This window comes from Solibacillus sp. FSL K6-1126 (assembly GCF_038003445.1).
Lineage (GTDB): Bacteria > Bacillota > Bacilli > Bacillales_A > Planococcaceae > Solibacillus > Solibacillus silvestris.
Genome location: NZ_JBBOPD010000001.1, coordinates 450,344 through 508,014, shown reverse-complemented (window position 1 = coordinate 508,014; position 57,671 = coordinate 450,344). Strand labels below are relative to the sequence as shown.

Genomic DNA, 57,671 nt, shown 5'->3' with positions numbered 1-57,671 from the left:
TTAATCATAAAGGAGTCAAATAAAAATTATCATTGTGTTTTTTATTGAAAATTCTGATAAAAACAATAAAAATTGTATGTCACCGAAATTGTGATATTTATTGACATTTTTTATTTAAAATCCAGATTTATCAGTATTTTGCGAGTGAATAAACCAAGGAAATTTCTTCCTGTTTTTTTCTAATTAATGTTTTATAATTTCTCGAAAGTACATATAAGCATTATTTTTTCATCTTGTAAAACTATTTTTTTTCACATAGAATTCTCTTCATGAAAGGTTTGGATTCGAATTTTTCTATTGGGCTCATTAGAGGTGCCTGAAAATTTTCAAGAAGGTACAAGCATTTAAAGCATTTTGTAAACGCTGTCAATTGTCTGGTGTATTAAGTGGAAAGATGAAAATGACCTCACTTTTTTAAATTTAATAGTTCAATATGAGGGTGAATGGAGGTGGGAAGTTATCCTAGCAGTTTATCGAAATTACTGGTGTTTTGTCTGTTAACAAGTTGATGGGAAATAAGACAATACAAGGGGGATTTATACATGCGTTGGGTTGTATTAGGATTTTTGTTCTTACTCTCTGTTTTAAACTATACGGATAAATCTGTTTTAGGATTAGCTGCAGAACCAATTATGTCCGAGTTAAATTTAACTTACGACCAGTTTGGTTTAGTCGGAAGCAGCTTCTTCGCTGCATATGCTATTGGAAGTATTGTTTTAGGTACATTAACGTATCGCTTCAACTCAAAATATCTATTAATGATGATTGCTGTTGGATGGACTATTTCATTAGCAAGTGCTTATTTCGTAGAAACATTAACACAACTAATAATTTTGCGTGTTGTTCTAGGTTTCTTTGAAGGTAGTACGCTTAGTATGTGCCTCGTCCATCTTGCACGTTGGTTTAATAGTTCACAACGAGGGCTCGCTACTGCTATTATGACTTCCGGTACAACGGTAGGTACGTATTTAGCTGCACCATTGTTAGTTATGGGTATCACGAACTATGGTTGGCAACATACATTCGCTTTGTTAGGTGTAGCAAGCTTCATCTGGGCAATCTTCTTCTTCTTTATGAGAGACGAACCAGAGCAACCACTAGTTGAAGACGTTAAATCTTTAGCTTCAAACAAAGAGGTACCATTTAAGCATATTTTAAAAGTATTCGTTAACCCTTATGTATTATCAATTTTAGTTGTAGGTTTCGTATCAATGTGGATTACTACTTGGGTACTTACATGGGCACCTACTTACCTAACTCAGATTGTTGGTCTTAAGCCGCAAGATATGAGTCTAATATTTGCTGGGATGGGTATTGCAGGAACAGTATTCGCAATTTGCGCAGGTAAATTTACAGATTCTTTATTCAAGAAAAATAAAAGTCTTATTAAATCTTATGACCGTGTACTAGTTACCGTATTACTTGTTGGAGCCGTTTCCTACGCAATGACAACAATTGTATCTTCTCCTGTCTTAGCATGTGTATTCTTAGGCGTAGGTTTAATAATGAATACAAGCTTACTGCCATTAAATGCTGCAATTAAGACATTAATCATTCCGAAAAATTTAGTAGGGTCTATAACTGGTATTTCTCTGTCTATCTCAAGTATGGCTGGTATTATCGGACCATGGATTACTGGTTACTTAATTACAATTGCAGGTGACGATGTCCGCTCTGGCTTCAATGCAGGAGTAATCGTTATCGTCAGTTTATATGTTGCAACTGCAATCGTATTACTAGTTACTCGCAAATTAAAAATTACAGCTACTGAAAAGGAAAATGAAAGCAGAGTTGCTGAGGATCAAGCAAAATTGGAAGTCGCTATCGACCAATAAGGTAGCTTAGGCTTTTTCGATGAAAAAAAGACTGTAAATAAACTCAAAATCGAGTTTTATTTACAGTCTTTTTTATATGAGCAGTTACCAACTAAATGATTTTTTTTATCGTCCAAATTCTTCAAAATTCAAGGTATCTGAAAGTATTAAAGCCTGAATGACTAATAATGTATACGCTGCAGTAGAAGCATTTTTCAGGGAAATTTGTAGTTGATCCTCGATTTGCTTTATACGATATTGAATACCACCAATTGATAATGCCAATTCATCCATCGTTTCCTTTAAGCGTTGGCTATTTAATAAATAAACGTAAAGTGTATGCAGTAATTCTTTTTTGCGGGGATCTTCAAAATTATATAACTCTTTCAAGGTCTTTTTCGCCATTTCATGTAACTGCTCAATGCTCATATGTTTTACAATATCGCCAAGCATCCCTAAATGTTCGTATGTCGTTAGTAGCTTTTGGTTAGGGAATCGTTGTGCTGTACGTGCTTCTTGCAAAGAGCTTTCGAAATCTTTAAAGTTACTAAATGTTCTACTAAGTCCTATTGAGTATTTATACTCACTATTTTGTTTTTCCATTTTATTAAATATTTTTGTAATTTTCTTTTCCCAGCCTTGCTTATCACTACTTAGCGAATTAAGGATCGCAATATCTTCCCCAAGTACTGCAAAGATACAAGGCAAGTCCCACTCTTTAGCCATCATTGACAGCTGCGTTAGTTGATCATGAATGTCAATAATTTCATTGTTTCTCTTTTTCTTTTTTACACTTATTATACCTGTAGAAAATGGTGGCTGAAATTTAAAGGGTAAGAATTTATAGTAAGATTCAATATCCTTAATATTACGATTATGAATTAAGCGTTCTAATAGCGAACTACGCATACGTTGCTGTTCTTCAAACTGCGCCTCCTCGTATAAAATGCATAACGCTACAACCGTGGAAATACGTTCTAAAAATAGATGGTCATTCTCCTCTATATGAATTTCATCAAAGTAAAATAGTGAACAAGTTGCATAGTTTTTTTTATTAATCAGAACAGGTGCTGTCAGCTTCCAATATTGATTACCCTTATACTGTGAAATATTGTGTTTACTATTGAACTCCGATAATTTCACCTTATCATTTTTTATTAATAATTGCTGTTCTTCACTAAAACCCATTTTACATAATGGATTACCATGAATATCTTCAATTAAAATTGGAATATTCAATAAGTCGTAAGCGGTTTCTACAATTTCATGCAATGAATGTTTTTCAGTTACTTTTTGCGTGAGTTGACCATGAAATATTGATATTTTTTCAAGCATCTGTTTGTGATGTAAAAGTGAATCATATGTCATTTCAAGCTCTGATAAAATATTATCATTTTGATAAAGGTGAATCAGTTCTTCTTCCTCTTCCATCCAGTCACGTTCCAGACGAACTTTAAACTCACAGCATGGATCCCCCTTTGCCACACACTTATATTCAATAGCAATAATTGATTCACCAAATTCATAGGTCAAGGCACCACTCGCAAAACCGCATAACATATGACAAACACATTCATTTGTCAAACCATAATTTTTAAGATGAAGTGCTGCTTCGAATGATTCTACCCATTGTCCCCAAGTATCGTTACATTCAATTGTACCATCAGGATGAGATATAATTTCCCCCATGAAAATAACATCTTTAACGTGACCTAAGCGCGAATGTCTTTTACCGACAAGATCTTTTGAACCTTTATTTTGAAGAGTATTTTTTGCAGATTCCATCCCAAATTCTTTGCCAAAACGGAATAAAAAGCCTTTCGTTTTATGGGAACCGATATTATTAACCAAATTGTTTTTTAATGTGTGGAAGGCATTTGCCGACATTAAAATATCTTTTGTTTTACTTGAATCGAATGCAATTTCACTCATTAAAGTCACATCCCCTTTGATTTTCTATTCCCCATAATACAAAAATAAAAATGATTTTTCAATAAATTTTAAAGATTACAACTATTCATTCAATAAAAATCACTATAACTTTTAAAATTATTAACAGGTATACTCAAAGCAGAAAATAACAATTTATCAGTACAAGGGGGTAAAACGATGACAATTTTTGAAGGATTTCATAATAGTTACGTATTAGCAAATGGTGTACGTACGCATTATTCTTGGGCCGGAACAGAAGGACCAGCTGTGATTTTACTACATGGAGCAGGACCAGGAGCTTGCGGCGCAGCAGGATGGCGTTTTATGCTTCCAGCTCTGGCTAAAGCAGGGTTCCGCGCGTATGCAATCGATCAATTATCAATGGGCTTTACAGATGTACGCCCTCATGCATGGCCGGTTAATGGACATCAAAGTTTGGTAGATCATGTACATGATTTTATTGAAGCTTTATGTCTAGATGAAGTATCGCTTGTCGGTAACTCACAAGGGGCTTACGTTGCAGCCAAATATGCAATTGATCACCCTGAAAAGGTAAATAAAGTTGTTTATATCGGCAGTAATACAATTTATCAGGCGATGCAAGAAGTACCTGAAAGAAAGCTCCGTTCGTTCTTAGAAGTAATAGGTTACGATTATACCGAAGAATCGTTACGCAAATTTATGTATCGCAATTCCAATGAAGATACAGTCATCCCAGAAGAATTAATTCAACTGCGTCATCAAGCAGCAACCCGCCCTGGCGTAAAAGAGTCCAATCAAGTATTTGATGCTTACTTGGCAAGAATGAATGAAGAGCCAAAACTTTGGGATCGCTATTGTATAAAAGATACGCTACCAAAATTAAAAGTCCCTGGCTTATTTATCTGGGGTAACCAAGATGCTGTTGCACCAGTTGAAACAGGTTATAAACTTGAAAAACTGTTACCTAACATTAAATTTGAATATATTGAAAACTGTGGTCACCAGGCGCAAACTGACCAGCCGGAAATCGTTAACAAACTTGTGATTGACTTTTTAGCAGTCGAAAAGGGTCAAAAGGTTACAGCACAATAAATTATCTTTGAAAGGAATGGTTAAATGGTTACAGTAGTGGAAAATAAAGATCTTTATGAAGAAATAATGCAAAAAGCAAAGCGTATCGGTGAAGCAGCAGAGCTAGAAGCCATTGAAGCCGATCACAATTCAACAATTTCTCCACGCATTGCGGATATTATCCGGGAAGAGGAAATTCACCGTTTAATTTTACCTAAAGAGTTTGGTTATCCACAACTTGATTGGCGCACATTCGTTGATCTGGTAAGTACAGTTGGTTACCATAACCTTTCAGCTGCATGGTTAACATACTTTTTCTCAGCCCATAACGCTTGGGTATGCTACTACCCAAAACACATTCGTGATGAAGTCATTAATCAGGGAGGTTTTGTAGCCGACGTATTTGCCCCAATAGGTAAAGTAGAAAAGGCGGAAGGCGGTTATCTTGTTTCCGGTAAGTATAATTTTGTAAGCGGTATCAACTATTGTGATTGGGTTGGCGTGGGCGCAATGATGAAATTTGATGACAGCGAAAAACCTGAACGTGTAGGGATTTTACTAAAAGTGTCTGACTTGGAAGTTGTAAAAACGTGGGATTCCCTTGGTCTTCGTGGATCTGGCAGCAATACACTAATCGTCGATAACATTTTTATAAAACCTGATGCCATTTTACGCTTCAGCAAAATTATTGAAAACAGCCATCCACCATATGAAGATTTCGACCAGGATTATTTATACTACAATACGCCATTCTACCCTGGCTTCTATGTAGGTTTTGCAGCAATGGCAGTTGGTGGTGCGGAGCGTGTACTTGATGAATTTGAAAAACACACAGCAGGTCGCGTACGATTCTCAGGCGTTAACGAGAAAGAGTCCCCTACCAGCCAACGTGTGCTTTCAGAGCTGAAGCTTGAATTGCTTTCTGCTAAAACGCTATTAAATGAATATATCAATATGATGCAAACGGATAAAGGTGGTTCCTACGAAGGGGCTAAATATAAAGCAATCCGTGCAAAAGTTATCGATAAATGTACACAGATCGGTGTAAAGTCATTACTTACATTAGGGGGTCATGCGCTATTAAAAGGTCATCCGGTAGAACTATTTTCTCGTGACTTAATAGCAATTGCAACCCACATTACTTCTTTATATGAAGATGGAATTTTAGGTTACGGTAGACATTTATTCGGTGTTAATACAAACATTCAAGGTTAATAGTAGAATTTGAAAAGATTCAGATGATCTTTTATAAAAACAAATATCTTATGAGGTGAATATAAATGGAAAAATTTCTTTACGCACCGGAAATCGCAAAATTAGGGCACGTTGCTTTAGTGTCAGAAAACCTTGAAAAATCTTTATGGTTCTTCCGTGACACAATTGGCTTGGAAGAAACAGAAGTTGTAGATGGTGTACACTATTTACGGGCTTGGGGTGATTTCGAACATCATACATTATCCATTAAAGCTGGTGAGACATCTTATATCGATCATATCGGCTGGCGTACAAAACGACGCGAGGATGTAGCAACATTTGCCCAGTTATTAGAAGCTGCAGGTACTGAAGTACGCTGGACAAAAGCCGGTGAAGAAGTAGCACAAGGTGAAGCAATCCGCTTTGAATTACCAAGTGGTCACCGTTTTGAACTATACTATGATATGGAAAAGACGCCTGCGGACGAATCACGAAAATCCGTACTTAAAAACCAAACGTATAAATCTTGGGCAAAAGGTGTTTCTCCACGTCGAATCGATCACGTGAATTTGCAAACTTCTCACGACAATGCTGAAATTGTGCAATATTTAAAAGAAGCATTAGGCTTTAATTTGCGCGAATATTTCGTCAATCCAGACGATGTGCAAGTTGCAAGCTGGTTATCGGTAACAAACTTAGTACATGATGTTGCAGTTATGTCTACCCCACGATCAAAAGAGCCAAATGAAATGCACCATATTGCTTACTGGTTAGACAATGCTCAAGACTTGCTGCGTGCTGCCGATATTTTATGCGAAGCTGACGTACAATTTGTAGGTCCTGGTAAACATGGAATTTCTCAAGCAATGTATATTTACGTAAAAGATCCAGGAAGCGGGTTACGCCTTGAAATCTTTACAAACGGCTACTTAATCTTCGAACCAGACTGGGAGCCAGTAAAATGGACATATGAAGAATATCTTAAAAACGGTTCAGCATACTGGGGAGACCGCCGTCGCGATGATGTTGACCGGGACGCACAAGTAAAAGAATTAGCGAAATCATAATAACAACACCACCAGTATTCATAATGATGAAAGCTGGTGGTTTCTTAATAATAATTATAGCTATGTATACTGCTATAGGAAGGGGTGTTACTGTTGAAGGCAATGCTAAAGGTGTTAATTTTATCTTTAATTGGCGGTTATATTTTTAGTTTGTTGCACATCCCTATTCCATGGATGCTCGGTCCCATAGTTATCGTCATGTTAGCACAATTCATTTATAAAGGACCGCTCAAATGGTCTGGTCAAATGCGGGATGCAGGTGTCGTCATTGTAGGAACTGTGATCGGTATACAATTTAACACTAATCTATTCGGCATGATAGGTTCTATTATATTTTATATGTTACTATTAAATGTTATTTTAATAGGCGGCTCAATCGGTATTGCTTATTTAACAAGCAGATGGGCAAAAATTCCAATGAAAGCTGCGATTCTGGGAGCTATCCCGGGAGGTTTAGGTCAGATTGTTATATTTGCTGAAGAAGAAAAGGTTGAGGAAATCGGCATTATATCTTATTTTCAAGTAATCAGGCTATTACTAGTCGTTGTATTTGTACCATTTATTGTCGCTGGGCAGGTTATAAGTAAACCTCCCGCAGATGCTAAGCTGACAATCAGTTTAATATTGTTAATTGTCCTGGCATGGGCATGTTCCCATTTAATGAAACGCATTCATTTACCCGTTGCATTTTTCATTACACCAATCATTTTATTAATTACACTGCAACTCACAACACCACTTGTAATGCCACAAGTACCAGGAATCGTTATGGATGTTGCTCAGCTTCTCATTGGTGCACATATTGGTTTAATGCTCAAGCCACATATGATAAAGCTACCAGTACGTGTACTTGTAGGTGGCATTTTCAGCGCATTGGCACTAATTGCGCTAACATTCGGATCAAGTTTCTTAATGTCCTTGGCATTGGATACAACATTTTCCACAAGTTTCTTAAGCACAGCTCCGGGCGGTTTAGATCAAATGGTGTTATTAGCTGATGCTGTTAATGCGGAAGTCTCGCTTGTTTCAATGTTTCAAACCTTTAGACTACTCTTCATATTTTTATTAATCATGCCTTTAATGAAAATATTTTACCGGTGGCGAGAGAAAAAAGAAATTGCTTACAATCAAGAAAACGGTGTCGTAAAGTATTGATATATAATAGAAGAAACTATACCTATTTTATTGGAACACTGACAAACGAACCCTTCACATTGATGTAGAATTTGGGTGTACAGGAAAAAATCAACCCTTTCCTGCACATCCAAATCATAGCTTTATACAAATCATTTAAATTTGGCGAGCTGCCTGGAAAATCGGAAAAGTCAATGAAAACAATATTGACACTCCCCCTCTATTGAAAACTTCTATTTCTGCTCTGTTCTTCATTAAAATTTTTATGCTGAATCTTTCTCTACCAATTCTTCACTTCTTCATTCTCCGCTTTTATTGATTTCCCGTTCATTGATCGGCTGAACAGGACGGTGATTATCCGGGAAAATTTGCTGGAATGCTTCTATTTGTGCTTTTGACATTTCAATCGGCTGCTCAAAAACAATCCATTGTACTTCTTCTGTACAAGGAGGTGTCGTTAATGAGCCGGCATATTGGAAAGTCGTTTCATTCTCTGGCAGTAAAGCCTGTAAGTCAATGATATGCTTTTCGGAATTACCTTTTGCCGTTTTATCTGTCGGTAATTCATTCCACATTGATGTAAACAGTTTATTTTCATTTCCTTCTTGAATCATCACCCCAATAACAGCCAGCTTTCCATCCTTGTCACTATGTACTAAATGCAGTTCCATATCATAGTTTTGCCCATTAAACTGGTGCTCGCTTGGTGTATGAAAATGAAATTGTGAAAGCTTGTACTCATTTTCTTCAATAATAATGTGGTTGCTTTCTGTTGTGGCATTGGCCTGTATCGTATGACCGTTATTTTCGAGTGTGTACGGTGTTGGTTCATAGTGAATCTCATTCCCTTTTAAATTTCCATCTGCTTTCACTTCGGGAAATTCAACATTAATCGGCGATTGTTCACTTCCATTCACACATGCTAAATTACTGGGATGGAGTTCTCCCCAGTGTTCAGGTCCAGTCGATTCCTCATAGGACCAGTCACTCTGATCAGCAGTTGTTGTAATTACTTCTTTCTCTTCACTTTTTTGTTCCGCGCATGCGGCAAGCATCAAACTTAAGAACATCGCTAAAAATAAGTATCCATGTTTCTTCATCTTCTGTAACCCCTCTTATCTCTAGAATAATAAAATTATTCCATATATAATTTTATTATCCAAATAAATATACTGAAATATCAAAATTCGGTTAATATAACCTAATCCTTTATCCATATATAGAATCATAATTTACACTTCTTTTAGTCATTTATACTTCATTTAGCATTCGCTCTTTCGGCTTATTTAAAACATTGATTGCTATTCGTTTTACAAAAAAAAAGCAAGCTCAGTATGCTAAGCTCGCCCTTTTCACTCTCAAAACACCCAAACACTATGTATAACCTTACGTATATTGTGCACTTATTTTTACTTCCAATTCGTTTACCTGTACTTGTGCCAGATGGGCAATCCAAATCACACCACATAAAACGACCGCACCCAGCACTCCCTTACTCTTCTTCCAATTAACCATTCCTATCACTCTCCACTAAAACTAAAGCAACTCCCTTAATTCTTCCGTCATTTCCTCCACTAATTCCGGTCTTCCATGAAACTGTGCAGGGGTATTTTGAAATAGCTCAACTTGCCAACCGTTGTCTTTTTTCACAGCGACTAGTGTTTGATGGGCATTTACTGCAGGTTCAATATCTGATTTTCCAGGAGGAATCATTCCTGCAATAGCATATAAAATTGCTGCATCAGTTCCCAGCGAACGTATCTCTTTTACTTTCGTTATAAAAGGAGCGGTTGGATGGTTTTCGAAAATAGTAAAAAGATGCGAAAAAATTTCTTCTTTGCCTATCAGTTTACTTCCATCAAATCCAATTTGGACTCCATGTTCTGCAAATGGATCAGACATCCCTTGAGCATCACGTCTATTCCAGGCATCAATGAGTTTGTTGTATAGGTTTTGAACTTCAGTATTCATATTTATTTCCCCCTTTGATTATCTTTACTGACAAAGCTATACATTTAAAACCATTCGCACTGTTTTTAATATATGTCCCTCAAAATCATCATCGAACTCTTTCAAAACCTGAAAGCCTTTTGCATCATAAAAGCTTTTGCCGATTTCATTGTCCCTTTCGACGTTTATATAAATTTCCTCTACGCCTTCCAGTTCATTAATTCCTTTTTGCAATAAAGCCGAGCCAATCCCTTTTCCCTGATATTCTGGATAAAGGTAGATCGCCCCGAGTTCCGTTTTCCCATCATCATTAACAGGAGAGAAATTCGCGAACCCTACAACATTACTGTCAATTTCAGCTACAAAAAGAAAAGAACGTTCCAATCGTTGTTTCATCCTGTCGTTATTGTAGGCAACTTTCAGGAATTTTTCTTGGATCTCAAAAGGAATGATTCCTTCATATGTAGCATTCCAAGATTTTTTTGCCACATCCTGAACTTGAGGTATGTCTTCAACATGCATTGTCCGAATTATTACCATTTCAAATATCCCCTTTAATACTGATTCATTATTTCAATTTTATACTAACATGAATTTCCAAATAGCCAAGACGTCTAATTTACTCGACAGTTTAAATTTATTGGCCCATTTCTAAGCAGTAATCGCCACTTGGACTGACTTACTCGTCACTTTCCTTTTCATATTCGTCATTTCACTTAACATAATCGTCAAATCCAGCAAGGTATTCGCCAATTTGAAATATATTAGCCGTATTTATTTTTTATTAGCCACTATTACCTTTATATTCGTCAATCCGGCCGAATCACCTGGCTGCTGCTTACAATATAAAAAAAGCGAAAGGTCTGCATAACCCTTCCGCTTCATGAAGTTATTCAAACGGCCAGCTTGGCAGCATCCGGCGTAATTTCTTATCCGCGCGTTTGCCAAGCACATAATCTGCCTGCATCATTGTATGGATTTCACGTGTCCCTTCATAAATGACCGGTGCTTTGGAATTGCGTAAATAACGGGCTACCGGGTACTCATCGGAATAACCGTACGCCCCGTGGATTTGAACTGCATCATCCGCAGCTTTATTCGCAAAGTCGCACGCCTGCCATTTGGCGAGAGATGTTTCCCTAGTGTTGCGGACGCCTTTATTTTTCAGCTCACCTGCACGATAAACGAGCAGGCGACTCATTTCATAGCCGGCTTCCATTTTTGCGAGCATTTGACCGACTAGCTGATGCTCACCAATCGGCTTCCCGAAAGTTTCGCGTTCTTTGCAGTACTTGACGCTCGCTTCGATACACGCTTGTATTAAGCCAACCGCGCCTGCAGCAACAGTAAAACGGCCATTATCCAGTGCGGACATCGCAATTTTAAACCCTTCGCCTTCTTCACCGAGCAAATTTTCTGCCGGTACTTTGACGTCCTCAAAAAACAGTTCACCTGTATTGCCTGCACGAATACCGTATTTGCCCTTGATCGCCTTTGAGCTAAACCCTGCCCATTCACGTTCAACGATAAATGCGGAAATTCCGTGATGCGCTTTTTCCTTATCTGTATACGCAAAAACAAGGAAATGATCCGCAATATCACATAAGGAAATCCATGTCTTTTGACCGTTTAAAATATAATGGTCCCCATTGCGCTTCGCAAATGAACTCATCGCCGCAACATCCGAGCCTGCTCCAGGTTCTGTCAGACCGAATGCGCCGATTTTCTCTCCCTTTGCCTGGGGGACCAAATATTTTTCCTTCTGTTCTTCTGTTCCCCATTGCATGAGCGTCATACTATTTAAGCCAGTATGCACGGAAACGGCTGTACGAAATGCCGTATCTCCGCGCTCCAGCTCCTCACAGACAATTGCAAGCGAATTATAGTCCATTCCTGCTCCTCCGTACTTCTCCGGTACACAAACTCCCATTAAGCCCAGTTCGGCGAGACGCTTCCATATTTTCGGGTCAAAACCACCGCCCGCATCCCATTCCGCAATATAAGGGATAATCTCTGCATCAACGAATTGCCTTACAGTTTTTCGTAAAAGCGTCTGTTCTTCTGTGAACTCGAAATTCATCGCTTCACCCCTACCACTTTACAATCATCGATGAACGGTGTGATGTTTCTTTAATGTCAACACCACGGCTTGCCATTTCCTGAATAAACTCACGACCTGGTACAACAGTTTCCGGTGCAAATACACCGCGCTCTCCAATCAGTCCTTTGCCGATCATTTGGGCCACGATTGAAATCGTATTTGCTGTCGCACGGGCCATCGCTGTCACATTTTGCTCTGTATCTTTTCGTACAACCATTTCATATTCATACGTAATTTGCTCTTCTGACTTTTCACCTGAAATAATTGCACGTAAAAGTACGGCATCGACATTATTGCCGATATCCAGTTTTTTCTCCAAAACTTCTCTTGTTACTTCTCGGACATTTACTTCACGACCGCCAGCTTCAACGGTATTGTTTTTATCAAGGAAACCTAAGTCAGCAAGCAGTTTGAACTGCTCGGCATGCCCTTTATAGCGGATTGTCTTGTATTCGAGTGTCTTCACATGAGGGAATGTTTTATATAACGTTGAAATTCCGCCTGATGTGTAGAATGCCTCCAATACTCCAAACTCGTCAAAGTAGATCGGCTCCAGTCCAGTTAAAGATTCAACCTCAGCAAGCATACCCTTTTGAATCATTTTCGAAGGCTCTGTATAGTGATCGAATACTCCATCCAGCGAGAACACACGAATATAATGTAATGGAGGCTGTGGTGTTGTTGGAATTCCACCTACATAAAGTTTGATCGACTCTACCGAATCAATCTTTGTCGCCCCATAACCTGTCAAAATATTAATCATTCCCGGTGCTACACCTAGATCCGGAATAATCGTGACACCTTTATCGACTGCCTGACCGTGCATTTCGAAAATAGATTCTGTAATCCCGCCAATGTGGCCTCCTAAGTCTACTGAATGTACCCCTGCATCAATTGCCGCTTTTGCCACACGTTCATTAAACTTATAGAACAGCGCATTCACTACTACATCGCCGTGGCTGATGACATCACGCAATGCTTTGTCATCTTCTGCATCAAGCTGTACAACTTCCACCTTATCTGTATTTAATGAATTAACGAATTCCTTTGCAGGAGCTGTTGAAACATCGGCTAAAAAGATCTTCTTCACATCTTCACTACGGACTAAATCGCGTGCTACTTCTTTCCCCATCAATCCTGCACCTAACACTACTACTTTCATGTAAACATCCCCTTTTTTATTAAGTCAATTACGCATCAGCGTGATTGCGTCCACATATTTTTTGAGATGCGATGATTCGAGTAGATGAATCATCAAGCGTTATTATCGATTTGGGCACGTTGCAACTTGCCGCTGTAGTCTACATAAATACTCTTCCATTCCGTATACACATCAAGCGCTGCCTGCCCTGAATCGCGGTGGCCATTTCCTGTACCCTTTGTACCGCCAAACGGCAAGTGAATTTCCGCACCTGTTGTACCAGCATTTACATAAACAATTCCTGTATCAAGCAACTGCTGTGCTTTGAAGATTTTGTTGATATCTTGTGAGAAAATTGAGCTTGATAAGCCAAACTTCACACCGTTATTTACTTCAATCGCCTCTTCCAAACTGCTAACTTCAATAATACTAATAACAGGACCGAAAATTTCCTCCTGTGCAAGAATACTAGTTGCCTCCACATCGGTAAAAATTGTCGGGGCATAGTAATAGCCTTTTGACAATTCGCCTTCTGATAAAATTTCTCCGCCAATCAGCAAGTTTGCGCCTTGCTGCTTACCGATCTGTACATAATGATTAATTTTTTCCAGTGCGGCCTTATTAATGACTGGCCCTACTTTAACTGAAGGGTCCAATCCATCTCCGATAGTCAGCTGCTTCGTTGCTCCCACAAGACGATTTTCCAACTCCTGTTTTACATTTTTATGCACGATTACACGGCTGCATGCTGTACAACGCTGCCCAGCCGTACCAAAAGCACTCCATAAAATACCTTCAAGCGCTAAATCCAAATTAGCATCATCCATTACAATGACCGCATTTTTCCCGCCCATTTCAAGCGAAACTTTCTTCAGATGTTTTCCGCCAAGCTCGGCTACTTTGCTTCCTGTCGTTGTTGACCCTGTAAAGGAAATCACACGGATGTCCGGATGCTCGACGATTGCTGTTCCCACCGTAGGACCGGAACCGAATACAACGTTGACGACACCAGGCGGTAAGCCGACCTCTTCAAATATTTTGGCAAGCTCGTAAGCCATGAAAGGTGTTTCGTTAGAAGGCTTCCATATAACCGTATTACCGGCAACGAGTGCAGGGAAAGACTTCCATGTTGCAATTGCAATCGGGAAATTCCACGGCGTAATAAGTCCAGCCACTCCAATCGGTGCGCGTACACTCATCGCAAACTTATTCGGCAATTCCGACGGGACCGTTTCTCCAAATAAACGCCTTCCCTCCGCTGCCATATAAAGTGCCATGTCGATTCCTTCTTGTACTTCCCCGCGTGCTTCTTCAATGACCTTGCCCATTTCCTTCGTTAATATTTGCGCAAGATGTTCTTTCTTTTCTTTCAGTTTAAATGCAATTTCATATAAATAATCCGCACGCTTTGGCGCAGGGACAAGTGCCCATTGTTTTTGGGCCTCCTTCGCCTTTTGTGCAGCAAGTTCGACTTGGAATTTTGTCGAAAGTGGTATCGTTCCTAACTGTTCACCATTTGCAGGATTGATCACAGGCATCGTTTGCAATGAATTGTCTTCTATCCATTCTCCACCAATAAAATTTAACAGCTTCATTTCTCCACCTCACAAATTCTCATTTACCTTTTTATTATTCGACATTCTCTACTTTATTCCCTTTTTCTCTCAAAAAGAATAACGAACGAATATTATTCATTGCCAAATATTATTTTCTCCGTTTTGAAACTTTTGGAATCTTCAAGCGTATCTATTATTGTAAATATTAAATTGAATTGTAAGGGGACATAAAAATGAAAAATCATGAAATCGACTACGTTTTACACGGCGATGATATGCAGTTTGTAGAAGTGGAGCTTGACCCGCAGGAGACGGTTGTAGCAGAAGCCGGAAGTTTAATGATGATGGAAGATCAAATCCAGATGGAAACAGTATTTGGTGATGGCTCTGCAAATCAGGGCTCCGGATTAATGGGGAAATTACTTGGCGCAGGAAAACGTTTAATTACAGGTGAAAGCTTATTCATGACAACGTTCACTAACAACGGCATGGGCAAGCGTAAAGTGTATTTTGCTTCTCCGTATCCAGGTAAAATCATTCCTATGAATTTAAGTGAATTGGACGGCAAAATCATCTGTCAAAAAGACGCATTTTTAGCTGCGGCAAAAGGTGTATCTGTTGGCGTAGAATTCCAGAAAAAATTAGGTACAGGATTCTTCGGTGGTGAAGGGTTTATTATGCAAAAGCTTGAAGGAGACGGTATGGCTTTTGTGCATGCAGGCGGTACAATTTATGAACGTAAACTTCAGCCAGGCGAAACATTGCGCATTGATACAGGCTGTCTAGTTGCGATGACACAAGATGTAAACTACAATATCGAAATGGTAAGCGGCATTAAAACGGCTTTATTCGGTGGAGAAGGTTTATTCTTTGCAACGCTTTCCGGTCCTGGTACAGTTTGGGTACAATCATTGCCATTCAGCCGTCTGGCAAGCCGTGTGTTTGCTGCAGCACCGATTTCTCAAGGCGGTGGCGGTAAAGATGCAGGTGAAGGCGGCATCGGCGGATTATTTGATCTGTTCAATAAATAAAGGCAAAAAGGAGCTGTCCCGCGCATATTATTGCGAGACAGCTCCTTTACTTGTTATACAGCTAAAACGATGATTAATATAAGTGCCAGCACAATTCGGTAAATCGCGAATGGCGTTAATTTCACTTTTGAAATCAGCTTCAGGAAGAATTTAATCGAAATAAGTGCAAATACAAATGCGCTTACAAAACCTACTACATAAAACCAAAAGTGATCGGCGTTAATTTGATCCCAGTTCTTAACAAGTGACAATCCGCTTGCCCCCGCCATAATTGGCACGGCCATAATGAACGTAAAGTCCGCAGCTGTTTTATGATCCAATCCAAGCAGTACTCCGCCTGAAATCGTTGAGCCTGAACGTGAAAACCCTGGCCAAAGCGATAGACATTGGATAAGCCCTATTTTCAATGCTTTACTGTACGAAATATCATCCAATGACGTAATTACCGGTTTTCTAGGACCAAACTTATCGGCAATAATCATAAAGATCGCTCCGATAATTAATCCTATAATTACGGTTTTGATACTGAATAAATTTTCATCGATAAAATCTTCAAACAGCACTCCAAAAATACCTGCTGGAATAATACCGACAATTACATGTCCTAAATTAAAACGCGTCTTTTTCTGACCTTCTATTTTATATAATCCAACTAAACTTAGTAATCGTTTCCACATAACGAAAACGACTGCCAATATCGATCCAAGCTGAATTACAATTTTAAATGTATTTGCCGAACCTGATCCTAAAAATTCCTTCGTCTGCAACCACATATCATCAACAATAATCATATGTCCTGTTGAGGAAACTGGCGCAAATTCGGTCATCCCTTCGACAAACCCTAAAATTAAAGCTTTTAATAGCTCAATCCATTCCATTTTCTGTTCCCCTTTTTGCTTTCTTATTCGCTAAATTTTACATCTATTACCCATAATTCGGAGCGACTGCCAATACGTGTCGGAGGCCCCCAAAAACCAAAGCCGCTCGAAACAAGCGCATGTAACTGCTCTTTTTTGAGAAGGCCGTAATCCAACTCAAAAGTTCTTTCTGTTATGAGGTGGTTTGGCCACATTTGACCGCGGTGCGTATGTCCCGAAACATGGAAATCCGCTCCTAAACGAGCCGGCTCATCCAAATCCAGCGGCGTATGGTTCATAACAAACCAAGGTAAGTTTTCCTTTTCGGGCTGCATCTCATTTAAGGCTAAACGGTTTTTGTTCGTCACATCTTCCCGCCCTGTTAAATAAAAACGATTCGCCACTAAAATTGTTTCATCCATTAAAATTTTAACGTTTGCTTCTGCCATTTCCTTTTTAAATTCCGGTATTTCATTACCGTAATATTCATGGTTACCCAGTACTCCGTATACACCATATGTCGCCTTTAAATTTTTCATCACTTCGCCCATGTCTTTTTCGACAAAGCGCTTTGGACTATCATCGACAATATCACCCGGAAGAAGCACTAAATCAGGATTTTGTTCATTTGAAAGCGCAACAAATTTCTCCAAATGTCCTTTCCCTGACAACAAACCGAGGTGGAAATCCGATGCCATCACGATACGCATATCATCTCCAGGTTTATCGATGTTGATTGTCGCATTTCGAACTACCGGTGAATAAGCAAAATATGTACCTGCAATCAATAAAACAACGAGTAAACCAACAACCCCTGTACCGACCATTTTCGTTGTAAGCGGTGTAAACTTGATGAGTAAGTTGGCGATGATACAAAGGAAGAGCCCGTACTGCAAAAAGAACATCCAATAGCTGCCGAGCACCGAAAAGGGCGTGAACAGTAGATGGAGCTTTCCTATAAAATAACCGTATGATACGAGAAACAGCACTGCCCAATAAATAATCGGCCAGCGAAATTGCTGAATCGACAACAGCCATGCCCTAAAATTCCAGCCAAGATAAAAAGTGAGACCACTGTATATCGCTAATGCTACTATGCCTAAAAGTAAACGCATCGGAATGTTGCTCCTAACTTATTTTTTATCTACAATGTGCTATTTTACTATATTTTGGGCTTATGGCGTTAGTCAATAATATTATCATCTTTTAAAATGTCAAAGACGATCAGTTGCGGTTTTCTAATAAATTCGGCTTTTTTCTAATATGGCATTCGCTTGTTCTAATAAAACTGGGGTTTTCTAATAGTCTCGCCGGATTTTCTAAAATGTGCATGAACTTTTCAAATAACAGATCCGAACTTTCAAATATCCGATCCACTTTTTCTAATAAAAACTTTTTTCTTCCAATATATCCCCACGCGCACCACCAAAATAAAAAACTACAGCAAGGCACACACCCCTCGCTGCAGTTTTCATTCCTTATTTATCTGTTGGAATACTAACCGTCACTTTAAACAGATCCCCATCAACTGCGATGTCCAATTGCCCGTCATGCAAATCAACAATTGACTGTGCAATGGCTAGCCCCAGCCCTGAACCTTCTGTATGACGTGATGTATCGGCACGTTTGAAACGCTCGATTAATTGGGACGCTTCCTCGTTCAGCTCGTATTTCGCAACATTTTTCACAGTCAATTCGGCATTCCCCTCATACGACTTCAAGTTGACGTAAACACGTGTGCCTTCCAACGAATATTTACGTGCGTTAATAATTAAGTTATCAATGACACGCCACCATTTTTGCCCGTCCACACGAGCATAAATCGGCTGTTCTGCGATATTGATACGTAAATCCAAATTGGCTGCTGCAAAGTCTTCTCCATGCTCACCGACCGCCTGCTGCAACAGTTGTGCTAAGTCGATGCGCTGTTTCGTAATTTCTACATTGCCGCTTGCCATTTTCGATACTTCAAATAAATCTTCAATTAATGTTTTTAAACGATTCGATTTCGCATCTAAAATGTCGATATATTTTTTTCGCTCTTCCTCTGTGATTGCTGGATTTTTCAGTAAATCCGTATACGTAATAATTGATGTGAGCGGTGTACGCAAATCATGGCTGACATTCGTAATGAGCTCTGTTTTCATCTGCTCACTTTTTGCCTGTTCATTCATACTGTTACGGACACCTTCACGAAGCCCATTTAAATTTTCGGCGTGTCTTGCTAAAGGAGATTTCCCTTTCACCTTTAAATCTTTTGTGAGACGGCCATGTGCCATGTTTTCAGTATGCTGCATAATACGGTTCAGGTAGCCCATACGACGCATGAACATATAGAGTGCCGGAATAAAGAACACTACAAATAAAAACATATAGAACAGGAAAACACCGAAACTGCCTGCTGTCATAACAACGGCAAATCCAAAGCCTCCAAGGAAAACAACAAGAAGCAATATTAGTGACTGCATCCCGATTGAACGATTTTCAAACATTGAGATGGCACCATCTACAAACTTCGCCGTAAATGTCTCCGGCCAGATTTTCTCCACATCACGCTGCTCTTTTAAACTTACCCATATTGAAACAACCATAAAGACGATTGCAACAATAAGTGCAAAACTGATAACGCCTGTCACGATAAAATCCGTAAGGAAACCCGAACGATTATCCGTATAGTGATAAATTAGCGTCTGTATGGATCTTGTAAAAGAACCATTAAATAAAAATGCAAAGTATGTTGCAATAAGAGTTGCTACGATTCGAATATCAATAGGGAAACGTTCAAATAGTTCACGTAGCTGGAACTGACGATTGAACTGTTCAAGCGTCGGTTTTAAAGAAGTCATCAATAAAACGAAACTGATAATTCCCCCAAGAATAATGCCGTAATACACATATTTCGTAATGATAAACGCACTTTTTTCATTGCTTATATGAGTGTTTGCGATCCAACTAGCCGGCACTGTTACAACACCCGAAATATCCGATAAATCCTGCTCAAGTGTATAGCTTTCTTGTAGAATACCAAGGTTATCATGCTCATAAAAATCAAGTGGATATATACCAGTAAGGTTTCCCCCTACGTTTTTAAATGTTTTTTTAAAGACATTCTTTTCACTAATATCGCCATTACGGTAAACTTCTCCGGTTTTTTCATCTTTAAATTCATAAGCAAAGTAATCGTATTTGCTCAAAACTTCTTTCTTTTCTCTTTCAATTTCTTTTAGCTTCTGCTGAATCGCTTTTTTCTTAATTACTAGTATTTTTTCTTTTACATACTCATCATCTTCAAAGTTTTTCTTAATGTCGGCAATTTTGGCATCACGTTCTTGTTCAATTGCCTCGATTACTTCCTGATCTTGTGTTGAATTTATTTCGCTTGAATACTGCTCTTTAATATTTTGAATTTGCTCAGCAAGGGAGCCGTAATATGTACGGTAATCGTCCATTTCCTCATCCGATACTGTTAAAGCCCCTTTAAATTCCTCTTCCGTCGGCGTGTTAAAAACATATTGCGAGAACTCGTATACTAAGTTCTCTGCCTCGTTGTTATAGTTTTGCGATTCATAAAAAGTTTTTCCTAAATAACGACCGCCATTAGTAAAAATTAAACTGACTGCAGTTGCTACTACAAATATAAGAAAAAGCTGGAGGTATAATTTATTGTTTTTCATTTTTTCTTCCTCCTCACTTAATTATAAAAAATATAGAAATTGCTTTACTAAAGGTACAAAACGCCCTGTCAAATAGTCGATAAAATATGTCCCGAGAAAATAAAAACCGAATACCGCGCCGAGTGCTCCAACCCAAGAGAGAATTTTACTTTTCAATTTTATAACCCAATCCCCAAACTACTTTTAAATAACGGGGGTTTTTCGGATCTGCTTCAATTTTTTCTCGGATTTTACGAATATGCACGGCAACAATATTTTCGGCATTATAAGCGGGCTCATTCCATACGAGTTCATAAATATCGCTGATCGAATAGACGCGCCCCGCATTCTTTAATAGAAGTTCGGTTATTTTATACTCAGTCGGTGTCAGTTTGACAGGTTCTCCGTCCACACGGATTTCCCGCGCTGCAGCGTCCAGCTCCAGTCCTTCAACAAGCGGAGCGGCTTCTCCTACCGTGCCGAAGTTGACATAGCGTCTTAGCTGGGACTTGACGCGTGCCATCAATTCAAGTGGGTGGAACGGCTTTGTAATATAATCGTCCGCACCTACTGAAAGCCCATGAATTTTATCGCTTTGTTCCGCCTTTGCACTGAGCATAATAATCGGGATATTGCGTTCTGCACGAATTTTGAATGTCGCGGTAATCCCATCCATTTTCGGCATCATGATGTCTAAAATCATACAGTGTACTTCATTTTGTTCAAGCAGTTCGATTGCCTCAAGCCCGTCTGCCGCTTTTAACACCCGGTAACCTTCATTTTTCAAATAAATTTCTATGCCGTCCCGGATGTCCTGATCGTCATCTGTTACGAGCACCGTCAGCTGATTCATCTTGCTCACCTCACAACTTTCTTGTTCTCCATCATAGCAAGTGGTTGATTTCCATTCCGGGTCGGACACTTTCCGCGGGCACGGCTCGAGCCTGTAGTCTCTCGCTCGTGCTGTTCCCGCTGGAGTCGCCTCCCCTACATTCCAATCAACCTTCTTATCATCTCCACTATTTAATGAAGAGCCAACTTTTTCTTATAAGTTTATAATAAAGCCCATTTCTTAACATCTAACTACTGTAAATCTGAAGAAATTCTTAAGATTTCTTATTTTACATTAAATGAGATTTTACTTTCGAGGAAGTATTGTCTAATAAAATTTGTGGTGCTACTTTATACTGGTTTTGTTCTACTTTCACGGCTAAAAATTCTGCTTTTCATTTAAAAGGTTCCACTTTCGGGCCAGGACTTTCTACTTTCAACTCAGTATCGGCTAATAAACGCAGCCACAGTGCCACATCAGTGATTTTTTTCACAACAAAGCAAAAAAACTGCCTCCTATGAAGCAGCTTTCTTTGTGCCGAATGTTAACACAATTATTCCACCTAATAATAGACTAACACCAATCCATGCAACAAATGTTAAATGTTCCCCTACTAAAAACACACCGAGTAATGCGGCTGTTAAAGGTTCAGCTAAGCTCAATGTTACCGCGGCCGACGAACTGATTTTCTTCAAGCCGCCTAAAAATAATATGTATGCCAAACTTGTTGCAGCAAGTGCCATAAAAAGAATCGGCCATATATTCACGCCTTCTGTCAGCCAGCCAAAACCGTCTTTTGCTGCAAGCGGCAATAAAAATAAGGCGCAAATTGAAAAAGTCATTGCAACAGCAGGCAATGTTTCTTCCCGTTTCATCAACTGCTTACTCACATTCGTATAAAGGGCAAACATGGAACCTGCAGCCAATGCTAACCCTATGCCAAGCGGGTTGATCGCCGTCTCACCTTGATTCATAAATAACAGCAGGCAGCCGACAATGGCGAGCACTGTTGCAATTGCCCATACTAGAGTTGGCCGCACTTTCCAAAAAACCCACTCGATGAATCCCGCAAATACAGGCGCGCTGCCGATTGTTACGACCGTTCCTACTGCAACTCCTGTAAAGCAGACAGATGTGAAAAACAGACTTTGGAATAGAGCAATCGTGATCGCCGCTAAAATGGTGCACTTCCATGACCAGTTACGAAAGGAAATTTTCCTCATCGCCAAAACCGCAAGCAGTAAAATGCCTCCGCCAATACCCGACCTTACACATGCTACCGCAAACGAAGAAATCCCTTCCGTTAAAAAGGTTTGTGTTGTTCCGACCGTCCCCCAAAGCATGGCGGCCAAAAGCACAAACAAATACGGTAAAATATTCACATCCTACACCCCATTTTTATTAATTATGCTATCATACGTTAGAAGTCCATACGAGATGAAGTTTTGTTGAAATCGATTTATAATAAGATTAACTTAAACTAAAAAGGAGGCATCATGATGTTTAAAACAGTAGAACAAACTGCAGCAGATATAGGCATGCCTGAACATCAGGTTTTACAGTACATTTATGCCGGTCGCATTAAAGCAGTACATGATGGTGAACACTTTTTAATTAATAGTGCGCAATTTGATACGTACCATCAGCAACTCGAACGAATTAAAGAAGAAATTGAAATTTGGAAAAACACTCCGATTCCCGAAGATGTCGATATAAAAGATGAGGACTAATAGAAAAGAAGCGAATTCGTTCATCGAGTTCGCTTCTTTTTAATCTCTTCTTATTAAATAGTGACTGTAAACCCTGCACGTTTCCCGATAATTTCAGCATAATCCTCTACCATTACACTTGCTGTCGGATACATCCCGGCGCCAGGCCCAATTACGGATAATGTTCCGATATAGTTTGTCTCCATCGTCACCGCATTGAACACATCATCTACAGGATAAAGCGGATGTTCATTGTTCACGAGTAGTGGTGCCACTTTTGCATGAATTGTACCGTCTTCGAGTTTTTCCACTTCTGCCACATGACGATAGCGAAGACCTTGCGCTGTTGCTTCCGCTACTTGTTCTGATGAAATTGTATCGATTCCGATCACTTCTACCTCTGCCCAATTTGGCTGTTCCCCAAATGCAAGGCTCGATAAAATCATCAGCTTTTTAAATGCATCCTGACCCGATACATCGTTAAATGGATCCGCTTCTGCATAACCTAATTGCTGTGCTTCTCTTAATGCTTGTTCAAAGCTCCAGCCCTCTGCACGCATCTTTGTTAAAATATAGTTTGTTGTTCCATTTAAAATTCCTTGAACGCAGCTTACTTCGTTGACCAGAAGAATATTTTTCATTGTTTTAATAATAGGCACACCACCTGCTACCGTTGCCTCAAAGCCGACGAATACACCATTTACTTTCGCCAATGCTTCGAGCTCCTCGCCCCGTTTTGCAAGCATTACTTTATTCGCTGTAATGACATGGCATTTTGCCTCAACAGCACGTTTTAAGTAAGTGAATGCAGGCTCTTCATTTACAATCGCTTCAAATACAACTTGCAGATTATTTTCCGCCAGTACGTCATCCATTGATTCCGTCATTAAATGTTTTGTGCCCGGTACACGCTCACGGCTTGCATCGGTTACTAAAATCTTCGCGACCTCCAGTTCAACACCCAGCTTTTCGCGAAGCTCCTGCCTCTTTTCATTTAAAATATGGTAAATTCCCTGACCTACTGTGCCAAATCCTAAGATCGCTGCCTTGATTGTTGCCATTGCCTTTCTCCTCCAAATTCTTAACACGCATATATTAACGAATAATTCAAAAAATTTATCTTAAAGAAAATTCTATCCTATATAATACATGAAAACAAGGATAATCTCGCCTAGAAGGACATTTGTTTACTGTAAACGGTCAATATTCATTCAAATTTTATTTTTTAAGAGCTAATTTGGAGACTATGATGTTAATATTTCCAGTCACTACTTGTGTTTTGGGCTAAGTAGTTGAGAGAGTTTTGTTATGTTCTAATATATTCAGAAATCGTCTAATATATTTTGAAATGTTCTAATAAAATTGCGATCTTCTAATATAACCGGTTAATGTTCTAAAATGGGGTCGCAATCTGCTAATATCCACACTCAATTTGCGAATATCGCTCACACTTCTTCTAATATCGCTCATCATTGTTCTAATAAATCGCAAACACCGGTTTCAACAACCATTTCCTGCCCGGAAAATAAGCGTACCCAACCTTCAAATTCACCCAAATTCTAATAACATCGACATTTCTTCTAATATCCCCAAAATTTCTTCTAATAATCGTTTTCATACTTCTAATAAACCATATACACCGTGTAAAAAAATCACCAAATAAAAAAACACTAGCAAGGGGGCTCGCTAGTGTTCCGGAATTATTTTATACTGCCACGTTTATATCATTATATGCCCGTAAACGATAGGCAGTTAAAATCTTGGTCATGACGATTTCCTCTTTTGCCGAGAAGTCAGGGACCGCGTATGGGCGCTCTACTAACTGAAATTCCCCATATTTTAAGAACCACTCTCTAGCTGGCGATAAAATATGGGCTGTACCATGAATTTTGTATTCCTCGGCAACTTCTTTTATAACATAACCCGCTGTGGCAAGATCGTGAGCTTGTTCTGAGAAAGCACTGTGTCCGAAAACATGCTGCCACATTGTATTCACATCCGCCAAAATTTGCTGGATCGCACAAGCGTTCACAAATTCCTTTACGTCATTTAGTTCATAAATAATATAGGCTGCAACGTTTTGTGCACTGTATACTTTCCCCATGTTGAACAACTCCTTTTCTTCCAATGATGCTGCAACATCACTTTAAATTTTTCCGGTTGGTAATATAATTATCCCAATTGTATTACTAGGTATTTAATTTGTCAATAAAACTTATAAAAATAGTAGGGATTAATTTTCTAAAAATTGCTTAGCTTTTCGAATGGGAAAAGCTAAGCCTTTTTTAAAGCATTATGCGTTTGTTTCTACTCCAATTTCCGCTGCAACTTTCGCTAATGCCTGCTCTAAATCCGCGATAATATCTTCCGCTGCTTCTAACCCGATCGATAAGCGAATGAGCTCTTCCGATACGCCGGCAGTTTTTAATTCTTCCGCAGATAACTGTTGGTGTGTTGTGCTCGCAGGATGAATAATTAATGAACGGGCATCGCCAACGTTCGCTACATGTGAGAACAATTCCACGTTATCGATTACTTGGCGGCCAGCTTCACGTCCGCCTTTAATTCCGAACGTAATGATTGATCCGAAGCCGTTTTTCAAATACTTTTTCGCTAAATCATGTGTCGCAAAATCTTCAAAGCCGTTGTAATTCACGTACTCCACAAATGGGTGGTTTCTTAAATACTCTGCAACTTTCTGTGTATTTTCATTGTGTCGGACAATACGCAAATGAAGCGTTTCAAGTCCTTGCAGGAAATTAAATGCCGCGTCAGCAGATAATGTTGGACCAAAATCACGCAATAGTTGAACACGAAGCTTTGTCGCAAATGCAGCGCCTGCTGTGTCAATTCCGTATCTTAGACCGTGGTATGAAGTATCGGGTTCTGTAAACCCTGGATGTCTTCCTTGTGTCCAGTCGAATTTACCGGCATCAACGACAATCCCGCCGATCGTCGTTCCATGACCGCCAATCCATTTTGTTGCAGAATGAATGACAACATCCGCGCCGAATTCAATCGGATTACTTCCATATGGGGAAGCAAATGTGCTGTCGATTAATAAAGGAAGACCATTGTCATGAGCGATGTTTGCTACCGCTTCAATATCCAGTACTTTCAAGCTTGGATTTCCGATAATTTCTGCGAAGATTGCCTTCGTTTTATCAGTGATTGCCGCTTGGAAATTCTCAGGATTTGATTCATCTACGAATTTTACTGTAATGCCGTAGCGAGGCAATGTTGTCGCGAATAAATTATATGTCCCACCGTAAAGTGAACCTGCCGCTACAATTTCATCCCCTGCACCGGCTACGTTTAAAATAGAAAATGCTACTGCTGCTGCGCCAGATGAAAGCCCTACTGCAGCTGTGCCCCCTTCTAATAAAGCAACCCGTTCCTCAAATGCCCCGACTGTCGGGTTCATAATTCTTGAATAAATATTGCCTGTTTCCTGTAATGCAAATAGACGTTGCGCATGAGCTGTGTCATTAAATGCATAGGCCGTTGTACGGTAAACCGGAACTGCAATTGCTCCTGTTTCCGGGTCTGGCTTTTGACCCCCGTGTAATAATAATGTTTCTGGTCTTAAATTTGTCATTTTAATACCCCCAAAAATTTAATCGATGGTGAAATCGGTGTTTTTGAGGAGGATTTTTTAAATGAAAAAAACCCTCTTCAGTTAAGAAGAGGGTTGCGCATGAGCAAGTTTGCCTCCTCTTATCTTTCAAAATGATTGTCCATTTTGTAGGATTTAGCACCTTAGTCAGTTCATCACTTACTGGTTGCCGGGCATCTCAGGGCCTATTCCCTCCGCCGCTCTTGATAAGAGTTATGTGATTTGTGTTCCATCGTTGAGTCTCAGTATAAAACATACTAATCCGATATGTCAACACAAAAAAATTAAAATTTTCAGATTTCTATTCTGATTACTCTTATCTGTATTTAACGATATGCAAAAATTTCCTCCCTATGAATTGAATAGACGCTTATAATCGACTTCAACTAAAATATTGACTAAAATAAGCTTGAAGGATATACCATTAAGATTTTTATTACATAAAAGGGAGATGTTCACGTGAATACAAAAGAATTATTACGCAGTCACACATCTGTTCGCAAATATACAGGTGAGGAAATTTCAAAAGAAACTGTCATCGATTTAATCGAAACAGCACAAATGGCGGCAAGCTCGCATTTTGTGCAGGCATACAGTGTTATCTGGGTAACGGATGAAGAAAAGAAAACTAAACTGGGTGAACTGTCTAAAAACGAATTCCAATTCAAAACAGCTGGTGCCTCTTTCTTATTTTGCGTAGATTTCAAACGTTTGCAGGTAGCTGGTCAAAAGCACGGAGTCGATATTTCTGCTGACACGGCTGAAAACGTGCTTGTAGGTGTAGCAGATGTTGCATTATTTGCGCAAAACTTTGTTATTGCAGCAGAATCAATGGGTTATGGCATTTGCTATATTGGCGGTGCCCGTACAAATCCTAAGGAAATTAGCGAGCTGTTCAATTTACCGGAATATGTTTTCCCGCTATTTGCGATGACGATTGGTACACCGACAAAACGCAATGAAACAAAACCACGTTTACCAGTAGCTGCGGTATTGCATGAAAATGGCTATGATCTTGATCAATACGATACGCTTCTAGATGAGTATGATGGCATTATGGAAGACTATTACAGCAGCCGATCTTCAAATCAAAAGACGGCAACATGGACGAAGCAAATGGCTGATTACTTAGTAGAACAAAATCGTCCACATATGAAAGAGTTTCTCGCTTCACAAGGTTTCACTTGGAAGTAGGCTTATAAACCAAAAATGCTATTTTTCTCTATGAGAAAAATAGCATTTTTTGCTGAGCGTTAAAAATTGATTTCCATTCCGGGACGCTTTCCGCGGGCACGGCCTGAGCCTGTAGTCTCAGGCGTCGTGCTGTTCCCGCCGGAGTCGCCCTACATTCCAATCAATTTTACAAAGTATCCGTTTCTTAATAAGGGTTTTCTTCTTATCCAGCGGTACTTCTACTTCTGCCCAAATTGCTTTATTTATTTCAATCCTTCAATTTGCAATGCTTTCACAGGCTGGAAATCTTCCCCTGTTTTCGCATACGTAATGGTCGCCTGATCGCCTTCTTGTAAGTAAATTGCAAACGGTGCAACTTCTGTAGAAACAATGAAGTTTTCACCTGTATTTGCCAGGAATGATACGATCGTGAAATCACCTACACGCTCTTTATAAACACGCACAACTTTTACCGTCGCCTTTGCTTCTTCAGCATTTGAAGTACCGTCTACCGTACTTCCGCCACGACTTAGCGCTGTTTTATAAAGTCTTAACGCTTCATTTGGTGTTGTACCATACGCCGAAATTTCAGGATTTGCTGCTGACACGATAAAGTAATTTTGCAGGAATCCGTTCGCATCGAGTACAGCTGACAGCCAACTCGCTTCACCGTAGAAGTTGTAAAGGATCGGCATTTCACCTTCCCATTCTTTTTCGATGAACTTTTTCTCGATAATTTCAAGAGCCCCTTGGGAATCCATATAAGACTCTTCCAGATTTCCGGTATAGTACGTCGCTTCACCGGTACGTGCATGTGTTAATGCATAACCAAGCATCGAGTCAACGCCCTCTTTCGGACTTGTAAAATCAGTGAAATAATACATTTCCCCATCTTCCATAAAGATTGGGCTTACATTTGCTTCCGTACCTTCATCGCTCGGCAACTTAACATCCTTTTTACCGACTAGACTGTTCCAGAACCCGTGCACATAGTTACCGTAATAACTATTTTGCAAACTTACCGCTTCCGGTGATACCGCACCATCGATAAATGCCGGTACATCTGCAATCGCGATTTTCTCTGTTGCACCCGTCTCTGCATCAACAAGTACAACCCCTTTTACATCAAAGCCGTTACGTGCCGAAATAAATTCCCCGTAAGAACGGATGTAATACGGTTTACCATCCTCATCAATTTCAAGCTGCGGATCTCCGTAGAAAATTAATGATGGATTTTGAAGACGAATATGACGCTCCAGGTTTTTATTTAAATAAGCAGATGGAACATAGCTCATTTCAGCCTTCACAAACTTTGGATTATCGCTTGAGTCTGTAGCACTCATCGTGAAATAACCAGGTGTTGTTTTTCCGTTGAACCATTTAAAGAATCCTGAAAACTCTACAGGTGCAATGTAAACATACTGATCATTTACTTTTTGAATTTGCAGGTTTCCTAATTCATAATAGCTCGTGTTTGGCACCTGTCCAAACGCCTTTTTCATTTTGTTTTTAACAAATTTTGGCGGTACACTTGCCGGTGTTTTCGTCTCATCAAACGACGAAATTTCCGTTTTTTCTTTCATCTCTGAAGATTTGAATTTTTCATTTGCATTTAAAAATGGTGCACTTACTAAATAGCCGATCCCAATAATGCCGACAAGCACGATGGCTGATTTAATTTTTTGCTCCTTACCAACAGCAAATATTGCCCCAATAATGGCTACAACAGGTATTACGTATAAAAAAATCGTCCAGCTTAGATCGATTTTTGAAATATATACTGTTAAGAATACTGATATAAAGCTTACAATAAATGTCGTAATGAATAAGCTCGTAAATGTTTTTGATGAAAGCTCCTTATTGCGAACTTTCTTTGATAACGGCATTAATAATAATGTGATCAAAAGTGATCCAATTGCCGTTATTAGCAATAATTGTCCCATAACAATCACCCTCTCTTACTTACTATGTACGAATAACCTCCCAAAAAGATTCATAAACAAGTAAAACTGCATAATTTCTGGCATAATAGAGCATATATTGCATTTTTATAAAATGATAGTTTGGTTTTACAGTAATTTTATATAAATATTTTTACTTGGGGGTTAATAGATGGCACGTAAAGTTCTGATTTTACTTTTCTTCGGGCTTGGCTTGTACTATGTGTTCTTTTTTGAAACGATCGATAGTTCATTAAAAATGGTCTTTAAGCTTTTGCCAATGATTTTCCTTATAGTGCTCGCATTTTTAACGAAAGTACATGTGAAATCACCATATTACTGGCTGATCTCTATTGGTTTAATTTTCTGTGCGGTTGGCGACTATACATTGCAGTGGTTCATTATTGGACTGAGCTTTTTTCTGGTCGGTCATATTTTCTATATTTTTGCTTTCCGCTCTACAAATCAGCAGAATACACCACTGTACGTAAAGGTTTTTTTAGCTTTATATGGTGCGGTTATGATGTTCTGGATTGCAGGAAGTCTTCTTCAAAAAGGAGATGCTGTACTCGCCATTGCAGTGACTGCTTATATTTTAGTAATTTTAACGATGGGATGGACATCGTTCCGAACAGGCAGTAAGTTTGCTGTCATCGGCGCCACCCTCTTTATCATGTCGGATTCGGTTTTGGCTATTAACCGTTTTATGTTTGATGTTGCCTATTCCCATATCTTGATTATGTTTACGTATTACGGCGCACAGTTTTTCCTCATGCTCAGCATAATTGATTATGATCGATTACGCTAAAGCGTAATCGTGTCCAGATTTTTTAGACCCACAGGATGTGGGTCAGTCAGCCGTTGTCACACGATGTGACGTATTTAGGCTGACTTCATTATTCATTTAAAAAATCTGTGACATCTGCCAGAGGCTTATCTTCATTCAGCGGGTACTTAAGTAGCCGCTGAATGAAGATAATTAGTTCAAATTCCGAAATAAAAAGTGTAGAATGAAAGCAATAAGTATTTAGGAGGTCTTTTTCGGATGAAAGAGAAAGTAATTGAACGTTTAGTACGCTATGCAAAAATTGATACACAATCAGATTTCAACTCTGACACAACCCCTTCTACAATGAAGCAATTCGATTTATTACATGTATTAAAAGATGAATTGGCAGCAATCGGTTTAACAGACATTACACTTGACGAAAACGGCTACCTTTTTGCAACACTTGAATCGAATACAGACAAAGACGTACCGACACTCGGCTTTTTAGCGCATGTTGATACAACATCGGATTACACAGGAACAAATGTACAGCCTCAGCGCATCGATAACTATGACGGTGAAGCGATTACATTAAATAATGGGTTAGTAATGGCACCGGACTACTTCCCGAACTTAAAGAACTATGTTGGCCAAACGTTAATCACAACAGATGGCAATACATTGCTTGGTGCGGATGACAAAGCCGGCATCGCTGAAATTATGACTGCGATGGAATACTTAGTGAAAAATCCGGAAATCAAGCACGGGAAAATCCGTGTAGCATTTACACCGGACGAAGAGATTGGGCGCGGTCCACACAAATTTGACGTCGAAAAATTCGGTGCGGATTATGCATATACGATGGATGGAGGTCCGCTTGGTGAATTACAATTTGAAAGCTTTAATGCAGCTGGCGTAAAAGTAACGACACGCGGTACGAATATCCACCCGGGTTCGGCGAAAAATAAAATGGTGAACTCGATTACAATGGCGATTGAATTCCAAAACGAAATGCCTAAAGATGCAGTTCCTGAAAAAACGGACGGCTATGAAGGCTTTATCCACTTAATGCATTTCAACGGCGGCATTGAAGAAACAACAATGTCTTACATTATCCGTGACCATGACCGCGCTAAATTCGAAGAGAAAAAAGCGTATATGGCAAAGGTCGGCAAAGAGTTACAGGAGAAATACGGTGAGGAAGCAATTACAGTAGCGATTGAGGATCAATACTATAATATGGGCGAAAAAATCGAGCCTGTTATGGAAATCGTCGATATTGTAAAAGAAGCGTTTTCTAAGTTTAATATCACACCGATTGTTGAGCCAATTCGCGGCGGTACTGATGGTTCCCAGCTTTCATACATGGGCTTGCCAACACCGAATATATTTGCAGGCGGCGAAAATATGCACGGCAAATATGAATTTGTATCAGCTGAAACAATGGAAAAAGCGACGGAAGTCATTATTGAAATCGTTCAGTTATTTGAAAAACGTTAATACAAAATGGAAAATTTCGAATGGAGCGATTACTTTCGCTTCATTTTTTTGTATACTTAATAGACAGAAAATTCAATACAATTAAGCGAGGTGTGTTATGAAGGAAATACTGATTGGCATTTTAGCGGCTTTATTTTTTGCGGTTACATTTGTATTGAATCATTCAATGGAATTGGAAGGCGGCAGCTGGCTATGGAGTTCTTCGCTCCGCTATTTCTTCATGCTTCCTTTTCTTATTGCCATTGTCGCGATTCGGGGAAAAGTCGGATTTCGTATTTTATCGAGTGAAATGAAAGAACATCCAGGTGCGTGGCTCATTTGGAGCTTTGTCGGGTTTGTATTATTTTATGCGCCGCTTACATTTGCCGCGGCATTCGGTCCAGGCTGGCTCGTATCAGGTACATGGCAATTTACGATTGTAGCAGGTGTATTGCTTGCCCCTCTTTTCATTACGACCATTGCTGGAAAAAACATCAGGGCAAAAATCCCGCTTATTTCACTCGGCATCTCAGGCATTATTCTATTCGGGATTTTGCTTATCCAAATTCCGCAAGCACAATCGGTTTCAATAGATAGCCTGCTCCTCGGTATACTGCCCGTTGTCGTTGCGGCATTTGCCTACCCTCTCGGCAACCGGAAAATGATGGAACTTTGCGGTGGTAGAGTGGATCCGTTTCAACGGGTTCTAGGGATGACAATCGCTTCCTTGCCTGCATGGATCTTGCTTGCAATCTATGCATTGTTTACTGTTGGCCTTCCATCCGCGAGCCAAGTGTATCAATCACTGCTCGTTGCTGTTTCTTCGGGCGTCATTGCCACGATACTATTCTTTATCGCTACAGACCGTGTACGCCATGACCAAGGAAAACTGGCAGCAGTTGAAGCAACACAATCGACAGAAGTTCTTTTTGCGATGGTCGGTGAAATGATTTTACTAAGTGTACCACTCCCGCAGCCAATTGCTTTAATCGGACTGGTGGTCATCATTATCGGCATGCTGCTACATAGCTATCACACAGTACTTATGAATAAAAGATTACAAACAGCAAATGAAAAAGGGTAGCGACATCTTTGTCACTACCCCTTTTCCCTACATTCCCCACTGCCAAATGCCGGTCGGATCTTTATACATTTTGAATACATATTCCCCAACAGATTCACGGTCATACTGGTAGCGTATTTCCACTTCCGATTCGGATAAATACGTAACATTTCGGTAAGATGCTTCCAAAAACAGTTCACCTAAACGGTTCGAATGCGGAAATGGAATGTCACTAGCAGTTAACCTTTCACTAATTGACCCATCTCCAAAAATCTGATCATACAAATAAAGATCAAAATATTGTTCTGGTGAATAGTCGTTTTCTAAACCAAAATAAATTGATGCTGTTGTACTTTGCTCTGCCAATGCTACGACTTCCCCGTAAATTTTATGCACAGCGGTAATTGTTCCCGCCTGCATTGTATTTTCTGCCGGGAAATGATTCACCAAAAAGTATTCACGCGCATTTAATAATTGATCGTAGCCTCCTGCAATCGTATTGCCGTTTTCCTCATACAATTCTTTTAATTCCGATCTTACAGGCTTCCCATTTACCGTTAGCTTGCCGTCCTGCAAAACGACACGGTCTCCTGGTACAGCGACTACTTCATAATAGGCGTTTTCGTAAATTGGTAAATGACTGCTCGTATTTGTCATCGTTCGTACAACATCGCCTGCTTCATATACAGCTTCATCAAATAAATTTTCCTGACGTTCTATCACTGTATGGTAAAGTCCCTTTTTCCCTGCAAGTGTAAAGGTTTCTTTATCTACATACTGTAAATCCGATAATTGTTCCAGCACTGGTAGCTGTGCAAAGGAATCATAATCGATTGTTGATAATTGCTTCTTTTTTTGAAGAGTAGCAATTTCCGCTAAATCATCAAGCGGATCATAAGGAGCACCCCGTCCTTCATTTCCCGAATTTTGCGTAAAAGGAACGGCCGTCATAAATAGGAATACCGCAACTGCTGCAACAGCTGCCGTCACTAATTGAACATGCCATGAACGTTTCTGTTTTCGGGGGGTCGGAGTCAATTCGGATTTCACACGCTGCTTAATACGACTTTCCTGCAAGCGTGTATCACCCATCATTTCATCCAGTTGTTTTTTAAATGGATCCATGCATCATTCCTCCAATCCCTCTTCGCTAAAAAACTCTTTCAATTGTTGCTTTGCTCGACGTAAACGTGTTTTTACCGTATTTTCATTCAGCTGTAAATACTGTGCAATATCGGCAATGGACTGTTCGTCATAATAAAATAAAATGAGCGGCTCACGATATTTCAGTGGTAGCTGGAATAACTTCTGTTCAAGTGATGCAAGATGCTCTTTTTGTATAACTTCTTCGTCCGTACCTTTTGTTTGAGCAAAAATCGTCTCAAAAACGACATCCTTTTTATGCTTCCATGAGCGTAAATAATCTTTTGCACGATTTGCTGTCATTTTTGTTAAATACGTTTTCAATGACGCCTCATTGCGAAACTGGTCGCTCTTCTGAAAGTATGTTACAAATACTTCCTGTACGATGTCCTCGGCGGTAGCCCAATTTTTAACGTACAAATAAGCGATGCGTACTAAATAACGCGTGTGCTCATCAACAATTGCATCAAATTCTCTCATGTAACGATTAACACCTTCTTATATTTCTAAGACCAGTTCACCCCCTTTACATAGGACGTGAACTGTTCAAAAGTTTTATTTTCAGTTATGCCGAATCGATTGACCTCATAGTTTGATTGCTGCATATTAGCATAACCTTCATTTGTCGTAAATCCGATTAACAGTCCTACTTCCTTCATCGCTGCGATCATATCTTCATCGTAATGACCGAATGGATACGCTAAAGAAGTCGCATTCTTCAGCATGTTAACATTTTGCTGCAAATCCATCGCAATGTCGGCAGAAGACATCTCTAATGCAATCCCTGCTCCATTGCTGAATTGATGCAAGTTATGTGTGTGCGCTTCGTACTGAAACACATCCGTCATTTGCTGCATCTCTTCGGCTGTGAAAAATTGGAGCGGTCCTTTGCTATCAAATACTTGTTCACCTTCAAAACGTCCTGTACGGGAAGATATAATATGCTGTACCGCTGAAAATCCATGTTCCTTTAAAATTGGATACGCATAGACCTTCGTCGATAATAAACCATCATCAAATGTAAGGAGAACCGAATTAATCGGTAAAATTTGGCGACCTTCCAAATAATCATAAAGCTGTGTTGTCGAAATTGTTGTAAATTGCTCTTCAGCTAAAAAGGCCATTTGCTGTTCAAATGATTGCACTGAAACCGTACTCGCATTTGTCACCATATCTTCTTTCGGTAAAATATGATGATACACTAAAACTGGAATCCCTTCATCTATTTCAATTGATGATTTATGTATATAACCGGCACGTTCTCCTACTTTGATGACAAACCACTCATCAACCTCCCCCACTATCGGGTAGCGAAACCCTTGTGAAAGCTGCAGCAACACACTGCTCGTAAGATTTTTTTCTTCATATACTTTTGTTTGTTCTGTCGTTTTGATTGAGTTTGTTATTTCTGTATTTACTAACGTCTGAAGCGATCGCTTTTCTACAGTGGCACTACCTTTTTTTATGAAGGCTGAAATTTTTCCGAATCGTAGTTCATAATAAAGCTCATCTTCACCTACAATTGCAAAAGAAGTATTCGGATGTCCCACTCCAATTTCAGTGAGCGTATTATCTTTTATATAAATCGGTTGTTCCTCATTCAGGACGATAACTTTTTCAAATAGATGTGTTGCCTGTTCTATTTGGGTTCCATTTTCTCTACCTGCCTTTTCTTTTTCGTTTGCAACCGCTCGTTCAATCTTTTCGCTTGAACCTCTATATTCAATTGTCAGGAATAATACGCATATAGCGATAAACCCTACTGCAATTAACTTTTTCATCATTTCCTCCGCCTACGTTTTTTATTGAAGCAACGTACAGACGGAGAAATTCAAAATAAGTTTCAAAAAAGTTTCAGAAATTTTTTTATACACAAAAATACCCGTATCTGTAAGCGACACGGGCAATGGGTCTCCCAACAAAGGAAGAAAAACTAGAAGAAAAATATAAAGGGTGAAAAACTCAGTGTCTGACACACAGTCAAACTTACATTCTAAATGAGGGGGTTTAGAACGCTATGGCTGAGCTAACAAACTCCTGGAGGAAAGTTGTTAGCTCAGACTTATTTGTACTGTATTACAAATAAGCTCTTGCTACAGTTATAATGATAATGATTATCAGTATCATTGTCAACCCGTTTCCAAAAATCTTTTTAACTATTTTTTAAAGAACGGCGATATTGGTACTGTTTGTATTGGAACAACATAAAGCAACCGATACAAAAGCCTAAAATTGCTACAAATGATGCAACTGCCACCATAATCGTAAAGCTATAGGCAACGACTGGCAGATTAATAGCAAACCCTGCTATTCCGCCTGCCAGACATAGGCTCGCAATCGCTGAATTGAACTTTTGCTGTCCGATCTCTTCAGGAATATATGACTTAACATCTTTCGTTAAAAACAATTTTGCAAAGCGCATAATTGGATTAAACCCGGTGAAAATCCCAAGTAAATTTGCAATTAACGGAATGCCCAAAATCCAGAATTGTCCTGACACCCATGTGATAACGACTGATAAAAATATTACCCACTGATTTACACGAACTAATGGTCTTGGTATAGAAATCGGTTTCGTCATTAAAAACCAACCTTTCTTATCTGTTTTATTCATTTTAGCGTTTTTCACCTCGTTTGGGAAGAGAAATGGTATAGTAAATATAAATATTTTTTTAGAAAAGGTGATATGTATGCCTGCACTTTCTTATGATCAAGTACGACAATTAAATTCCTATAGTATTTTTACCGAAGAACCTGACCGTCCATTATTTACATTGGCGAATCTACATAAAGACTTCTATTTGACGGATTTCCGCAATTTAATGATGGGCATTACAAATGCTGCTACAGAAGCTGCAGCCATTTCCCACTTCGGACGTCGCTACGGCATGTTTGTCGCAATGCAGTTTTATATGCTGACTACGTATGATGAAGTTTGGGACGGCAAGCCTGAAGATCTGCGCTTTGCTATTGTACAGGAGTTCGGCATTCATACACTCGGGATGTATATAAATCCAAATGATTTCCGCTATGTGGAAGATGATGAGCGCGAACGAGTGATGACGGACATTTTATACAAGACATCGGTCGTCATTGGCCAGTTGCGTAAAACAACGTCCATTTCGCCGCTTACTTTATGGGAAAATATTTTCGGATACATGCTTTGGCACTTCCATACATTACTCGAAAATCCGGCATTGGCTGACCGCGCTTTCGAGGACTTGGACATGCTTGAAGATAAAAATGTTTGGCGCTACTTCTCGGACAAATCGCTGTTTTTAAATTATACAGGCGGAAAAAGCCCTTCCGCTCTCATCAATCAGCCTGTCCGCAAAAGCTGCTGTTTTTCAAAAGACATCCCTGGCTTAATGGCTTGCGGATTTTGCCCGATGAAATAAGGTTTTGTTTTAAGTGCCGTTTAGTAATCGCGGCACTTTTTTATTTGGACCGGATTGCTGGGGGCACGTTTTCTAATATATCGCTTACTTTTTCTAATATCGCTTGAAAAATTCTAATAAACCCCTGATGTTCTAATAAAGTAAGCCGATGTTCTAAAAAAGGGCCGAGATGTTCAAATATAGGTATCCGATTTTCTAATAAGTATCTCCGTTTGTCTAATATCCGGTTCAACTTTTCTAATATCGCGGCAACCACTCAAGCGCAAAACAAAAACGATGCTATATACTTCATAGCATCGCTCCACTTTCTTATTTCATTGCACTGTTTTTCAATGTTGTTGCTATTACTTTGGCGCCATCAAGCAATGCCTTTGCATCAAAGGTCATTTTCGGATGATGGAGTCCAGGACCAAGATCTGCGCCAACGCCGATCATCGTTGCCTTCAACTCAGTATTTTTGATCGTATAGAAATGGAAGTCATCGCTTCCCGGTGTCATTACTGCCGGTGCTAAACTTTGCTCTCCAAGTGCTTCAACAATCGAGCGTTCTGCAATTGCAGCCGCTTCCGATGATACTTCCGCACCTGGTGTAACATCCATCCAATCCCATGCCACCCCAGTATCGAACATCTCCGCAATTTGTTTCAAGCCTTTATCAACTTCCTGCTGTACTTGCGCCAATACTTCATTTTTCTGTGCACGCACGTCGATCGAGAAGGTCGCATTACCTGGAATAATATTGACACTACCGCCATCTGCTACAATTTTCGTTATCTTCGCAGAGTAGACTTCAAATGGATCAACATGAATATTTTTCAGCATCTGCTGAATCGCTACGACGACATCAATCGCATTTTTCCCCTGATGCGGACGAGCGCCATGTGCATCAATGCCAGTAATTGTCCCAGTTAAGAATGCTGCAGCACCATGATAGATTGCAGGTGAAACTTTCCCTAATGGCAGCTCTTCCATCGGACGTAAATGAACACCGAATAAATGGGTAACATCTTCCATTACTCCGCGGTCAATCATCGCCAATGCCCCGCCACCTGTTTCTTCAGCCGGTTGAAAAATAAATCGGATTTTCTTTTTCAAAGGTTCATTCTTTAATGCATAGAGCGCACCTAAAACAATCGATATATTTGCATCATGTCCACAAGAGTGATTTGCCTGCATAACGCCATCCACTTCCTGCCATAGTGCATCAATATCCGCGCGAACCGCAATTGTTTCTTCGCCTTTTCCGATTTCCGCGACAAGGCCAGTCACATCGTTAAATTTTTTATAGCTTACGCCCATATCATCTAAAATTTCTGCTAATTTTGCTGTTGTTTTTATCTCTTTCCAGCTTACTTCAGGGTTTGCATGGAAATATTGAAACCAATCAAAAATCATTTGTTCCGTAGAATTAACCGCTAACATGAAACGCACCTCGAATATTATTTAGTACTTCTATTATACAGTACAATTTTCGCATACTACATTATTAGTGCCTAAAAAAACGACATCTATCCAAACAGTTTCGCTGGATAGACGCCGTAATATTTTTAAATTCATTTTAAAAACTCCTTTATAAGCTTGAGAAAAACCCTTGCGGATATTGAGTGCGTTCTTCACTTTCCGTTACCTCTTGCTGCTCAGCTAATTCAAATTCCATCTCTTCGTCAAATAAGTATGTTTCAAACGTCGACTTTAAAAGTGTTGACATATCATTTCTCCCCTTTAATTATTTGAATTTTTAATTAATTTAAATAATATAATGGATTTTCAAGAAAATCAACAAATAAATGCACTTAATGCATAAAAAGTATTAAATCTATCTATTTTCGAGATAAATAGAAAAGCGCCTGAAATTAAATTTCAGACGCTCTCTTTTTTATGAAATGGCCACTTTTGAACCGTTTTCTTTATTTCTAGTAACATATTGAATCACGAACATAATTCCAAATACAATAAGTCCAATTGTATCCGATAATGATTCAGGATAAATCATCGCTAAACCTGCTGCCAATAAAACAATGCGTTCAATCCAGCTCACAGGGCGATACCAGTAGCCAATAATTCCAACACCTATTGCAATCATACCCATGACTGCAGTAAACACTACCCATAAGATTTGCCAGATCGTTACATCAATCATAAGCAATGCCGGTGAGAAGACAATCATATATGGAATAATGAATGCCGCGATAGCAAGCTTCGCGGAGTTCACACCAGTACGAATCGGATCTCCTCCTGAAATACCGGATGCTGCAAAGGCGGCGAGCGCTACAGGTGGTGTAATATCCGCAATAATACCGAAATAGAACACGAAGAAGTGTGCTGATAGAACTACAATCAGTGGAGCTGCACTTGCCGGTACATCCGGTGCAAGTAATGCAATGATAGCCGGTGCAGCAATCGTTGATGTAATAACATAGTTTGCCGTTGTCGGTGCACCCATACCTAAAATTAACGAAGCAATCATTACAAAGAATAATGTAAGGAGAATACTGCCACCTGCTAATTTTACTAAGCTGTTTGCTAGAGACAGCCCTAGACCTGTCTTTACAACAACACCGACGATAATACCCGCACAAGCTGTTGCAGCAGCTACTGCTAATGCCGAACGTGCACCATCAACCATACCATCGATAATTTCTTTAAGACCGAATTTCACATCCGGATTAATAAACCCGACGATGATACAGGAGATAATACCGTATAGCGCCGCATGAATTACCGGTACACCTGACATCATGAGGATGATAATCAATACAATTGGAATAAGTAAATAGATTTTCTTGAATACTTTACTGCGATCTGGCATCTCTTCATCTTTTAAGCCACGTAATCCTAAACGCTTCGCTTCAAAGTGTGTCATGATCCAAATACCTGTAAAGTATAAAATTGCCGGAATGGCAGCTGCCTTGGCAATATCCCAATACGTAACACCGCGACCGATAAACTCAACCATTAAGAATGCTGCAGCACCCATAATCGGCGGCATTAACTGACCACCTGTTGATGCCGATGCTTCTACTGCACCAGCAAAGTTTTTATTGTAGCCGAGACGTTTCATCATCGGAATTGTATATGATCCGGAAGTTACTACGTTCGCTACAGAACTTCCTGAAATTGTGCCTTGTAAAGCAGATGAGAAAATCGCTACTTTGGCAGGACCACCTACTAATTTTCCGGCAACCGAAATCGCTAAATCATTGAAGTATTCCCCTACCCCTGTTTTGACAAGGAACGCTCCAAATAATAAGAACGCGAAAATAAACGTAGAAGATACTGCTAGTGGTGTCCCTAAAATCCCGTCTGTCGAGAAGAACATTAAGTTCACAATACTATCCAAGCTTTGCCCGCGGTGTGCCATAAAGTCCGGCATGTACTGACCATAAAATGCGTAAAGTAAAAACAGCCCCGCAATTATTGTGATTGGCAATCCGACCGCTCTACGGGCACCTTCCAATACGATAATTACCGCCAGAATTCCGATATAGAAATCCATTGTTTGAAGTTGACCTAAACTTTGAACAAGCCTGTCATAATTGATTACCCAATAACTCCCTACAACAATAGCAATAACAGCCAAAATATAGTCATAAAACGGAATTGTCCGTTTTGATAGCTTACGGCTTGCCGGGAATAATAGAAACACAAACGTCAGTGCAAATCCAATGTGAACCGTACGCTGGATTTGCGCTGGAAACTGTCCGAAAATTGCCGTGTATACTTGAAAAAGTGTAAATGCAAGCAAACCAAAATAGATAATATGCTTCATGAAATTTTGAGGGTTACGCTGATTCGATTCCAAATCGTATTTTTCCAATAATTCCTGCTGCTGTTCCAAAGTAAGTGATTCGTGTAAAGCTCCAGGATCTAAAGCCGCTTTTTTGTCAGTCATCTAATTCGACTCCTTTCATTTTGTCATATAAAGACAATCTTTGAATTGTTACTAAATAGGATTTCCCACGTACTAAATGCTTTTTTAAAGGAATGACTTTGCCTTTATGCTGAAGATTTAATTTATAGTTGACATTCCCAATATGTAACGTAAATTCTTCTAATTTTGCATCGTTGTATTGAAGTGTATAAACACCATCTTCATAATGAAGAGTCTGCCCTTCCTCTGCATGTCCGGGCATCCCAATAGCTACATCGGTGTATTCCATTGCAAGCAGCTGAAATTCGTTTGTAGGCAGCACTTTATAGCTCTCTGTCACATCCGTTAAATGTATGGAATGGGTGAAAACCAGCTGGAACTCATTTTCATTCTTTAACGGCAAAAAGTGTTGTACCGGCTTTTCTACTCTTGTCTCTGTAAAAGTTATGCTCCGTTCAAAAGGAATAAACCAAACGATAACACTTAGAAGAACAAGGATGATAAAAATCCATTTTTTCATTTGGATGATCACTCGCTTAAATATAAAAATACAACAAAGGCCTCTGAAGCTTTTTTTGCGACAGAGGCCCTTAGTTTTCCCTAATTACTTTACTTCGTCAAAGTATCTTTGTGCACCTGGGTGTACTTCAATACCGATTCCGTCTAAGCCTGTTTCAGCTTTAATAAATTCGCCTTTAGCATGACCAATTTTATCTGTATTATCATAGATTGCTTTTGTCATTGCATACACTAAATCTTCTGGCAGGTCTTTATTTACCGCTAACATTGCACCTACAGAAACAGCAGGAACTTCTGCTTCTAAACCATATGTGCCAGCAGGAATATTATCTACTGCATAGTAAGGGTATTTCTCGATTAATTCTGCTGCTTTGTCTGCTTCAACCGGAATAATGTGTACACCATTTGTAGCATTTAAAGCTTCTACAGCACCAGTTGGGTAACCAGCTGTAATGAATGCTGCATCAATTTGACCTGATTGAATACCATCAGTAGATTCACCGAAGTCTAAGTTTTGTGCTTGAATATCATCTTCAATTGATAATCCGTGGATTTCCAATAATTGCTCAGCGTTTGCATAAGTACCAGAACCTGGTGCACCTACAGAAACTTTTTTACCTTTTAAATCTGCAAATGTTTTAATGCCAGAATCCGCTAATGTGACTAATTGAACTGTTTCTGGGTATAAAGCTCCTAATGCTACTACAGAGTCAATTTTTTGTCCTTCAAACATTAAAGTACCTTGAGTTGCATAGTAAGCAATATCAGTTTGAACGAATGCAACTTCACCATCACCTGCAGCTAAAGCTGTCATGTTTGCAGCTGAAGCTTGTGATACCTCAGCAGTTGTTTTTACCCCTGTATCCGTTGTAATTAAATCCGCAAATGTTCCTCCTAATGGATAGTAAGTCCCTTGCGTACCACCTGTTAAAATACTTAAAAATTTAACATCCCCGAAATCTGCTTTTTCAGAACCAGAATCCGTTGTGTCAGTACCAGTTGATGTTTCAGTACCTGATGATGTTTCAGCCTCATCATCCGCACCACATGCAGCCAGAACTAAAATGAATGCACTTAGCACTAATAAGAAAAGCATATTTTTAGACTTGAACATGAAATTATCCCCCTTTTTACCTTATTATAGAATTCATTTTACATACACAAATATTCAAAAGTCAATTAATATCTTAAAAGTCTAATTATTCAGTATTTTTTAATCTTCTATTAAAAGCATAAAAGTGCTATAGAATGATGTTTTTCACTAACTCTTTTAAATTCCGAAATCAATTTCTTCTATCAAATTATGTAATGTTATGCATAATAAATGTATAAATTTATTTTTCTAATATATGATATCTACAACTCGAATTGCATCTCTACTTCTAATTTATTACTTAAAATAAAAAAAATACCTTTTCTCACTTTTGGAGAAAATGGTATTTTTCGTGTTTAGCATTCGATTCCGTGCTTTAACTATTACTTAACTACCCCACATACAATCCGAGCTCCCGAATTCCCTGATGGGTCTGTTTTATAATCGTCTGCTTTTTCGTGAATGACAACAGATGTGCCATCTTCATCAAACAGGGAATTTTCTTTCCCTTTTTCAAGTGTAAAATCGGCTGTCACAAAGTTTAATTCCACTTCACCTGCATCATCCACAGTAATATTCGGAAGATCCCCTAAATGTGGGCCTGCTGGATTATCGACGCCATGCTGCTTTTTCGTTGGATTGAAATGGGCACCTGCCGATTCAAAGCTTGGAGGTTCACACTTCCCAAACTCATGTAGATGGATTCCGTGATCACCCGGCGGTAAATTATTTAAAACAGCAGTCAGTTCGACTCCTTTAGATGATTCTTTAAATAAGATTTCACCAACTAGGTTGTTCTTTGTATCATACATCTGCGCCTTCGCAGATAATGCTTCTGGTGCACTTACCGGGACGGCTTCCTTTTGAAATAAATTACATCCGCTTAATAATAGTACACATACAAATAAGCTAATTACTCGCACACTATCCCCTCCTTGCAGCTAGTATTTCAATAAAGAAGGCTGATTATACAAAAAAGCCACCCAAAATTTGAGTGGCTTCTTTCATATTAGTCTAAAATTTTGATTGTTACTGAACGGCGGCCCCATTCGTAGGCGTTATCTAAATCCGGAATAAATACATCAATTTTATTTCCCTTTATTGCCCCGCCTGTGTCAGCTGCAATGGCTTCCCCATATCCTTCAACCCAAACTTTTGTCCCTAACGGAATGATTCGTGGGTCTACTGCAATTACTTTTAAATTTGGATTGGCGCGTAAATCGGTACCATTTGCCGTTGTACCTGAACATCCTTCACAATAGGCTGTGTATGCTGTCGCTTCAACAGTCATTGTTCTTCCTGTATCAGGAACTGAACTTGTTGAAGTTTTCGCTTGTGTACCGCCTGTCGCGCTTTTCACTTCACTCTTGGCATACTCCTGTTGAGGTCCGGATACTGTAATGGCGTCACCCGGATAAATTAAATCTGAATCGATATTGTTCCATTTTTGTAACTGATCAACTGTTGCATCATGGGCCAATGCAATATGGAACAACGTATCGCCTGGTGAAATCGTATATACTTTCTCATCATGACCACCAATTTTTAATGTATCCCCAACAAAAATTGTATTACTATTTAAATTGTTCAATTCCTTTATCTCTTCAACTGATGTTTGAAACTGTTTACTTATTTTATAAAGTGTATCTTCAGGTTGGATAGTATAAGTATCTGCAGAAGCTTGAGATGCAAATAGCCCCCCTGTAGCGAATACTCCTGCCAATAGAACTGCCATTAATTTTTTCTTTGTCAAATTTCTGTCCCTCCATATTTCCCAAATAAATTTAATTTGTTTTGACTCTGCTTTAACCTTACAGCAAATACATTGCAACACGATGACGCGGATATGAACCCTCCATTACAAGCACATTGCAGAGCTTTTGGATAATTATTACTAAATTTGAAGCGATTTATACATAGATTTTCCATTTTTTTGCGAAGTGACAGGAAAAGAAGAAATAATAAATGGGAATTCGTTTTCAGACTTATTACAAATCCGCCTATTCCTTTAATAATTCTTTCAATTTTGACGATATAAAGTGAAACTTCAATCAGTAGGGGTGTTCATCCCCTACTGGTTGTTAGTTGAACCAATCGGGCTTTTACGGGCTATCGAGCTCCCGCCTAGAAGCGGGAGTTGTACTGCCCGTTAATGCGGGACAAATGAAAAGGAGGGATTACTATGGAATTAAACGCCATCATGTCAGCTCAGCTTGCCTCGCTACAGCAAACTGTGCAGATGAGTATTTTAGACAAGGCAATGAATACCGGCGCGGCAACTGCTATTCAAATGATTGAAGCAATGCCCCAACCGCAAGCAACTCCAGCACCCCACCCTTATAAAGGACAAATGATTGACGTCCAGGTTTAGTTTTAAAAATAAGAAAGGACGCTCATCATTTTACGTGAGCGTCCTTTCTGTTTTTAAATACAGGTTTTGCATTTGGCAGGATTGAAGATATTAGAAGATTTTTTTAGTAATTAGAAATTAGACCTGTTATTGGCACTTCTGAATCACATATTAGCAAAACGAGGAGACATTTTAGAAATTCTTCATACTATATTAGATAATCCAACTTTAATTGGACAATCGAATACGCTTTTTTGAATTTTTTCATTTAATTAGAAAAACATCATCCCTTAATGTAAACCGCACGTTAAATTTCGGTTAAACACTTTTAAAAAATCATTTTTCGGGTATAACTAATAGTACAATGATGATATAAACAAAAAGGAGTGATTATTATAGGTATCCATACGTTTTTTACCAGTTTAAATGATTTAGAGCGTATCATCCGTTGTCCGGGCCGCTTTAAATTTGAAGAGCATAATGTGGCAGCACACTCGTGGAAGGTTTCGCAGTATGCGATGTTTTTTGCAACATTGGAAGAACGTGCAGGCAGTCAAATTGATTGGAAATCGTTATATGAAAAGACGATTAATCATGACTTTGCCGAAGTGTTTATCGGGGACATTAAAACACCTGTCAAACATGCAAGCGTTGAACTAAAGCAAATGCTTTCACATGTCGAAGAGAAAATGATGGAAAAATTTATTCTGGAAGAAATTCCGCTTGATTTACAGGATGTATTTTTTGACCGTATGAAAGAAGGCAAGGATCACACAATTGAAGGACGACTGCTTGAATTTGCCGATAAGCTGGATCAGTTTTACGAGTCATTTTCAGAACTGAAGCGAGGAAATACCGACAAAGAATTTGTGCATATGTATGAAACTGCACTAAGCAAGTTACTGTTGATCGATCTGCCGGTATCTGTAGACTATTTCCGCAACGAAATTTTATCGGATGTTGTAACGGAAAAGACAGTCATCGATATTGCACTTTTAACAGAAAATATTTTACAGCAGCATACAGAATAATAACGGAAGGCTTCCTAATATATAAGGAAGGCTTTTTTATTTTGGTAATAAATCCAGCTTTTGATTTCGAAAAACTTCAATAAAACCATTCAAATTATTTGACTTTTTTTTAAAAACATACTTTATTGCATTCCACATTAACTTACTATAAGATAACAATAAGGCTACGTTGTACGTACGAATATTAAGTTTTAACCTTTATACTTATACAGGGAGTTTTACATCGATGTTGGAATGGCGTGCCTGGACTCTTTTGACTTCAGGATAGACAGGATAGCATTTGCGAACACCCACTTTGAGGAGTGGTGGTTTAAAACTTTCTATAATAACTACGGCAATGTGGCTGCTTACATAAGCAATACAGCCATAACAACATACAGACACTTACACGAATTTATGTGTAGGTGTTTTTTTATTTTCCTTTTCCTGGTATCATCTGAATATAAAATCTATAACCTTGAAGGGACTGAACTATGCGCAGATGGCAATATTTTTTATCTAACTGATTAAAAAATATTGGAGGTAATTAAATTGATACAAGAACTGAATACTAAAAGATTGTATTTGAGAAGAATGAAAACTTCAGACTCACCCAGCTTGTTTAAAATATGGTCTGATCCACATGTAACTGAATTCATGAACATATCCAGCTTTACACATGAAACTCAGGCGAAAGAAATGATCGAACTGCTTGAGGATTTGGCTCAGGACGGTAAAGCTGTTCGTTTCAGCATGATTGAACGGGATTCGAATGAAATAATAGGTACGTGTGGATTTAACGCTATAGATTTTGACAATGCAAAGGCGGAGATTGGTTACGACATTGCCAAAGCCTATTGGGGCATGGGATTTGCTCCAGAAGGTATTAATGCGTTACTGGATTGTGCTTTTGAAGCTTTGAAACTGAATAGAATTGAGGCAAAAGTAGAACCCGCTAATGTCAATTCAATCAAGGTTTTACAAAAACTTAATTTCAAGTTTGAAGGAACTCTTAGACAATACGAAAAATCTAAAGGAAACTTTATCGACATCAATATGTATTCACGATTAAAAACAGACTAATTTAGTTCCCCTCCCTACTGCCTGTACCTTCAATAAGATATAGGCCTTTATTTTTAGTAACTCTGCAAATTTGCTCAAACAAAAAAAGGCTGGGACAGAAGTAGAAATTTCATAAACTAAGGAGAAAAACCTTATTAAGAAACGGATGTTTTATAAAATTGATTGGAATGGAGGGCGAGTGTAGCTGACAGCTACGCCTTTCGCTACAAGCAAAGCTTCCTGCGGGAATAGCGTGACGCCTGAGACTAGGAACAAAAGCTAAGAACGCCACCTCCTGTGGCAACGCTTTTGTGACCAACATCCTGTTGGCCTCACGCCCGCGGAAAGCGTCCCGGAATGGAAATCAATTTTTACGCTCAGCAAAAAAAGCCATTTTTCTCTAAGAGAAAAATGGCAATTTTGGGTTATGTCCCACCCTCAAATAATTCGCTATCCCTTATAGATCAATGACTCTTTTTCAAGCAGAATCGGTCCAGTACTCGTTCTTACTATAAAAGAAGAGTGGTTTAAGTAATCAGCTAAAACAACCGCCCCAACGCCTAAAATCTCCACTTGGACATCAACACGGTGAGCACTTTTACTTTTCTGCAGCTGAGAAAAAATTGGTGTCAACTGATCGAGTTCCTGCAACCTTTTGCAGTATAAAATAATATCAATATCACTGTTTTCATGGCAAACAGTGATTCCTGTTGCCATCGAAAAACCTACACTTCCGCCAATTCCCCATTTCAAACCATCCAATACCTTTTCGATATAAGTAAGCGACTGAATATGGGTCGCAGGATATGAATTTGCCAGAACATCAAACGGCCGAATTACTCGTTTAATGTTAGATATATTTGTAATCGCTGCAAATCGTTTAGATCGATTGTCCCCACGAAAGCCTATCGCAACTTTCCCGTCCTCTACTTTCATTCGTCTCACAACAGCAATGCCTTGAGCCATTTCATCCTCATTCATCCAATCAGGATATTGACCAAAGTAATCAATCTGATCCATGGACTTCAAAAACACTAGATCATGTACAGTTAGTTCCATTGTTGTGCGATTTTCCCACGTACAGCAATCGATGCCTTACGACCATTTTCAACCGCTATTGTTGATTGAATTCGATTTGCCAACGTTCTATCTCCGGACTGAATAATATCTTCTTTTGCCGATGTAATCGAATGAATGACTTTTTGAACTTGTTCATTAGTTGGTTCGTCTGCGTTAATACCGTCGATTAACTCATATAATGCACCTAGTGTTTTGAATGAATGGACATCATACGCCATCGATGGAACAGACTTCGCGAATTCGTCCAATTCTTCAACAGTACGCATTGTAACAAGAGCTGCAGACTTCTTGGACATTACATGTACTTGCACTTCTGAATCATCAAGCGAAATAATACGGTTTCCTTGCATACCGTGTGCCAGAAATGCCCCTGAAATTGCTTTTCCTACAACACATGTAACAATTGGGTGCCCACTTTGTCGAGCAACTGCATATGCCTCAACACTTGCTGCACACGCTAAATAAATGCCGAATAATTCTTCATGGTAGCCGAATGCCTGACCCGGAACATCGACAATTGGAACGATTAATCTCTTTTCTGCTGAATCCTTATCTTCTTCGATTGCCTGACGAACATATTTCGCAACCGTCCAGGCTTCCTGCAGACCAAACTCCCCATTGCGGGCACGGTAAAATTTATTTTCACTGTTTGGCACAACAGCAATGAAACGAGCTTTTTCTCCATTTAAATGGGCATCTGCCACTAAAACAGATGGCGTTTCTGAAATTGATGGTGCGTTATTTGTAAATGCATTAAACCACGTACGGCCTCTGCTTGTATTTTCCCCATCTGTAATCGTTGCTTCACCAGCTGCCAATTCCGATCGGTTACTTAAAATCTCCTGGGCTTCATCAGTACCGATTTTCTGTTCAAACTGCAAATGGTTCAGCGTATTTAAGAATGTATCGTACTCCATTGTTCTTTGTTTGAAGTTGTTATTTGTCCATAAGTTTTCCAGCGTATCTAAGTAATTGACAACATCATCCTCAATAACAGCATCGACTAATTTCGAATTGTAGCGCATTGATCCGCCAATCATTTTCCAAATGAAAGGTTTCTGTTTTGCATTTAGCTCTTGAATACCCGCTTCTTGCTGAACTACTTCAGGGCCATTCATACCAAGTCGACCTTCTCGTGTCATGATTAGAGCAGAACAAAGTCCAGCTGTTAGAGACATCCCTCCGAAAGAACCGACTTTCCCCGGAATAATGCCGATTACAGGTACATACTTTTTCAAAGCAACAATCGCCGAACTAATTTCAGCAATCGAAAGCAACCCGTAGTTTGCTTCTTGGAGACGAACGCCGCCTGTATCGTAAATGATGACCGGGTAAATCAGTTCCCCTGCTTCACAAGATTCATATGCACGCTCTAAGGCACCTGCAAATTTCGCCCCGGAAACTTCACCGATTCCCCCACCTTGGAAACTTCCTTCTATTGAAATAACTAATGAACGGCGACCTCGAATTTTCCCTAGCATTATGATCATCCCGTCATCACTTTGCGGTACGATATTTTGCGCTTCTAAATGTGGTGATTCAAAAAAGTCGAATGGACCTAATATTTCATTTGCTGTTCCTTCATCTAGTAGTAATAGTGCACGTTCTCTTGCCTTACTCTCTACTATACTTACAGGTAATTTAATAGAATTATTCACCGAAAACCACCTCCGCTGCCTGTGCAAGTCGTATCGATACGACACCTGGTGTTGCCCCGAAATCATTAATCTTAATTGAAGCCAATATATCTTGCTGTAAAACAAAACGCTCCACTACTTTTTGCCAAGTTTCAGCATAACCCGTAATACCTGTACGAACTTCTACTTTTGTTTCCGAGCCTTCGATTGGCTGGATCAGTATTTCTAAATCCCCAGATCCTACAACCCCAATATGTGCTTGCTTAGTAACCGGACGATTTGCCTGAAACGTGTAATTCAACTTTTCCATGCTGTGCACCCCTTTTCAGTTTATCTGACATATTAATTACGAATAATGTGGCCGCCAATAAATCAGCAGATCCCCCTGGAGATAACCAGTGCTTAATATACAACTCATCTAGTTTCTTCATATTTGAAATTGAAAAGTTTGTTAGCAGTTTCTTTGCTTCCTGTTTCGCAAACTCCAATCCTTCCAGACCGCCTCGATGAAGTAAACAAGTGTCGTTTAAATTTGCAATCAATACTAGTAACGTATGAAGTTTCGCATCTCTTAGCGACATCCTTTGAGCCGCTTGTAAAAATGCTGGCAAACTAAACTTTTGAATATGAGGGAACGCCTGCTGTGCTTCTTCTCTGGCACCTGGAATCCCATAATTCTCTTTCACTTTACTTCCGTTTGTTTTGGACTTTGGAATATATTGATCCGGAAGATTGGCCATTTCCGCAGCATCATTAAATACTTGCGGGAAGAGCACTTGGCCCTGTCTTCGAGCTATTGCGGAACAAAGTAATCCAATCGACCAGATTGCCCCTTTATGCGTATTACTATTTTCAGTAACCGCAAACATTTCCTTTTCACCATTCCGTCCAATTGCACCAAATTGTTCCCTTATTTCTACTGTTGGCTGTCGGTTGAAACTCAGCATTGCCATTTGATAAAACGTATTGTGCAAAGAATGTGCTGAATTCTGCATTTTTGTTAAAGATAAATCATGATGTGCACCATTATTTTCTGTATCTACTAAACCTGGCTTTGGTGTCAATTGAACTTCTTCGATTAATGCTGCAACAGCCTCATCAGCAATCCGTTTACAAATTACATGCTGTTTCATTCCTTCAGCTCCTTACCAACTTTTGAATTTTGATGGTGGCTCATATAATCCGCCAGACCATTGAACAAGCTCGTCAATATTTTTTGCTGCCAACAATGAACGGTTCGCTTCACCGCGTAAAATATTTAAGTCTTCCGGCATTGCCACTAAACCGCGCTCGCGAAGTGATTTTGTACGCTTTACATCATTTTCCATCCCTAGCGGCGTTACCCCTGCAATCGAAGCAATCATTTCTCTTCGTTCTGCAGGACTATCAGTTTTATATAGGTATGCAATCCCTTCTTCTGTCACAACATGTGTAACATCTTCCGCATAAATCATGACCGGGGCAACTGCTAAATTCGCCTGTTTCTTTACATCAATTGCATCTAAACGTTCAACAAAAACAGGTGTGTTGGCATCCTGGAATGTTTCGGCAACTTGTACAACAAGCTTTTTCCCGCGAGCCAATTCATCCTGACTCGTCATCATGTTATACCAAGCTTCCGTTGAGTGACGGCGTCCGCCCGGATCATGTCCCATATTTGGTGCACCACCATAACCTGCAACACGTCCCTTTGTTACCGTCGAAGAATTGCCGTATGCATCCATTTGCAGAGTCGATCCGATAAATAAATCAACTGCATACTGACCTGCAAGCTGCGCCAACGTCCGATTCGAACGAAGACTGCCATCTTTCCCTGTGAAGAAAATATCTCGGCGTGCCTGCACATATTTTTCCATCCCTAGTTCACCACCAAAACAGTGAACACTTTCTACCCAGCCTGTTTCAATCGCCGGAATTAATGTCGGGTGCGGATTAAGAACCCAGTTTTTGCATATTTTCCCCTTCAAGCCTAATTGCTCTCCATATGAAGGTAATAGCAGCTCGATTGCAGCTGTATTAAAACCAATCCCATGGTTTAATGATTGAACGCCATGTTTTTCATAAATACCGCGAATACACATCATCGCCTGTAAAATCTGAATATCTGTAATATGGCGCGGGTCACGTGTAAATAACGGCTCCAGCTCATATGGTTCATCCGCTTCAACGATGAAATCGACCCAAGAACCCGGAATATCGACACGTGGCAATTCATCCACAATTTCGTTTACTTGAGCAATTACAATTCCATCACGGAAAGCTGCTGCTTCTACAATTGTTGGTGTTTCTTCTGTATTTGGTCCTGTATATAAATTTCCGAAGCGGTCTGCTTTATCTGCTGCAACTAACGCTACATTCGGAATTAAATCGATAAATAATCTTCCATAAAGCTCAACATACGTGTGCAGATCCCCTAAAATTAACCTTCCATCCTCAATCATTTGGGCGATGCGCAAACTTTGCGGACCAGCAAAACTTAAGTCAATTTTTTTAGCAATGCCTTCTTCAAAAATATCTAAATGTTCCGGACGTGACACACTGGACATAATCATATGTAAATCATGTACACGCTCTGGATCGACCTTTACGAGTGCTTGAGATAAAAATGACGCCTGCTTTTGATTATTTCCTTCTAAAACAACCCGATCCCCCGGTTTAATAAGCAACTCAAGTACATCTACAATTTTCTCTGTAGGAATTGTTACACCCTTTACTAGATGCTCCACTTCCGCTAATCTCTTTTTCTTTCCTTCCAATCTTGTTGACCAAGAACGTTGCTGTTGAATTAATACCATATTTACACCCCTTCATTTTTTGCTAAATATAGACAATCATTAAACCCATTCTTTTCCACGCTATAACTATCCGCCTCTGGAAACGCATTTTTGGCAAGTTTTTTTAACACATCCCCTGGCGACATTTCAATAAATTGACGAACTCCATTTTCAAATAAGATCGAAGTTGCATCATGCCATCTGACAGGTAAAGCAATACTTTCAGCCAAATCCTGAACGATATGAGAAGGCTGGCGAAGTACCCGTGCATTGCGATTTGCAATCAACGGAAATTTCGGCCTTTGAAGCGTTATGTTCTCCAGTTCCATTGCTAATCTTTCCTGAACAGGTAGAAACAATGGACAATGGGATGGTGTAGAAACATTCAGCATCTTTGCTGAACTTGCCCCTTTTCCAGATACGTAGTCCAGTACATTTTGCATCGCTTCCTTATGACCTGATAAAGTCAGCTGCTGCGGTGCATTGCGATTTGATACATAGACCGGTTTTTGATCCGTATGGAATTTTTGCGTAATTTCTATAAGAGTTGATTCGGGTAAGCCTACAACAACTGCCATTCCATACGCCTCATCCTGCAAAGATTCCATCAGTTCCCCACGAAGTGAAACTAAATGCAGGGCATCTTTAAATGTTAGTACCTCACTCGTCACCGCAGCGGCAAATGCGCCAACCGAGTGACCTGCCAAATAGTCGGGTGCTGCGCCTTCATAAAGAAAGGCGCGGGCTGTTGCAACACCGGCCGTCAGCATAGTAAGCTGGACATTTTTTGTGCTCTTTAATTTTTCAGCTGTTGCAAGCAGCTTAATTTCTGTTTCTAAAACATCTGAAGCTTCATCCAAGGTTTCTTTAATAGTTGGGTGTGTAGGAAATGCATCTAAAAACCCGCCATATTGCGAACCTTGCCCTGGAAAAAGCCATGCCTGCTTCATTGTTGACTTCCCCCTCCCTTTGCTTTATAACTGCTTATTTCGGACGCTGAAAATAACATCCTCTGTATGCTTTCTTAATATGGATTTCAGCTGATCCAAGTCATCATTTTTTAAGCATTCATATATTTTTGTATGCTCGATAATCGATTTTTCAATAATTTCGTTATTGGAAAAATGGATTACTTGAATTCGCAGTAATGGCAGCGCAATTTTACTGTACATATCATTCAGCACAGGACTGTTGCTTAACTTGAATATAAGAAAGTGAAATTGATAGTTTAAGTGCGTATATTCTGTATAGCTTTTCGTTTTTGTCATTTTAGTTAATACGGCTTTCATTTCTTTCAGTGTGCCTTTTTCTTTACTTGGATTTTCTAAACGTTCGGCTGCCAGCATTTCCAAATGATTGCGCACATCCAATAGATCTTTCATATCATCTAATGTATAGCCTTTTATGAATGCCCCTTTTCTTGGAACACGTTCAATAATTCCTTCTGTCGCTAATAAATAAATTGCTTCTCTTACAGGGGAGCGGCTCGTTTCATACTGTTCTGCATATATCGATTCAACGACTTGATCTCCTGGTCTTAACTCGCCACTCAACACTTGTTCCAACAAGTTATTGGCGATTCTAATCGATAAGGCATTGTCCAATGCTCTCTCAAAATAATTCAACTAAACCTTCTCCTTTTAACTAATCATAGTCGACTGTATACAATACATATTATATCTTTAAAACGTAAATTTCAATCGTATAATCATTTTTTCTCTTAAAAAAATAATATTTTCCTTGCTTATGTAAATATTATTGTTTATTCTATATTCAGAATACAGTCGACTGTTCTAAACAATATAAAGGGGTGGAATTATGGTTATATATGGTGTTGCCATTTTAGCTGGGTGTTTCTTATTTGGAATGTTTTGCGGTGAATTGATCGGCGCTTTAATGGGGATTGATTCGAATGTGGGTGGCGTAGGTATTGCGATGTTACTATTAATCGTAGTCGTTGATAAATTACAGAAGAATGGGAAAATCAGTCTGCCTGCTCAAAGTGGCTTAGCTTTCTGGAATGCAATGTATATCCCGATTGTTATTGCGATGGCAGCGAGTCAAAATGTATTAGGTGCATTAACTGGAGGTCCTCTTGCGATCATTGCAGGAATTGCAGTTGTTCTTATTAGTTGGTTATGTGTTCCATTATTGAGCGGGAAAAAGGCGAAAGAGTCTGCCATTGAGTTCAATAAAAATAACGCAGCAACAGGGGAGGTAAACTAATATGTGGGATGCTCTTAAAACTGCGTTAGAATCTAACGGTTTAATCACAGGATTCGTCATTGTCGGTATTACAATGTATGTCGCATACTTGATTTCGAATAAATTAACAAAGGGACTTATTCATGGCTCCGCTATTGCGATCGTTCTTGGATTAGTATTAGCTTATTTCGGAGGAGTTTACAGTGAAGGAACTAAAGGTTTAGCTGATATTTCATTATTCGCAGGAATCGGTTTCCTTGGCGGTAGTATGCTTCGTGACTTTGCTATCGTTGCTACATCTTTCGGAGCAAACTTTGACGAAATTAAAAAAGCAGGTATTCGCGGAATTTCATCACTCTTTATCGGTGTAGCATTGTCGTTTGTAGTTGGTATTGTTTTTGCACTTATTTTCGGTTATACAGATGCAGTAAGTCTTGCAACAATCGGCGCCGGCACAGTTACTTATATTGTTGGTCCAGTAACAGGAGCTGCATTAGGTGCAAGTTCAGAAGTTATTGCAATCAGTATTGCAGCAGGGTTAGTAAAATCGGTATTAGTAATGGTAGGTACACCATTTATTGCAAGGTTCATTGGACTTAACAATCCATTAACTGCAATGGTTTACGGTGGATTAATGGGCACTACTTCAGGTGTTACGGGTGGATTAGCTGCAACGGATGTACGATTGGTCCCGTATGGCGCCGTTACAGCTACTTTCTACACAGGATTAGGCTGCTTACTTTGCCCTACCCTGTTATTCATCTTAACAGATATGATTTGGTAAGTTAATAATTCATACTCGATATATAAGGTGCAATTTTATATTTTCAAAAAGGTGTCACATTTTTCTCTATAACATTCCCCCAGAATTTTATAAGATAAATCCACCTTCTGAATATTAAAATTGTAATTAAATGAGTAAAAGATAAAACGTGAGTACATTTCCGTACTCACGTTTTTTGTCGTGCTTTTCAATAAAATCCGTTGATTTCCATTGCGGGCGGACGCCTTCCGCGGGCGCGAGGCCAACACGATGTTGGTCACAAAAGCATTGCCACAGGACGTGGCGCTCTTAGCTTTTGTTCCTTGTCTCTCCCTCGCGCTGTTCCCGCAGGAGTCTGCCGCCCTCCATTCCAATCAACTCCTGTTAAGCCAATGCAATTTATCAACAATTTACTTGAAACCTAAATTTATAAACTCATAGGGTAAATATTTTTAATTCTAGTTATTTTATGCCAAAATTTAGTGAAACACATATATTTGGAGGAAACGGATATGAAAAAAATTCTTTGTATTGGCGAATTGCTCATCGATTTTTTTACAACGCATACGGAAGTATCCATTATAGAAGCGAAAACGTTTGAAAAACAGGCTGGCGGTGCTCCGGCAAATGTAGCAGCAACCATCGCGATGCTTGGAGGACAGGCATATTTTTGCGGAAAAGTGGGCGACGATGCATTTGGCCACTTTTTGAAACAAACGTTGGAGCAAGCAGGTGTTCATACAGATCAGCTTATAATGGATTCGTCTGCACCTACTACTTTGGCCTTTGTTTCAAGACAGAAAGATGGGGAGCGGGATTTTATTTTCAATCGCGGTGCCGATGAGTCGTTATGTATCGAAGATTTGAATTTACAGCAGCTAATGATATCCGATATGTTTCACTTTGGCTCAGCCACTGCCCTTTTAAGCGAACCTTTCAGTAAAACATACGAGCAATTAATGCAAACAATGTTAATGCAAGATTATTTTATTTCTTTTGATCCGAATTACCGGGCTGACTTGTGGAAGCATGATACTGAACAATTTATTCGAAAATGCGAACCTTTTATTGAAGCTGCAAATTTCATTAAAATGAGTAATGAAGAACTGTTATTATTCGCAAGAACAGATAACTTCGAACAGGCAATTGAATGGCTGACACAGTTAAACGATAAAACAATTGCCATTACACAAGGCGCTTCCGGTACAATGCTTATTCAAAACGGGCAAATTACAACCGTTCCGGCATTTCCCGTAAATTCCGTTGATACAACCGGTGCAGGTGATGCGTTTGTCGGTGCTGTTTTATATCAGTTAAGTAAATATGAAGACACAAATCTCTCGTTTAATGAATGGATAACCGCGATTGAATTCGCCAACCGTGCTGCATCAAAAGTATGCGAAAAAGTAGGTGCAATCGAATCCCTCTCTTCATTAAAAGAACTTTAATAATAAAAAAGGGCGTGTTAAAAGTCTCAATTCCCCTTTAACACGCCCTCTTTCTATTTATTGTACATTTAAAACAACTGTCACTTTAGTTCCCTTCCCAAGCTCACTTTCAATAACAAATTGTCCCGCATGTCGGTTAACGATTTCTGTTACGATCGCCAAGCCTAATCCGCTGCTTTGACTCGAGCGCGAAGGGTCTACCCGGTAAAATCGTTCCTTTACCTTTTCAAGTGCTTGTTCTGGAATACCAATCC

At 39.4% G+C, this 57,671-nt stretch carries 54 protein-coding genes, 1 other RNA gene and 1 riboswitch (1 of these 56 cut by a window edge); of the genes, 19 read left to right on the top strand and 36 right to left on the bottom strand.

Annotated features, from left to right (window positions below):
- The first annotated feature begins 542 nt into the window (after positions 1-542).
- Entirely contained in the window at positions 543-1,835 is a 1,293-nt protein-coding gene (locus MHH44_RS02450) for an MFS transporter (protein ID WP_340797697.1), read from the top strand.
- Between the two features lie 105 nt (positions 1,836-1,940).
- Here MHH44_RS02450 and MHH44_RS02445 read toward each other — a convergent pair whose 3' ends face one another.
- Positions 1,941-3,746 (bottom strand): V4R domain-containing protein, encoded by a 1,806-nt coding sequence (locus MHH44_RS02445; RefSeq protein ID WP_340797696.1) that lies wholly within the window; start codon positions 3,744-3,746, stop codon positions 1,941-1,943.
- Between the two features lie 177 nt (positions 3,747-3,923).
- Here MHH44_RS02445 and MHH44_RS02440 point away from each other — a divergent pair, with 177 nt between their 5' ends.
- From MHH44_RS02440 to MHH44_RS02425, 4 genes are all read left to right on the top strand, one after another.
- Entirely contained in the window at positions 3,924-4,820 is an 897-nt protein-coding gene (locus MHH44_RS02440; RefSeq protein ID WP_340797694.1) for an alpha/beta fold hydrolase, read from the top strand.
- Between the two features lie 24 nt (positions 4,821-4,844).
- Positions 4,845-6,014: an acyl-CoA dehydrogenase family protein gene (locus MHH44_RS02435; RefSeq protein WP_340797693.1), complete on the top strand. Its 1,170-nt coding sequence runs from the start codon at positions 4,845-4,847 to the stop codon at positions 6,012-6,014.
- 65 nt (positions 6,015-6,079) lie between these two features.
- Positions 6,080-7,060, top strand: coding sequence for a VOC family protein (locus MHH44_RS02430; RefSeq protein WP_340797692.1), 981 nt, complete (start codon positions 6,080-6,082; stop codon positions 7,058-7,060).
- 102 nt (positions 7,061-7,162) lie between these two features.
- Positions 7,163-8,215: an AbrB family transcriptional regulator gene (locus MHH44_RS02425; RefSeq protein ID WP_340799479.1), complete on the top strand. Its 1,053-nt coding sequence runs from the start codon at positions 7,163-7,165 to the stop codon at positions 8,213-8,215.
- 278 nt (positions 8,216-8,493) lie between these two features.
- Here MHH44_RS02425 and MHH44_RS02420 read toward each other — a convergent pair whose 3' ends face one another.
- The 7 genes from MHH44_RS02420 to MHH44_RS02390 all read right to left on the bottom strand — a co-directional run bounded on the left by MHH44_RS02420 (position 8,494) and on the right by MHH44_RS02390 (position 14,981).
- Complete coding sequence (locus MHH44_RS02420; RefSeq protein ID WP_340797691.1) at positions 8,494-9,294, bottom strand: carbonic anhydrase; 801 nt, start codon at positions 9,292-9,294, stop codon at positions 8,494-8,496.
- Positions 9,295-9,580: 286 nt separating this feature from the next.
- A complete protein-coding gene (locus tag MHH44_RS02415) occupies positions 9,581-9,709 on the bottom strand; it encodes a hypothetical protein (protein WP_340797690.1) in 129 nt (42 codons plus the stop codon).
- Positions 9,710-9,730: 21 nt separating this feature from the next.
- On the bottom strand, positions 9,731-10,165 hold the full coding sequence (locus MHH44_RS02410) for an SgcJ/EcaC family oxidoreductase (protein ID WP_065217469.1): 435 nt from the start codon (positions 10,163-10,165) through the stop codon (positions 9,731-9,733).
- Between the two features lie 36 nt (positions 10,166-10,201).
- Entirely contained in the window at positions 10,202-10,684 is a 483-nt protein-coding gene (locus MHH44_RS02405) for a GNAT family N-acetyltransferase (RefSeq protein ID WP_340797689.1), read from the bottom strand.
- 349 nt (positions 10,685-11,033) lie between these two features.
- Positions 11,034-12,224, bottom strand: a complete 1,191-nt coding sequence (locus tag MHH44_RS02400) for an acyl-CoA dehydrogenase family protein (RefSeq protein WP_340797688.1) — start codon at positions 12,222-12,224, stop codon at positions 11,034-11,036.
- A 10-nt stretch (positions 12,225-12,234) separates the two neighbouring features.
- Positions 12,235-13,407 carry a saccharopine dehydrogenase family protein gene (locus MHH44_RS02395; protein WP_340797687.1) on the bottom strand — a complete coding sequence of 391 codons (1,173 nt, stop codon included), beginning with the start codon at positions 13,405-13,407 and terminating at the stop codon, positions 12,235-12,237.
- A gap of 92 nt (positions 13,408-13,499) precedes the next feature.
- Positions 13,500-14,981: an aldehyde dehydrogenase family protein gene (locus tag MHH44_RS02390; protein ID WP_340797686.1), complete on the bottom strand. Its 1,482-nt coding sequence runs from the start codon at positions 14,979-14,981 to the stop codon at positions 13,500-13,502.
- A 194-nt stretch (positions 14,982-15,175) separates the two neighbouring features.
- Between MHH44_RS02390 and MHH44_RS02385 the strand changes: the two genes are divergently transcribed.
- On the top strand, positions 15,176-15,973 hold the full coding sequence (locus MHH44_RS02385) for a TIGR00266 family protein (RefSeq protein ID WP_008406265.1): 798 nt from the start codon (positions 15,176-15,178) through the stop codon (positions 15,971-15,973).
- A gap of 53 nt (positions 15,974-16,026) precedes the next feature.
- On the opposite strand, the gene MHH44_RS02380 is transcribed toward MHH44_RS02385, so the two are convergent.
- From MHH44_RS02380 to MHH44_RS02360, 5 genes are all read right to left on the bottom strand, one after another.
- Positions 16,027-16,851 carry an undecaprenyl-diphosphate phosphatase gene (locus tag MHH44_RS02380; protein ID WP_340797685.1) on the bottom strand — a complete coding sequence of 275 codons (825 nt, stop codon included), beginning with the start codon at positions 16,849-16,851 and terminating at the stop codon, positions 16,027-16,029.
- Between the two features lie 23 nt (positions 16,852-16,874).
- A complete protein-coding gene (locus tag MHH44_RS02375; RefSeq protein ID WP_340797684.1) occupies positions 16,875-17,945 on the bottom strand; it encodes a metallophosphoesterase in 1,071 nt (356 codons plus the stop codon).
- A gap of 363 nt (positions 17,946-18,308) precedes the next feature.
- A complete protein-coding gene (locus tag MHH44_RS02370) occupies positions 18,309-20,504 on the bottom strand; it encodes a sensor histidine kinase (RefSeq protein WP_340797683.1) in 2,196 nt (731 codons plus the stop codon).
- Between the two features lie 145 nt (positions 20,505-20,649).
- Complete coding sequence (locus MHH44_RS02365; protein WP_008406260.1) at positions 20,650-21,336, bottom strand: response regulator transcription factor; 687 nt, start codon at positions 21,334-21,336, stop codon at positions 20,650-20,652.
- A 494-nt stretch (positions 21,337-21,830) separates the two neighbouring features.
- On the bottom strand, positions 21,831-22,697 hold the full coding sequence (locus tag MHH44_RS02360; protein ID WP_340797682.1) for an EamA family transporter: 867 nt from the start codon (positions 22,695-22,697) through the stop codon (positions 21,831-21,833).
- A gap of 117 nt (positions 22,698-22,814) precedes the next feature.
- Between MHH44_RS02360 and MHH44_RS02355 the strand changes: the two genes are divergently transcribed.
- On the top strand, positions 22,815-23,045 hold the full coding sequence (locus MHH44_RS02355; RefSeq protein ID WP_008406258.1) for a hypothetical protein: 231 nt from the start codon (positions 22,815-22,817) through the stop codon (positions 23,043-23,045).
- A 53-nt stretch (positions 23,046-23,098) separates the two neighbouring features.
- Here the strand turns inward: MHH44_RS02355 and MHH44_RS02350 are convergent, their stop codons facing one another.
- From MHH44_RS02350 to MHH44_RS02340, 3 genes are all read right to left on the bottom strand, one after another.
- Positions 23,099-24,085, bottom strand: coding sequence for a homoserine dehydrogenase (locus MHH44_RS02350; protein ID WP_008406257.1), 987 nt, complete (start codon positions 24,083-24,085; stop codon positions 23,099-23,101).
- Positions 24,086-24,729: 644 nt separating this feature from the next.
- Complete coding sequence (locus tag MHH44_RS02345) at positions 24,730-25,128, bottom strand: hypothetical protein (protein ID WP_340797681.1); 399 nt, start codon at positions 25,126-25,128, stop codon at positions 24,730-24,732.
- Positions 25,129-25,317: 189 nt separating this feature from the next.
- A complete protein-coding gene (locus MHH44_RS02340; RefSeq protein WP_340797680.1) occupies positions 25,318-26,622 on the bottom strand; it encodes an O-acetylhomoserine aminocarboxypropyltransferase/cysteine synthase family protein in 1,305 nt (434 codons plus the stop codon).
- A 116-nt stretch (positions 26,623-26,738) separates the two neighbouring features.
- Positions 26,739-26,853, bottom strand: a riboswitch (SAM riboswitch).
- Between the two features lie 246 nt (positions 26,854-27,099).
- Here MHH44_RS02340 and nfsA point away from each other — a divergent pair.
- A complete protein-coding gene (nfsA, locus tag MHH44_RS02335) occupies positions 27,100-27,834 on the top strand; it encodes an oxygen-insensitive NADPH nitroreductase (RefSeq protein WP_008406254.1) in 735 nt (244 codons plus the stop codon).
- 242 nt (positions 27,835-28,076) lie between these two features.
- On the opposite strand, the gene MHH44_RS02330 is transcribed toward nfsA, so the two are convergent.
- On the bottom strand, positions 28,077-29,756 hold the full coding sequence (locus MHH44_RS02330) for a hypothetical protein (RefSeq protein WP_008406252.1): 1,680 nt from the start codon (positions 29,754-29,756) through the stop codon (positions 28,077-28,079).
- A gap of 169 nt (positions 29,757-29,925) precedes the next feature.
- Between MHH44_RS02330 and MHH44_RS02325 the strand changes: the two genes are divergently transcribed.
- From MHH44_RS02325 to MHH44_RS02315, 3 genes are all read left to right on the top strand, one after another.
- Positions 29,926-30,561, top strand: coding sequence for a lysoplasmalogenase (locus MHH44_RS02325; protein WP_340797679.1), 636 nt, complete (start codon positions 29,926-29,928; stop codon positions 30,559-30,561).
- Between the two features lie 237 nt (positions 30,562-30,798).
- Positions 30,799-32,022 (top strand): peptidase T, encoded by a 1,224-nt coding sequence (gene pepT / locus MHH44_RS02320; RefSeq protein ID WP_008406249.1) that lies wholly within the window; start codon positions 30,799-30,801, stop codon positions 32,020-32,022.
- A gap of 97 nt (positions 32,023-32,119) precedes the next feature.
- Positions 32,120-33,085: a DMT family transporter gene (locus MHH44_RS02315; RefSeq protein ID WP_340797678.1), complete on the top strand. Its 966-nt coding sequence runs from the start codon at positions 32,120-32,122 to the stop codon at positions 33,083-33,085.
- A 27-nt stretch (positions 33,086-33,112) separates the two neighbouring features.
- On the opposite strand, the gene MHH44_RS02310 is transcribed toward MHH44_RS02315, so the two are convergent.
- From MHH44_RS02310 to MHH44_RS02295, 4 genes are all read right to left on the bottom strand, one after another.
- Positions 33,113-34,189, bottom strand: a complete 1,077-nt coding sequence (locus MHH44_RS02310) for a S26 family signal peptidase (RefSeq protein ID WP_008406247.1) — start codon at positions 34,187-34,189, stop codon at positions 33,113-33,115.
- A gap of 3 nt (positions 34,190-34,192) precedes the next feature.
- A complete protein-coding gene (locus tag MHH44_RS02305) occupies positions 34,193-34,687 on the bottom strand; it encodes a sigma-70 family RNA polymerase sigma factor (protein ID WP_008406246.1) in 495 nt (164 codons plus the stop codon).
- Positions 34,688-34,713: 26 nt separating this feature from the next.
- Positions 34,714-35,988 (bottom strand): polysaccharide deacetylase family protein, encoded by a 1,275-nt coding sequence (locus MHH44_RS02300; protein WP_340797677.1) that lies wholly within the window; start codon positions 35,986-35,988, stop codon positions 34,714-34,716.
- A gap of 371 nt (positions 35,989-36,359) precedes the next feature.
- The gene (locus tag MHH44_RS02295; protein ID WP_340799478.1) at positions 36,360-36,788 is read right to left on the bottom strand and encodes a DUF4395 domain-containing protein; all 429 of its coding nucleotides are present in this window, start codon (positions 36,786-36,788) and stop codon (positions 36,360-36,362) included.
- Positions 36,789-36,897: 109 nt separating this feature from the next.
- Between MHH44_RS02295 and MHH44_RS02290 the strand changes: the two genes are divergently transcribed.
- On the top strand, positions 36,898-37,605 hold the full coding sequence (locus MHH44_RS02290) for a Fe-S oxidoreductase (protein ID WP_014824888.1): 708 nt from the start codon (positions 36,898-36,900) through the stop codon (positions 37,603-37,605).
- Between the two features lie 309 nt (positions 37,606-37,914).
- Here MHH44_RS02290 and MHH44_RS02285 read toward each other — a convergent pair whose 3' ends face one another.
- The 7 genes from MHH44_RS02285 to MHH44_RS02255 all read right to left on the bottom strand — a co-directional run bounded on the left by MHH44_RS02285 (position 37,915) and on the right by MHH44_RS02255 (position 44,841).
- Positions 37,915-39,027 (bottom strand): amidohydrolase, encoded by a 1,113-nt coding sequence (locus tag MHH44_RS02285; RefSeq protein WP_340797676.1) that lies wholly within the window; start codon positions 39,025-39,027, stop codon positions 37,915-37,917.
- A 148-nt stretch (positions 39,028-39,175) separates the two neighbouring features.
- Positions 39,176-39,313 (bottom strand): hypothetical protein, encoded by a 138-nt coding sequence (locus MHH44_RS02280; RefSeq protein ID WP_340797675.1) that lies wholly within the window; start codon positions 39,311-39,313, stop codon positions 39,176-39,178.
- A gap of 168 nt (positions 39,314-39,481) precedes the next feature.
- A complete protein-coding gene (locus MHH44_RS02275) occupies positions 39,482-41,497 on the bottom strand; it encodes a TRAP transporter permease (RefSeq protein WP_340797674.1) in 2,016 nt (671 codons plus the stop codon).
- On the bottom strand, positions 41,490-41,996 hold the full coding sequence (locus MHH44_RS02270) for a DUF1850 domain-containing protein (RefSeq protein WP_008406236.1): 507 nt from the start codon (positions 41,994-41,996) through the stop codon (positions 41,490-41,492). Before MHH44_RS02270 ends, MHH44_RS02275 begins: the two co-directional genes overlap by 8 nt.
- Positions 41,997-42,080: 84 nt before the next feature.
- Positions 42,081-43,109 carry a TAXI family TRAP transporter solute-binding subunit gene (locus MHH44_RS02265; RefSeq protein ID WP_008406235.1) on the bottom strand — a complete coding sequence of 343 codons (1,029 nt, stop codon included), beginning with the start codon at positions 43,107-43,109 and terminating at the stop codon, positions 42,081-42,083.
- A 362-nt stretch (positions 43,110-43,471) separates the two neighbouring features.
- On the bottom strand, positions 43,472-44,011 hold the full coding sequence (locus tag MHH44_RS02260) for a superoxide dismutase family protein (protein ID WP_340797673.1): 540 nt from the start codon (positions 44,009-44,011) through the stop codon (positions 43,472-43,474).
- A gap of 86 nt (positions 44,012-44,097) precedes the next feature.
- The gene (locus MHH44_RS02255; protein WP_340797672.1) at positions 44,098-44,841 is read right to left on the bottom strand and encodes a LysM peptidoglycan-binding and 3D domain-containing protein; all 744 of its coding nucleotides are present in this window, start codon (positions 44,839-44,841) and stop codon (positions 44,098-44,100) included.
- Positions 44,842-45,270: 429 nt separating this feature from the next.
- Between MHH44_RS02255 and MHH44_RS02250 the strand changes: the two genes are divergently transcribed.
- The 4 genes from MHH44_RS02250 to MHH44_RS02235 all read left to right on the top strand — a co-directional run bounded on the left by MHH44_RS02250 (position 45,271) and on the right by MHH44_RS02235 (position 47,531).
- On the top strand, positions 45,271-45,459 hold the full coding sequence (locus tag MHH44_RS02250; protein WP_340797671.1) for a YjfB family protein: 189 nt from the start codon (positions 45,271-45,273) through the stop codon (positions 45,457-45,459).
- A 365-nt stretch (positions 45,460-45,824) separates the two neighbouring features.
- The gene (locus MHH44_RS02245; protein ID WP_008406231.1) at positions 45,825-46,469 is read left to right on the top strand and encodes a YfbR-like 5'-deoxynucleotidase; all 645 of its coding nucleotides are present in this window, start codon (positions 45,825-45,827) and stop codon (positions 46,467-46,469) included.
- 158 nt (positions 46,470-46,627) lie between these two features.
- A non-coding RNA gene (gene ssrS, locus MHH44_RS02240) (6S RNA) lies at positions 46,628-46,819 on the top strand.
- 181 nt (positions 46,820-47,000) lie between these two features.
- Positions 47,001-47,531 carry a GNAT family N-acetyltransferase gene (locus MHH44_RS02235; RefSeq protein ID WP_340797670.1) on the top strand — a complete coding sequence of 177 codons (531 nt, stop codon included), beginning with the start codon at positions 47,001-47,003 and terminating at the stop codon, positions 47,529-47,531.
- A 429-nt stretch (positions 47,532-47,960) separates the two neighbouring features.
- Here MHH44_RS02235 and MHH44_RS02230 read toward each other — a convergent pair whose 3' ends face one another.
- From MHH44_RS02230 to MHH44_RS02200, 7 genes are read right to left on the bottom strand one after another with little or no spacing between them, the layout of a single operon-like run.
- Positions 47,961-48,569, bottom strand: coding sequence for a malonate decarboxylase holo-ACP synthase (locus MHH44_RS02230; RefSeq protein WP_340797669.1), 609 nt, complete (start codon positions 48,567-48,569; stop codon positions 47,961-47,963).
- A complete protein-coding gene (locus MHH44_RS02225) occupies positions 48,560-50,248 on the bottom strand; it encodes a biotin-independent malonate decarboxylase subunit beta (RefSeq protein ID WP_340797668.1) in 1,689 nt (562 codons plus the stop codon). The genes MHH44_RS02230 and MHH44_RS02225 overlap by 10 nt, the downstream gene beginning before the upstream one ends.
- The gene (locus MHH44_RS02220) at positions 50,241-50,537 is read right to left on the bottom strand and encodes a malonate decarboxylase subunit delta (protein ID WP_008406224.1); all 297 of its coding nucleotides are present in this window, start codon (positions 50,535-50,537) and stop codon (positions 50,241-50,243) included. Before MHH44_RS02220 ends, MHH44_RS02225 begins: the two co-directional genes overlap by 8 nt.
- Positions 50,491-51,360, bottom strand: a complete 870-nt coding sequence (locus MHH44_RS02215) for a triphosphoribosyl-dephospho-CoA synthase (RefSeq protein ID WP_340797667.1) — start codon at positions 51,358-51,360, stop codon at positions 50,491-50,493. Before MHH44_RS02215 ends, MHH44_RS02220 begins: the two co-directional genes overlap by 47 nt.
- Before the next feature lie 12 nt (positions 51,361-51,372).
- The gene (mdcA, locus tag MHH44_RS02210; RefSeq protein WP_340797666.1) at positions 51,373-53,022 is read right to left on the bottom strand and encodes a malonate decarboxylase subunit alpha; all 1,650 of its coding nucleotides are present in this window, start codon (positions 53,020-53,022) and stop codon (positions 51,373-51,375) included.
- Between the two features lie 2 nt (positions 53,023-53,024).
- Positions 53,025-53,951 (bottom strand): ACP S-malonyltransferase, encoded by a 927-nt coding sequence (locus tag MHH44_RS02205; protein ID WP_340797665.1) that lies wholly within the window; start codon positions 53,949-53,951, stop codon positions 53,025-53,027.
- Positions 53,952-53,975: 24 nt separating this feature from the next.
- Positions 53,976-54,626 carry a GntR family transcriptional regulator gene (locus MHH44_RS02200; RefSeq protein WP_008406217.1) on the bottom strand — a complete coding sequence of 217 codons (651 nt, stop codon included), beginning with the start codon at positions 54,624-54,626 and terminating at the stop codon, positions 53,976-53,978.
- Between the two features lie 193 nt (positions 54,627-54,819).
- Between MHH44_RS02200 and madL the strand changes: the two genes are divergently transcribed.
- From madL to MHH44_RS02185, 3 genes are all read left to right on the top strand, one after another.
- Positions 54,820-55,227 (top strand): malonate transporter subunit MadL, encoded by a 408-nt coding sequence (madL, locus tag MHH44_RS02195; RefSeq protein ID WP_008406216.1) that lies wholly within the window; start codon positions 54,820-54,822, stop codon positions 55,225-55,227.
- A gap of 1 nt (position 55,228) precedes the next feature.
- Positions 55,229-55,990, top strand: coding sequence for a malonate transporter subunit MadM (gene madM / locus MHH44_RS02190; RefSeq protein ID WP_340797664.1), 762 nt, complete (start codon positions 55,229-55,231; stop codon positions 55,988-55,990).
- 491 nt (positions 55,991-56,481) lie between these two features.
- Positions 56,482-57,417, top strand: a complete 936-nt coding sequence (locus tag MHH44_RS02185) for a carbohydrate kinase family protein (RefSeq protein ID WP_340797663.1) — start codon at positions 56,482-56,484, stop codon at positions 57,415-57,417.
- A 57-nt stretch (positions 57,418-57,474) separates the two neighbouring features.
- Here MHH44_RS02185 and MHH44_RS02180 read toward each other — a convergent pair whose 3' ends face one another.
- On the bottom strand, positions 57,475-57,671 hold the end of the coding sequence (locus MHH44_RS02180) for a sensor histidine kinase (protein ID WP_014824906.1). It continues 1,177 nt past the right edge of the window; only the last 197 of its 1,374 coding nucleotides appear in the window; its start codon lies off the right edge, out of view; its stop codon occupies positions 57,475-57,477.

Coding starts and splice junctions, on each gene's coding strand:
- MHH44_RS02450 (WP_340797697.1), top strand. CDS start 543: ATGCGTTGGGTTGTATTAGGATTTTTGTTCTTACTCTCTGTTTTAAAC.
- MHH44_RS02445 (WP_340797696.1), bottom strand. CDS start 3,746: ATGAGTGAAATTGCATTCGATTCAAGTAAAACAAAAGATATTTTAATG.
- MHH44_RS02440 (WP_340797694.1), top strand. CDS start 3,924: ATGACAATTTTTGAAGGATTTCATAATAGTTACGTATTAGCAAATGGT.
- MHH44_RS02435 (WP_340797693.1), top strand. CDS start 4,845: ATGGTTACAGTAGTGGAAAATAAAGATCTTTATGAAGAAATAATGCAA.
- MHH44_RS02430 (WP_340797692.1), top strand. CDS start 6,080: ATGGAAAAATTTCTTTACGCACCGGAAATCGCAAAATTAGGGCACGTT.
- MHH44_RS02425 (WP_340799479.1), top strand. CDS start 7,163: ATGCTAAAGGTGTTAATTTTATCTTTAATTGGCGGTTATATTTTTAGT.
- MHH44_RS02420 (WP_340797691.1), bottom strand. CDS start 9,294: ATGAAGAAACATGGATACTTATTTTTAGCGATGTTCTTAAGTTTGATG.
- MHH44_RS02415 (WP_340797690.1), bottom strand. CDS start 9,709: ATGGTTAATTGGAAGAAGAGTAAGGGAGTGCTGGGTGCGGTCGTTTTA.
- MHH44_RS02410 (WP_065217469.1), bottom strand. CDS start 10,165: ATGAATACTGAAGTTCAAAACCTATACAACAAACTCATTGATGCCTGG.
- MHH44_RS02405 (WP_340797689.1), bottom strand. CDS start 10,684: ATGGTAATAATTCGGACAATGCATGTTGAAGACATACCTCAAGTTCAG.
- MHH44_RS02400 (WP_340797688.1), bottom strand. CDS start 12,224: ATGAATTTCGAGTTCACAGAAGAACAGACGCTTTTACGAAAAACTGTA.
- MHH44_RS02395 (WP_340797687.1), bottom strand. CDS start 13,407: ATGAAAGTAGTAGTGTTAGGTGCAGGATTGATGGGGAAAGAAGTAGCA.
- MHH44_RS02390 (WP_340797686.1), bottom strand. CDS start 14,981: ATGAAGCTGTTAAATTTTATTGGTGGAGAATGGATAGAAGACAATTCA.
- MHH44_RS02385 (WP_008406265.1), top strand. CDS start 15,176: ATGAAAAATCATGAAATCGACTACGTTTTACACGGCGATGATATGCAG.
- MHH44_RS02380 (WP_340797685.1), bottom strand. CDS start 16,851: ATGGAATGGATTGAGCTATTAAAAGCTTTAATTTTAGGGTTTGTCGAA.
- MHH44_RS02375 (WP_340797684.1), bottom strand. CDS start 17,945: ATGCGTTTACTTTTAGGCATAGTAGCATTAGCGATATACAGTGGTCTC.
- MHH44_RS02370 (WP_340797683.1), bottom strand. CDS start 20,504: ATGAAAAACAATAAATTATACCTCCAGCTTTTTCTTATATTTGTAGTA.
- MHH44_RS02365 (WP_008406260.1), bottom strand. CDS start 21,336: ATGAATCAGCTGACGGTGCTCGTAACAGATGACGATCAGGACATCCGG.
- MHH44_RS02355 (WP_008406258.1), top strand. CDS start 22,815: ATGTTTAAAACAGTAGAACAAACTGCAGCAGATATAGGCATGCCTGAA.
- MHH44_RS02350 (WP_008406257.1), bottom strand. CDS start 24,085: ATGGCAACAATCAAGGCAGCGATCTTAGGATTTGGCACAGTAGGTCAG.
- MHH44_RS02345 (WP_340797681.1), bottom strand. CDS start 25,128: ATGGGGAAAGTATACAGTGCACAAAACGTTGCAGCCTATATTATTTAT.
- MHH44_RS02340 (WP_340797680.1), bottom strand. CDS start 26,622: ATGACAAATTTAAGACCAGAAACATTATTATTACACGGGGGTCAAAAG.
- MHH44_RS02330 (WP_008406252.1), bottom strand. CDS start 29,756: ATGGGACAATTATTGCTAATAACGGCAATTGGATCACTTTTGATCACA.
- MHH44_RS02325 (WP_340797679.1), top strand. CDS start 29,926: ATGGCACGTAAAGTTCTGATTTTACTTTTCTTCGGGCTTGGCTTGTAC.
- pepT (WP_008406249.1), top strand. CDS start 30,799: ATGAAAGAGAAAGTAATTGAACGTTTAGTACGCTATGCAAAAATTGAT.
- MHH44_RS02315 (WP_340797678.1), top strand. CDS start 32,120: ATGAAGGAAATACTGATTGGCATTTTAGCGGCTTTATTTTTTGCGGTT.
- MHH44_RS02310 (WP_008406247.1), bottom strand. CDS start 34,189: ATGGATCCATTTAAAAAACAACTGGATGAAATGATGGGTGATACACGC.
- MHH44_RS02305 (WP_008406246.1), bottom strand. CDS start 34,687: ATGAGAGAATTTGATGCAATTGTTGATGAGCACACGCGTTATTTAGTA.
- MHH44_RS02300 (WP_340797677.1), bottom strand. CDS start 35,988: ATGAAAAAGTTAATTGCAGTAGGGTTTATCGCTATATGCGTATTATTC.
- MHH44_RS02295 (WP_340799478.1), bottom strand. CDS start 36,788: ATGACGAAACCGATTTCTATACCAAGACCATTAGTTCGTGTAAATCAG.
- MHH44_RS02290 (WP_014824888.1), top strand. CDS start 36,898: ATGCCTGCACTTTCTTATGATCAAGTACGACAATTAAATTCCTATAGT.
- MHH44_RS02285 (WP_340797676.1), bottom strand. CDS start 39,027: ATGTTAGCGGTTAATTCTACGGAACAAATGATTTTTGATTGGTTTCAA.
- MHH44_RS02280 (WP_340797675.1), bottom strand. CDS start 39,313: ATGTCAACACTTTTAAAGTCGACGTTTGAAACATACTTATTTGACGAA.
- MHH44_RS02275 (WP_340797674.1), bottom strand. CDS start 41,497: ATGACTGACAAAAAAGCGGCTTTAGATCCTGGAGCTTTACACGAATCA.
- MHH44_RS02270 (WP_008406236.1), bottom strand. CDS start 41,996: ATGAAAAAATGGATTTTTATCATCCTTGTTCTTCTAAGTGTTATCGTT.
- MHH44_RS02265 (WP_008406235.1), bottom strand. CDS start 43,109: ATGTTCAAGTCTAAAAATATGCTTTTCTTATTAGTGCTAAGTGCATTC.
- MHH44_RS02250 (WP_340797671.1), top strand. CDS start 45,271: ATGGAATTAAACGCCATCATGTCAGCTCAGCTTGCCTCGCTACAGCAA.
- MHH44_RS02230 (WP_340797669.1), bottom strand. CDS start 48,569: ATGGAACTAACTGTACATGATCTAGTGTTTTTGAAGTCCATGGATCAG.
- MHH44_RS02220 (WP_008406224.1), bottom strand. CDS start 50,537: ATGGAAAAGTTGAATTACACGTTTCAGGCAAATCGTCCGGTTACTAAG.
- MHH44_RS02215 (WP_340797667.1), bottom strand. CDS start 51,360: ATGAAACAGCATGTAATTTGTAAACGGATTGCTGATGAGGCTGTTGCA.
- mdcA (WP_340797666.1), bottom strand. CDS start 53,022: ATGGTATTAATTCAACAGCAACGTTCTTGGTCAACAAGATTGGAAGGA.
- MHH44_RS02205 (WP_340797665.1), bottom strand. CDS start 53,951: ATGAAGCAGGCATGGCTTTTTCCAGGGCAAGGTTCGCAATATGGCGGG.
- madL (WP_008406216.1), top strand. CDS start 54,820: ATGGTTATATATGGTGTTGCCATTTTAGCTGGGTGTTTCTTATTTGGA.
- madM (WP_340797664.1), top strand. CDS start 55,229: ATGTGGGATGCTCTTAAAACTGCGTTAGAATCTAACGGTTTAATCACA.
- MHH44_RS02185 (WP_340797663.1), top strand. CDS start 56,482: ATGAAAAAAATTCTTTGTATTGGCGAATTGCTCATCGATTTTTTTACA.